We start from the raw sequence: 57,215 nt of genomic DNA on the forward strand, positions 1-57,215 counted from the left end.
AACTTCATCCTGCCCACATTGCCCGCTGCACGCAAGCTCCCGGTCAGAGGGCTGGACGGCTCTCCCCCGAGCACCTGGAGGCAAGACCGCCGACCCCCGCGCAACCCGTCAAACAACTTCAGACGCGCGACACTAGTCCACATCGACCGCCCGGGGTCCGCTCGCGACGTCCCGGTCCTGGCAGCCTGGGAGGACGCCCTGGTCGATGTGGTCGCGGCTCGCGACCCCGATCAGTTCGTGATTGGGGCTCAGCGTCAGAACGCTGAGAACAAGGACTTCATCAACTCCTTCCTGGCACGCACCCAACCGGAGGGAAGGCTCCGCCCCGCCGTATCCCGACTGCGCAACACGTGGCTCGTGCATCACATGGTGGCGGGCACACCACTTGGCCCACTGGCTGTTGCTGCCGGCCTGGAGACCTTCCGCACGTTGGAGAAACTTCTCTGCTTCGTCCCGGACCCCGCCCAGGATGAGGTACGCCGCTTGATGCGCAGGTCGCTGTGGAGCGGTGGCTGATCAATGCCCCTGCCCCGCGTGCCGAAGAACGGCCCTGAGGACGACACGTCCCTGGCGGCCTACTTCGGCATGGACCTGTGGCCCGCCGAGGGAGCGGCCATAGGGGGCAGCGCACAGATCTTCAGGACCGCCGACTACATCGTGCGGCAGTCTCACCTGCCTGGGCTCTTGGACGAATGGGAAAACGAGGAGCGCCAAGGACGAACACGCCCTGGCCCCAAGCCTGGATCACTCCAAGCCAGGCCGTCATCCTCCTCGTGGTCCTCGCCCTAAGCCGTCGCCCAGTGTCATCGCTGGAGATGGCGCACCTGCTCGCTACGACACCGGGAGACGTGCTGGCCAGCATCGGGATCGAGGACCGGGACGAGAGAGTGACGCTCATCGGTCGTTACCACAGGGGATACCGCGCCTACCGGCGCTTGCGCTTCCTGATCGACCCTGAGCCGGAGAGTCTGCGCGAGCGGCTACCCCGGACAGTTCTCCTGGAGAGGGCGCGCAAGCGCGACCACGCCATAGCGGCCAAGAGGCGCGCTAGGGCGTATGAGTTCGCCGCGGAGGTCCTGAGGGGGACGTGGATGCTTCTGCCCCGCGAGGTCCGCCGTCAGTGGCACGGTGACGTCGCACTCGATGCCACCTTTCTAAGGGCCCCGGCCTTCGCGCCGCGCAACACCTCCCTCTACGCCTCTTCTGACCCCGGTTGCGGCTGGTACGTGCGCGACGGCGACCACGACGGAGATCAGGCGGCTCGCGCTGGACGGGCAGACGTGAGGTGGGGACGCGAGGCCCATACGCTGCTGGCCGTCAGCCGGACGAACTCTGTCCCTCGGTTGACTCTCGCCTTCACGCTGGACCGTCCAGGGAAGCGGATCGCCAAGAACGCTCTCACAGTCGTTGACATCGTGGCCAAGGCCTACGAAGACATCGGCCACGAAGGGCCTGTCCCCGTAGGCCACTTCATCGCAGACCGGGCATACCTACCCAACTCGAAGGCAGAAGGACTTCCGCTTCCGCTGCGGGCTCGCGGCTACAAGTTGGTCATGGACTACGACCGCACCGACATCGACCTGGGCGTGACTGCCAGCCATGCCGGAGCCGAACTCGTGGACGGTCAGTGGTCCTGCCCAGCCACGCCCCAGGGACTGAAGGATGCCTCCATCGAGCGTTACGTCACCAAGGCGATCCCCGATGCTACTTACCGAGAGCGTCTAGAACGCCGCCAAGCGTTTCGCCTGCATGACAAGGCGAAGGCTGACACGGACGGCTACATCCGCAAGCAGTGCCCAGCCGTTGGCCCTCACGCCACGGTCTCCTGCCCGCTGCGACAGATGCACCCCAAGACCGATGGCAAGTCACTCGTACGGATCACCAAACAGCAGACCCCACGTGAGCCCGTGCAGGTCTGCGAGCAGAAGAGCATCACCATCCCACCCACGGCAGGGGCCAAGCACCGTCAGGAGTACGCCTACAAGTCCGAGGAGTGGCGCGCTTGGTACAGCCCCCCGCGACAGAGCGTCGAGTCCAACAACAAGAGCCTGAAGAACGGTGCGCACAACCCCTTGGACGACAGCGAACGGCGTCTGGCACGAGGTTGGGCCGCTCTGCTGCTCGTGGCCACCGCCCTGACCGCCGCCGCGAACGTCCGGAAAGCCATCTCATGGCTGAAGGAGAAGGTGGCGGTGACCTACCTGGGCGAGCGCAACCTCGGCCCACGCCGCCGCGATCGTCTGCGCAACTATTCCGTCGTGGAGGACCCGGCGCTGGCCAATGCACCGCCCAATGAAGCACGTAGCGCCTGAGGAGCCACTCCGAGCGAGTTGCTCCTCTTCGGTGTGCCCGAAGGTCCCCACCTCAGGCGCTACGTGCTCGCAGGCACACTCAGAAGCAACCAGAACGTCTCTGAAAGCCCCAGGCAGCACTCACGAGGGCCTTCCCTAGCGACAGGTCAGCCGGACTCCCAAAGATCTGGGAGCCCGGCTGACTTCGACGAGCGAACTCGCAAACGATTTCGGGCCGATCACACAAACGACCCACAGTGTCCGGAGGGGGACTTGAACCCCCACGCCCGTTAAGGGCACTAGCACCTCAAGCTAGCGCGTCTGCCATTCCGCCACCCGGACAAGGGTGTCGCTGCGGCACCCGTGGGAGATGCGCAACGACCGTCAAGACTAGCACGGTCACGGGGGTGGATCGCGCCACTCCGGTGGGTCGGCCTGGTGCAGCGCGGGGTCGTCCTCGCGGAAGCTGCGCACCGGGCCGGGCGCGGTGCGCGGACCCTCGAAGCGGACCGTCACGACACCCCGGCCGCTCCCCCACACCCAGCCGGTTCCGTGCTCGTCGTGCCGCACGTCCTGGCCGGTGCGCCACCCCGGCAGCATCCGGCCGGCAACGGCCCGCGGCGGCTCCTCCTCGTCCGCACCGTCGCCTCCCTGCGCCACGACGTCGCGCGCGTCGGAGGCGTCCTCCAGCGCACCCACCGCGTCCGGGAGGGCGACCTCCCCCAGCTCGGGGTATGCCGTCTCCAGCGAGAGCTCCTCCTGCGCGTGGGCGGTGAGCCCGGCGACGCCGAGCCCGAGCAGCCGCAGCCCCGACGTCACATCGACCGAGCGCAGCAGCCGCCGGCCCTCACGCTCGATCACGCCGGCGTCGCCGGTGGCGAAGGGCAGCGTGCCGGAGCGCGTCTGCGTCGTGAAGTCGTGCTGCCGGGCCTTGACCGTGATGGTGCGGGCGAAGACGCCGGTCCGCTCCAGCCGGCCCGCCAACCCCCGCGACATCCGGGCCAGCTCCGACTCGAGGGCGGACCGGTCGGACACGTCGTGCTCGAAGGTCCCCTCGACCGAGATCGACTTCGCCTCCCGCTCCACCACGACCCTGCGGTCGTCCTCGCCCCGGGCGAGCCGGTGCAGGCCGCCACCGTGCGCGGTGCCGAAGATCGAGACCAGGTCCGGCTCGGACATGCGCGCCAGGTCGGCCACCGTGTCGACCCCGAACCCGTGCAGCCGCGAGGCCGTCGCCGGCCCGATCCCGGGGATGGCCCGGACCGACAGCGCGTGCAGCACCTCCAGCTCCTCCCCCGGGCGCACCACCGTTACCCCCGCGGGCTTGTCCATCTCGCTGGCGAGCTTGGCCATCATCTTGGTGGTCGCCAGCCCGACCGAGGCGGTCAGCCCACCGGTCGCCTCCACGATGCCCTCCAGCAGCTCCCGGCACCACGCCTCGACGTCGTCGTCCCAGCCGAGCGGCCCGCCGGGCGGGGTCAGGTCGACGTAGGCCTCGTCCACGGACACCTGCTCGACCAGCGGCGAGCGCTCGCGCAACATCGCCATCACCACCTCGGAGGTGGTGCGGTAGGCGGCGAACCGCCCAGCCAGGAAGGCCGTCCCGGCGGGACAGCGCCGCCGCGCCTCGATGGTGGGCATCGCCGAGCGGGCGCCGTACCGCCGGGCCTCGTAGGACGCGGTCGCGACGACGCCGCGGCCGCCCAGCCCGCCGACGATGACCGGTCGCCCCCGCAGCGATGGCTTGTCGCGCTGCTCCACCGCCGCGAAGAAGGCATCGAGGTCGAGGTGCATGATGCACCGACGCGCGTCCTGCGGCATACCGTCCACTGTGTCACGGCGCACCGACGGGCCAGGACGACGTGCGTGGCCGGGGGCACGCGGGTTAGGTTCGGCCCATGGACCTCGACCGCACCGCTCCCCCTCACCCCGTCGACATTCTCCCGGCCGCGCCGGCCTCGCTGGAGGTGACCAGCGAGGACTTCGCCGACGGCGAGGCGCTGCCGGACGACGCCGGCTACGGACACGGCAACACCTCGCCACAGCTGTCCTGGTCCGGCGCGCCCGAGGGCACGAAGTCCTACCTGCTGGTCTGCCACGACCCGGATGCGCCCGTCGTGGGCGGCTTCTCGCACTGGGCGATCCTGGGTTTGCCCGCCGACGTCACCAGCCTCGCCGCCGGGGCGGGTGAGTACGGCAACCAGCACGGTGAGGGCGCCTACACGCTGGCCAACGACTTCGGCACCAAGGACTGGGGCGGCTGCGCCCCGCCCGAGGGTGACGTGCCCCACCGCTACGTCTTCACCGTGTGGGCCCTGGACACCGACGACACCGGGCTCGACGCCTCCAGCTCGATCGCCAAGGCGCAGTTCATGACGCTCGGCAACGTGCTGGCCCGAGGCTCGATCACCGGCACCTACCAGCTGTGACCCTCGCCTGGGCGCCCCCCCTGGACCGCCCGGACCTGCTGGCAGAGCCGGTGCGGCTGGCGCTGGAGGGCCTCCGCCAGGAGGGGACCGAGGCAACGGGCGTCGACGTCGGCGTCATCGAGGTCGCCGAGATCGACCCGGACCAGGCCGACACCGCCGTGCTGGTCGAGGCGACCGGGTGGGCGATGGAGGACATGGCCAACTGCATCGTGATCGCCGGATCGCGCGCGGGGCAGGAGCGCGTGTGCGCCGCCCTGGTGCTCGGGCATACCCGTGCCGACGTCAACACGACCGTCCGCAAGACGCTCGACGTGCGCAAGTGCTCGTTCATGGGCATGGACGACGCGGTCGAGCGCACCGGGATGGAGTACGGCGGCATCACCCCGGTCGGGCTGCCGCACGACTGGCCGGTGCTGGTCGACGCCCGCGTCCTGGACCGGGACCAGATCGTCATCGGGTCGGGTGTGCGACGCAGCAAGCTGCGCCTGCCCGGTGCGATGGCGGCCCATCTGCCCGGCGCCCGGGTCGTCGACGGGCTCGCCGTCTGAGAGCGACACCTGCGTCCCGTGGAAGTCGTGAACGGTCACGACTCCCACGGGACGCTCCGTCGTGGTGAGGGGCTGAGCACCATGTCGCAGCCCACCACCGCCACCACGACGCAGGACCGCAGCGCCTACCGCGCGGTCACCCTGTTCCCGCTGCTGGTCCTGCTCGCCGGGGTCATCGGGTATGCCGTCGCCGGCCCGGTCTCCGGCGGCGCGGGCCTCGTCACGCCGCTGCTCACCCCGCTGCTCACGCCCTGGCTCGTCGGCGAGCGGGCTGCCGGTCGACGGCTGGGGCACGGCCCGCACCATCGTGGTCATCGTGCTGGTCCCGGTCGTCCTCGGGCTGCTGGTGCGCCTGCTCCTGCCGCGCCTCGTGCAACGCGTCCTCCCGGTGATGCCGTGGTTCTCCGTCCTGGTCATCTGCCTGGTCGTGGCGATCGTCGTGTCGCTCTCGGCCGACCGGCTCGTGGAGGCCGGCCTGCTGGTCACCGCAGCGGTGATCCTGCACAACCTGTCCGGCGCCACCCTGGCCGGGTGGTTCCGCCGCCGTGACGCGCGGGCCGAGGCCGGGGCTACGGCCGTTCAGCCGCGCTCGTAGCGGTCCACCGTCGTCACGTAGGGAACGTGCACCCGCTCTTCGCCACCGGATCCCGGGAAGTGCCGGGCCAGGGCCTGACCGACCTCGTCGTCGATGCCGCGCCGCTCGTCCGTCGTGCCCTCCAGGTAGTAGGAGCGGGTCCGCACGACGAGGCGCAGGTCGTCCAGCGGCACCGTGTCGGTCCACCGCACCAGGCCGCGCCCACGCGGGCCGAACGGCCCGCCGGGCGTGCTCGCGGCGACTCCGCCGGCCGGTTCGGGCTGCCAGGCCCGCTCGCTGCTGTGCATGGCGCGCTCGACGTCGGCCACCCATGCCACCGTGTCGTCGAACATGTTCCACACCATCGCCAGCACCCCGCCGGGCCGCAGCACCCGCGCCGCCTCGAGCCCCGCCCGCTCGGGGTCGGTCCAGTGCCACGCCTGGGCATAGGTCACTCGGTCGGCCGAGCCTTCCGGCAGCCCGGTCTCCTCACCGGTGCCCTCGATCGTCTCGACCTCGGGCAGCACCCGTCGCAGGGTCGCGCGCATGGCGGACGACGGCTCGACCGCGCGCACCCGGTGCCCGCGGGCCACCAGCAGCCGGGTCAGCTTGCCGGTCCCCGCCGCCACGTCGACGACGTCCCTTCCCGTTCCTGGGGCAAGGAGGTCGACCGCGGCGTCCGGGTAGGACGGGCGCAGCCGCTCGTACTCCTCGCCGCCCTCGGCGAAGCTGCCCAGCAGCCGGCTCATGACCTCCCCCGGTTCCGCACCGCCCAGAAGGCCACGGCGGAGGCGGCCGCCACGTTGAGGCTGTCGACCCCACCACCCATGGGGATGCGCACGGTCAGGTCCGCGCTCTCCACCGTCCGCGGCGACAGGCCGTCGCCCTCCGTGCCGAGCACGAGGGCGAGGCGGTCGGGCGGGTCCGCCTCGAGCTCGTCCAGGCTCACCGCGTCGTCGGCGAGCGCCAAGGCGGCGACGGTGAAGCCGAGCTCGCGCAGCGTGTCCACTCCCCCGGGCCAGGGATCGATCCGGGTCCACGGCACCTGGAAGACGGTGCCCATCGACACCCGCACCGCGCGCCGGTAGAGCGGGTCGGCGCAGCGCGGGGTCACCAGCACCGCGTCCACCCCGAGCGCCGCCGCGGAGCGGAAGGCCGCGCCGACGTTGGTGTGGTCCACGACGTCCTCCAGGACCGCGACCCGCTGTGCGTCGTGCACCACGTCGGAGATCTCCGGGAGCTCGGGCCGGTGCATGGCGGCGATCGCGCCCCGGTGCAGGTGGAAGCCGGTCATCTCCTCGATCACCGAGGCGGTCCCCACGTGGACCGGTATGCCCGCCGCGAGCGCCGGCTGCACCAGCTCCGTCAGCTCGGCGGCCCAGCGAGGGGTGAGCAGCAGCGAGCGCATACGGTGGCCGGCGGCGAGGGCGCGACGGATGACCTTCTCGGACTCGGCGAGGTAGAGACCCTCCGCGGGTTCGAGCACACGCCGCAGCGCGACATCGGTGAGCTGGAAGTAGTCCCGCACCCGCGGGTCGCGCGGGTCCACGATCCAGGTGACGCCCTCGGGGACGGGCGGCTCGTCCGTCACGCTGCTCACGTGACCAGCAGGTTGACGATCGCGACCGAGCCGATGACGACGATGACCGCCCGCAGCAGCGCGGGCGGCATCCGGCGACCGACCCGGGCGCCGACGACCCCGCCCAGCAGCGAGCCGATGCTGATGAGCAGCACCACCACCCAGTCGACGAGCTCGGGTGCGACGACGAGGAAGACCAGCGCGGCGACGAGGTTGGCGATCGTGGCGAGGACGTTCTTGATCCCGTTGATCTGCTGCAGCCCCAGCGGCAGCAGGATGCTCATGATGCCCAGGAGTAGGACACCCTGCGCCGCGCCGAAGTAGCCGCCGTAGACCCCGGCGAGCAGAATCCCCAGCAGCAGGGCGACCCAGCGCCCGGGCGTGATCCGGTCGGCGTGCTGCCGGGCGGCCCACCGCTGCAGCCGTGGGCCGAAGACCACGAGGAGCAGGGCCAGCAGGATGAGCGCCGGCACGATCGCCTCGAAGGCGGCCGGGGGGAGCCAGAGGAGCAGCAGCGCGCCGACGACCGAGCCCAGCAGGCTCGCCGGTCCGAGCCGCTTCAGCATGGGCCCGAGGCTCCGCAGCTCGTGCCGGTAGCCCCACGTCCCGGTCAGCCCGCCGGGGACGAGCCCGAGCGAGTTCGACACGTTGGCGCTCACGGGCGGATAGCCGAAGAGCAGCAGGATGGGGAAGGTCACGAGCGTGCCGGACCCGACGATGGTGTTGATGGTCCCGGCCGCGAGGCCGGCGAGGATGATCGCCGCGACCTCGAGGACGCTCACCGCTGCCCGTCGCCGTCTGCGGCGTCCGACGCAGGTTCCCCGACCGGTGCGGCGGCGCGCGCCGCCCAGCGGTCACCGTGCCGGTCCACCACCAGCGGCAGCCCGAAGGTCTCCGAGAGGTTCTCCGCGGTGAGGGTGAGCTCGATGGGGCCGGCCGCCACGACCCGCCCCTCGCGCAGCATGAGGATGTCGGTGAAGCCGGGCGGGATCTCCTCGACGTGGTGCGTGACGAGCACCAGCGCCGGCGCGTCGAGGTCCTGCGCGAGCAGGCTGAGCCGCCCGACGAGATCCTCCCGGCCGCGCAGGTCCAGGCCGGCGGCGGGCTCGTCGAGGAGCATGAGCTCGGGGTCGGTCATGAGCGCCCGGGCGATCTGCACCCGCTTCCGCTCCCCCTCGGAGAGGGTGCCGAAGCGCCGCGTCGCGAGGTGCGCGACCCCGAGCGCGTCGAGCAGCTCACCCGCGCGCTGGTCGTCGGTCTCGTCATACTGCTCGCGCCACCGACCGACCACCCCGTAGGCGGCGGTGACCACGACGTCGCTGACCCGCTCCTCGGCCGGGATCCGGTCGGCCACCGCCGCGCTCGACACCCCGATCCGGGGCCGCAGCTCGAAGACGTCGACCGCACCGAGCACCTCACCGAGGACGCCCGCGACACCGGTCGTCGGATGCATCCGGCCGGAGGCCAGCTGCAGCAGGGTCGTCTTGCCGGCCCCGTTGGGTCCGATGACGACCCACCGCTCCCCCTCCTCGACCGACCAGTCGACCTCGCTCAGCAGGTCCGTGGTCCCACGGCGGACACCCACGCCGGCAAATTCGAGGACGTCGCTCATGGCCGCCCACTCTAGTCGGCGCACCGGCACCTACCATCGCCCCCATGCCCGACCACGAACTCCCGGCCAGCGTGCGCGTCGCCCTGTGGGCGACCGCCGCCTACGCCGGCCGGATCGACGTCTCCGGCGTGGCTCCACGAGCGCTGCCGGACCTGGACCACGTCGAGGGTCTGGCTGAGCCGCTGTCGATGTGGCAGAGCCTCGGCGAGCGCGCCGTCCTCGTCGCCCTGCCCCGGCCCGGGGACCTCTCGGGTATGCCGTCCGCCACCGGCGACCTGCACGCCGCGGCCAGCGCCGCCCGGGAGTGCGTCTTCATCCCCGGCCTCGGGGGCGCGCTCGTGCCCGACTTCGAGCGGTTCGGCCCGGAGGGCGACCAGGGCTGGGCGGTCCGCTTCGAGCTGCACGGGGCCGACCCCTACCCGACGCACCGGGTCGAGGCGCTGGACCTCGGCCAGCTCGAACTGTCGCTGCGCACCGAGCTCGCCGCGCACACGCAGACCCTCGCCGCCACCGGTGGTGCGCCCTTCGGTGCGGCCGCCGACCGCGCCCTGGACCGTCTCCGGGCCCTCGCCGACGCCGACCGTTGGGGCCTGCCCCCCGGCCTGCCGGGTCGTGCGGAACGGCTCATCGGGCTGGCGGCGACCGTCCTGCGGCTCACCGAGGCCGGCCTGGACCCCGACCTGGAGTCGGTCGACCTCGCGACCACCAGCGCACGTGGGCAGACCCTCCGCCGGCTGCACGCGCAGGCCGCGACCTCGCTCGCCGACGCGACCAACACCGCGGTGCTGCACCTCGCCGGCTGGCGCTGAGCCGGCGGGGCCCGGCCTCAGTCGGCGACGGCGAGCAGCGTCTCGCAGGCGTCCGCGCAGTCTCGGCAGGCCTGGGCGCACGCCGCGCAGTGGTCCATGTCGTGGCTGCCGCACTCGTCGGCGCACTCGCGGCAGACCGCGATGCAGGCCCGCACGACCTCCTCCCAGCTGTCACCGTTGGGGCCCGGCCGGGACATGACGTCGGCGGCGGCCCGGCAGATCGAGGCGCACTGGTTGCACAGGTCGATGCAGCGCGCCATGCCGCCCGGGTCGTCGCCGTGCAAGCAGGCGTCGGCGCAGGTGGCGCAGGTGGAGGCGCACGCCGACGCCGCATCGATCGCGGCACGGAGCTGCGGCTGGTCGAAGGTGTCCCGCGAGGGGTGGCTGCTCAGGATGTCGCTCATGCCCCGACGGTATGCCCGGGCGTGGCCCTCCGCGCGCCGAAGCGGGATCCTCAGCCGAGCTCGGGCAGGTCGGGAGAGCGACCCTCCAGGACCGCCCGGTAGACCTCGACCGTCCGCTGCGCCACGGTCGTCCAGGAGAACTGCTCCACCGCCCTGGCCCGACCGGCCTCGCCGCGGCGTTGCGCCTCCTGCGGGTCCGAGCACGCCTGCACCAGGGCGCGCCCCAGGTCGGCGACGAAGGCCTCCTCGTCGACCGGGGTGCCGGTGCCGTCCTGGACCTGCTCGATCGGCACCAGCCAGCCGGTCTCACCGTCCAGCACGACCTCCGGTATGCCGCCGGTCGCGGTCGCCACGACCGAGGCGCCGCAGGCCATCGCCTCGAGGTTGACGATGCCGAGCGGCTCGTAGACCGAGGGACAGACGAAGACGGTCGCGTGCGACAGCACGGCGATGACCTGGTCCCGGGGCAGCATGTCGTCGATCCACACCACCGGGGCCGCGCCCTCGCCGCGCTCGTCGCGCAGCTGGTCCACGAGCCCGATCACCTCGGCCTTGATCTCCTCGGTGTCGGGCGCGCCCGCGAGCAGGACCACCTGGACGTCGTCGTCGAGCGCCCGCAGGGCCTTGAGCAGGAAGGGCAGACCCTTCTGCCGGGTGATCCGGCCCAGGAAGACCACGCTCCGGGCCTCCGGGTCGATCCCCTGCGAGCGCACGAAGTCCGCGGCCTGCTCGCTGGTGTCCCGCTGCCACAGCTCGGCGTCGATGCCGTTGTGCACGACGTGCACAACGGCCGGGTCCACGTCCGGGTAGGCCGCCAGGATGTCCCGACGCATCCCTGCGGAGACGGCGATGATCCCGGCGGCTCCCTCGTAGGAGACCTTCTCCGCCATCGAGGAGACGGCATACCCCCCGCCGAGCTGCTCGGCCTTCCAGGGGCGCAGCGGCTCCAGGCTGTGCGCGCTGACGACGTGCGGGACCTCCGCGAGCGCAGCACCGAGGTGACCACCCATGTTGGCGTACCACGTGTGGCTGTGGACCAGGTCGGCTCCCCCGTCCGCGACGTCGCGGGCCATGAGGAGGTCGACCCCGAGGGTGCGCAGCGCCCCGTTGGCGTCGGCGAGGTCCTCGGGCACGGCATACCCCGTGGTGCCGGGCTCGTCGGCCGGCTCGTCGAATGCCCTGACCTGCACCTCCACCCCGTTCAGGGCCCGCAGCGCGCGAGTCAGCTCCGCGACGTGCACGCCGGCGCCGCCGTAGACGTTGGGTGGGTACTCGCGGGTCAGGATGTCGATGCGCACGCTCCCAACGTATCCGCTGCTCCCTCCCCTCGCCACAGGTTGACGTTGCGTCTAGGTTGGTGCCATGGCAGCGCAACGAGGCACACGGCTGAAGGTTCTCGCGATCGTCCTGGCCGGGGGGGAGGGCAAGCGGCTCATGCCGCTCACCGCCGACCGGGCCAAGCCGGCGGTCCCGTTCGGGGGAATCTACCGGCTCATCGACTTCGCCCTGTCCAACATCGTCAACTCCGGGTACCTCAAGGTGGTCGTGCTGACGCAGTACAAGTCGCACAGCCTGGACGCGCACGTCACCAAGACGTGGCGGATGTCGACCCTGTTGGGCAACTACGTGGCGCCGGTGCCCGCGCAGCAGCGGCTCGGCAAGAGCTGGTTCGCCGGGTCGGCGGACGCGATCTACCAGAGCCTCAACCTCGTGCACGACGAGCGTCCCGACATCGTCGTCGTCGTCGGGGCGGACCACGTCTACCGCATGGACTTCGCCCAGATGGTGGAGCAGCACGTGGAGACCGGTGCGGCGTGCACGGTGGCGGCGATCCGGCAGCCCATCGGGCTGGCCGACCAGTTCGGGGTCATCGACGTCAAGCCGGAGGACCCGAGGCAGATCCGCGAGTTCCTCGAGAAGCCGACCGACCCGCAGGGGCTGCCGGACGCCCCCGACGAGGTGCTGGCCTCCATGGGCAACTACGTCTTCACCGCCGAGGCGTTGGAGGCGGCCGTGCGGGTGGACGCGCTGAACGAGGACTCCAAGCACGACATGGGCGGCGACATCGTCCCAGCCTTCGTCGAGAAGGGCGACGCCTGGGTCTACGACTTCAAGGACAACGAGATCGCCGGGGCCACCGACCGGGACCGCGGCTACTGGCGCGACGTCGGCACCATCGACTCCTACTACGACGCGCACATGGACCTCGTGTCCGTGCACCCCGTCTTCAACCTCTACAACGACGCCTGGCCGATCTACACCAACTACGGCCCGCAGCCGCCGGCGAAGTTCGTGCACGGGTCCGGCGACCGGGTCGGGCACGCGGTGAACTCCGCGGTCTCCCCCGGGTGCGTGATCTCCGGGGCCACGGTCACCGACTCGGTGCTCTCGCCCGGCGTCATGGCCCACAGCTTCAGCCACGTCACCGGCTCGGTGCTCATGGACAAGGTCGGGATCGGCCGCTCCTGCCAGATCCACCGCGCGATCATCGACAAGGGTGTCCAGGTGCCCGCCGGGGTGCACATCGGTGTCGACCACGACCACGACCGGGAGCGCGGCTTCACGGTCACCGACTCCGGGCTCGTGGTCGTCGGCAAGGGGACCGTCGTCCCCGGGTAGCCCGCGTCAGAAACCGGTGGCGTGGAAGCCGCCGTCGACGTGCACGATCTCGCCGGTGGTCGCCGGGAACCAGTCGGACAGCAGCGCCACGCACGCCTGCGCCGCGGGCACCGGGTCCTTGACGTCCCACCCGAGCGGCGAGTGCTCGCTCCACCTCGCGAACTGGTCGAACTCCGGGATCGACTTGGCCGCCGTGGTCGAGATCGGTCCGGCCGACACGAGGTTGGAGCGGATGCCCTTCGGCCCGAGGTCGCGGGCGAGGTAGCGGCTCGTCGCTTCGAAGGCCGCCTTGGAGACTCCCATCCAGTCGTAGACGGGCCAGGCGTACTGCGCGTCGAAGGTCAGCCCGACGACGCTGCCGCCCGCACTCATCCGCGGCAGCGCGGCCACCGCCAGAGCCTTGAGCGAGTAGGCGCTGACCTGCATCGCCGTCGCCACGTCCTCCCACCGCGCGCCGAGGAAGTCGAAGGCGCCCTGCGGGGCGAAGCCGATCGAGTGCAGCACCCCGTCGAGGCGGTCCACGTGCTCGCCGACCCGCTCGCGAGGGTATCCAGGTGCTCGGTGTCCTGCACGTCCAGCTCGATGACCGGCGCCGGCTGCGGGAGCCGCCGGGCGATGGTCTGGGTGATCCGCATGGTCCGCCCGAAGGAGGTCAGCACCACCTCGGCACCCTGCTCCTGGGCCAGCCGGGCCACGTGGAAGGCGATGGAGGTGTCCATGAGGACACCGGTGATCAGGAGCTTCTTTCCCTCGAGGAGCATGAGGGGAACTCTAGTCCGTCCTGACGCGGCGGCAGTCGCGACGCGCTGCGGCCCGGCCCACGATTACGCCCGGCCACGGGCTCTCGCCTCAGTGCCCCATGCCCAGCCCGCCGTCGACCGGGATGACGGCGCCGGAGATGTAGGCCGCGTCCGGTCCGGCGAGGAAGCGCACCACGCCGGCGACCTCCTGCGGCGTGGCGAAGCGCCCGGAGGGTATGCCCGCCAGGTAGGTCTTGCGCCGGTCCTCGGGGAGCTGCTCGGTCATCTCGGTCTCGATGAAGCCCGGGGCGACGACGTTGGCGGTGATGCCGCGACCGCCCAGCTCGCGGGTGATGGAACGGGCCAGCCCGACGAGGGCGGACTTGGACGCGGCGTAGTTGGTCTGCCCGGGCGAGCCGTAGAGGCCGACGACCGAGGAGATGAGGATGATGCGGCCCGCCCGCGCGCGGATCATGCCCTTGGAGGCGCGTCGGGCGCACCGGAAGGCCCCGGCGAGGTTGGTGTCGATCACCGCGTCGAACTCCTCGTCGCTCATCCGCATGAGCAGGGTGTCCTTGGTGATGCCGGCGTTGGCCACGAGCACGTCCACCGGCCGCCCGAGCAGCTCCTCGGCCTCGCTGAAGGCCTCGTCGACGCTCGCGGAGTCGGTGACGTCGCAGCGCACGCCCCGCAGCCCCTCGGGCGGCTCACCGCTGCGGTGGGTGATGACGACGTCGTCGCCGGCGCCGGCGAAGGCCCGGGCGATGGCCAGGCCGATGCCGCGGTTGCCGCCGGTCACGAGCACGGCTGACGGGGTGGTGTCGGGGGTGTCGCTGTGATTCGTCACGGAGCCACCGTAGCCGTATCCTGGAGGGGTGCCCAGCACCTCGACCACGACCGGCAAGGCGCGGCGTCCCGCCCAGGCGGTGACCGCCGCGAGGCGGTCGGTGGAGGAGGACCGGCGGCGCCGGATGTGGCAGTACCTCCTGGCGATGGGGGTGCGCACGGCGTCCTTCCCGGTGGCGGTGTGGGCCTTCATGACCGAGCGGTATGCCATCGCCTGGGTGGCCGTGGCCCTCGCCGCCCTCATCCCCGCCTTCGCCGTCATGCTCGCCAATGCGGTCGACCAGCGACGCGCACCCGGCGAGGCGCCGCGCTCCCCCACCCGGGGCCTGGACGCCCCACCGACGCGGCCCGCACCACAGCCCGGGAGCGCCGACACCGTGCTGACCGGCGAGGTGCTCAGCAGCAGGCATACCCGCAGCGACGCCGACGCGCCGTGACGGGGGCGGCCACCGGCCAGCTCGTCTGCAGCGCCAAGGCGTGCCGTCGTGTCGCCGCGCACGCGGTCGTGTGGCGCAACCCGCGGCTGCACGCGCCGGACCGGCGCAAGGTGTGGCTCGCCTGCGAGGACCACCGGGAGCACCTGCGCGACTTCGTCCAGGTGCGCGGCTTCCTCCTCGAGGTCGTGGGGGTCGACGAGCTGACCGAGGCGGACGGCTGAGGTGTGGCAGGTCCTACGCCGGCCGCGCTGGCTCGGCTATCTCGTCCTCGCCGTCGTCTTCGGGATCGTCACCGCCGGCCTCGGCGCCTGGCAGTGGCAGCGGCACGAGAGCAAGGTCGAGCGACGTGCCGTGGTCGAGGCCAACTACGGCGGCGACCCGGCACCGGTGGACGCGGTGCTCCCCGTGGGCTCCGACCTCGGGGCCGGGCAGCGCTGGACCCGGGTCAGCGCCACCGGGACCTACCTGTCCGACGAGCAGCACCTGGTCCGCAACCGGCCGCACCAGGGCGTCTACGGCTACGAGGTGCTGGTGCCGCTGCGGCTGGACGACGGCACGGTGCTGGCGGTGGACCGCGGCTGGGTGCCCAACGCTGCCACCGCCGCCCAGCTCCCGGACGTCCCGGAGGCGCCTGCCGGTGAGGTGAGCGTGACCGGCTGGCTGCTGCCGTCCGAGCCCGACCTGGGCCTGGACCCGGTGGCCGGGCAGCTCGGCTCGGTCACGCTCGACGGGCTGGCCGAGGCCACCGGCCTGGAGCCGCGCGGCGCCTACCTCGTGCTGGAGTCCGAGGAGCCGCCCGCCACGACGCGGCCGGAGCAGCTCGAGGCCCCCGACACCGGCCTCGGCGCCCACCTGGCCTACGCCCTGCAGTGGTGGCTCACGGTCCCCGTCGGGCTGATCCTCGTCCTCGTCATGGCGCGTCGGCAGGCGCAGGACGAGGGACTCGTGTCCCGGAGCGCGGCGACGACCACCCCCGCACATGGCCGCCGGGAGAAGAAGGTCCGGATCTGGGACGAGGAGGACGCCTGAGCCGACCGCAGCGACTCAGGTGCGGAACTGCGTGCGGTGGAGCGCGGCATACAGCCCACCCTCGGCGAGCAGCTGCTCGTGGGTGCCCCGCTGCACCACCTGGCCGTCCTCCAGCACGAGGATGAGGTCGGCGTCCCGCACCGTGGACAGCCGGTGCGCGACGACGACCGAGGTGCGCCCGTGCAGCGCCTCGTCCAGCGCCCGCTGCACCGCGGCCTCCGACTCGCTGTCGAGGTGGGCGGTGGCCTCGTCGAGCACGACGACCGCCGGCGACTTCAGCAGCAGCCGGGCGATGGCGAGGCGCTGCTTCTCACCACCAGAGAGCCGGTGCCCGCGGTCCCCGACCACGGTGTCCAGCCCGTCCGGCAGCCGGCGCACGAGGTCGGCGATGCGGGCACCCTCCAGCGCGTGCCAGATCTGCGCCTCGGAGGCCTCCGGGCGGGCGTAGCGCAGGTTGGCGCGCACCGTGTCGTTGAACATGTGCGCCTCCTGGGTGACGACCCCCACCGTGTCCCGCAGCGAGTCGAAGGTGACCTCGCGCAGGTCCACGCCGCCGATGCGCACGCTGCCCGCGGTGGGGTCGTAGAGACGGGTGACCAGGGTGGTCAGGGTCGTCTTGCCCGCGCCGGAGGGTCCGACGAGGGCGACCATCGAGCCGGCGGGGATCGTCGCGTCGATCCCGCGGAGCACGGTGTGCCCGTCGCCGTCGTGGGTCTCCGCCTCCGGCCGCTGCTCCAGCGAGGCGATCGAGACCTCCTCCGCCTCGGGGTAGGAGAAGCCGACACCGGACAGCTCGATGTCGACCGGGCCGGCGGGGATGGCGACGGGTTGCTCGGCCTCCCGCACCAGGGGGCGCAGGTCGAGGACCTCGAAGATCCGCTCGAAGCTGACCAGCGCGGTCATGATGTCCACCCGCACGTTCGACAGCGACGTGAGCGGGCCGTACATCCGGGTGAGGAGCACGGACATCGCGACCAGGGTGCCGGTGGTCAGCTGGCCGGCAATGGTCATGAGCCCGCCGAGCCCGTAGACCAGCGCCGTCGCCAGCGCCGCCACGAGGCCGAGCGCCGCCATGAAGAAGACCCGGTTGACGGCGATCGACACGCCGGAGTCGCGCACCCCGGCGGCGCGCTCGGCATACTCCTCGTCCTCGGTGGCCGGGCGGCCGAAGAGGCGCACCAGCAGCGCCCCCCCGACGTTGAAGCGCTCGGTCATCCGTGCCTGCATGTCCGCGTTGAGCGCCATCTGCCTGCGGGTGAGCGCGGAGAGGCGCGCGCCCATGAAGCGCGCCGGGACGAGGAAGATCGGCACGAGCAGCAGCGCGAGCAGCGTGATCTGCCAGCTCATCGAGAACAGCGCGACGAGGATGAGCGCGAGCTGCACCAGGCTGGAGACGAAGCCGGAGAGGATCGAGGTGAAGGCCGTCTGCGCCCCGATGACGTCGCTGTTGAGCCGGGAGACGAGGGCGCCGGTCTGCGCGCGGGTGAAGAAGGCGATCGGCTGGCGCAGCACGTGCGCGAAGACCTCGCGGCGCAGGTTGTAGATCAGCCCCTCGCCGATCCGCGAGCCGAACCACCGGATGACCACCGTCACGACCGCCTCGACGACGGCGAGCCCGGCGACGAGCAGCGCGAGCCGGACCACGACGTCGCGGTCCCCCACCTCGACACCCTGGTCGATGATCCGGCCCAGCAGCAGCGGGACGACCGTGACCAGGCCGCCGGCGAGCACGGTCAGCAGCAGGTAGACCACGATCCTGCCCAGGAACGGGCGGCCGTAGCCGGCGACGCGGCGTGCGGTGTCGCGGCCGATCCGGTGGTCCTTGACGGACTGGTCCTTGGCGAAGCTGCGGAAGGTGCCTCCGCGCAGGCCGACGGTCATCGGTGGTGGTCTCCTGACCCGCCCTCAGGCCAGGGCGATGAGTTCCTCGTAGTCGCGCCCCCAGAGGTCCTCCACCCCGTCCGGGAGCAGCAGGACCCGCTCCGGTTCGAGCGCCTGCACCGCGCCCTCGTCGTGACTGACGAGGACCACGGCACCTTGGTAGGAACGCAGCGCGGCGAGGACCTCTTCCCGCGAGGCAGGGTCGAGGTTGTTGGTGGGCTCGTCCAGGAGCAGCACGTTGGCGGCCGAGACGACGAGGATGGCCAGCGCGAGCCGGGTCTTCTCGCCGCCGGAGAGCACGCCGGCCGGCTTGTCGACGTCGTCGCCGGAGAAGAGGAAGGAGCCCAGGACCTTGCGGGTCTCGGTCTCGTCCAGGTCGGGCGCCGCCGACTTCATGTTCTCCAGCACCGTGCGCCGCACGTCGAGCGTCTCGTGCTCCTGGGCGTAGTAGCCGATCTTGAGCCCGTGCCCCGGCTCGACCGCCCCCGTGTCCGGGGCGTCGATGCCCGCCAGGAGCCGGAGCAGCGTGGTCTTGCCGGCGCCGTTGAGGCCCAGCACGACGACCTTGGAGCCGCGGTCGACGGCGAGGTCGACGTCGGTGAAGATCTCCAGGCTTCCGTAGGAGCGGGACAGGCCCTGCGCGGTGAGCGGGGTGCGGCCGCAGGAGGCCGGCGTCGGGAAGCGCAGCTTGGCGACCCGGTCGGCCTGCCGCTCCCCCTCGAGCCCGGCCATCATCCGCTCGGCGCGGCGCGCCATGTTCTGCGCCGCGACGGCCTTGGTGGCCTTGGCCCGCATCTTGTCCGCCTGCGCAAGCAGCGCGGCGGCCTTCTTCTCGGTGTTGGCGCGCTCCCGGTGCCGTCGTCGCTCGTCGGCCTCGCGCTGGGCGAGGTAGGCCTTCCAGCCCATGTTGTAGACGTCCATCACCTGTCGGTTGGCGTCGAGGTAGAAGACCTTGTTGACGACGGTCTCGATGAGCTCGACGTCGTGCGAGATCACCATGAGCCCGCCGGTGTGCGCCTTGAGGTGCTCGCGCAGCCAGACGACGGAGTCGGCGTCGAGGTGGTTCGTCGGCTCGTCGAGCAGCAGGGTGTCGGCGCCGGAGAAGAGGATGCGGGCCAGCTCGATACGCCGCCGCTGTCCGCCGGAGAGCGTGGCCAGCGGCTGCCCAAGGACCCGGTCCGGCAGCCCCAGGCTGCTCGCGATCGACGCCGCCTCGGACTCGGCGGCATACCCCCCGCGGGAGGTGAACTCGGCCTCGAGACGGGTATACCGCGCCATCGCCCGGTCGCGTGCCTCCTCCTCGGCGCTGGCCATCGTCTCCTCGGCGGCGCGCAGCCCGCGGATGACCTCGTCCAGGCCGCGGGCCGACAGGATCCGGTCGCGCCCCAGCACCTCCAGGTCGCCGGTGCGTGGATCCTGCGGGAGGTAGCCGATCTCGCCGGTGCTCGTGATGGTGCCCGCGGCAGGCTGCCCCTCCCCCGAGAGCATCCGGGTCAGCGTCGTCTTGCCGGCGCCGTTGCGCCCGACCAGGCCGACGCGGTCCCCGGCCCCGACACGGAAGGTCACGTCCTCCATGAGGAGGCGGGAGCCGACACGGATCTCGACACCGGCGGCGCTGATCACGGGCACTCCTCCACGGGCGGACGGCAGCACGACGACGGGCGCTGCAGGGAACGGGTCTGCGGCTCGCCCGGGTGCGTCGGCTGCACCTCCGGGGCCGCATGGCTAGTCTACGCGCTAGGCGCCGGTCACCCGACCGGCACGCACCCACCGAGAGGCAGCACCGATGACCTTCAGGGAGAACGCCAACATCGGCAGCGGCCGCGCGAGCCGCGGTGGTGGCGGCGGTGGCGGTGTCGCGGTCGGAGGTGGCCTCGGTGCCCTCGTCCTGGCGCTCGTCGTCATGCTCCTCGGCGGGGACCCGGGGCAGGTCCTGGGCGGCGGCCAGGAGCAGCAGGCCTCCCAGGTGGAGAACGTCGACCTCGCGGAGTGCCAGACGGGGGCGGACGCCAACGCCGACGTCGACTGCCGGATGCGGGCGACGATGGTCTCGCTCGAGGACTACTGGACCGCCGTCCTCCCGGACGCCGACCCGACGAACGCCATCCTCTTCTCCGGATCGGTGCAGACCCAGTGCGGCGGGGCCACCAGCGCGGTCGGCCCGTTCTACTGCCCGCTGGACCGACGCATCTACCTCGACACCAGCTTCTTCAACCAGCTCGAGGGCCAGCTCGGCGCGGACGGTGGCAACTTCAGCCAGATGTACGTCCTCGCGCACGAGTACGGCCACCACATCCAGAACTACACCGGCGCCCTGCAGTACTCCCAGCAGGACCCACGTGGCCCGGAGTCCGGCGCGGTGCGCGTCGAGCTGCAGGCGGACTGCTTCGCGGGGGCGTGGGCCGGCAACGCCTCGCGGACCCAGGACGACGAAGGCCAGCTGCTGCTGGAGGAGCTGAGCCGCGAGGACGTCGAGTCGGCGCTCTCGGCCGCCTCGGCCGTCGGCGACGACTCGATCCAGGAGCAGATGCAGGGACAGGTCACCCCGCACACCTGGAGCCACGGCAGCTCGGAGCAACGGATGGGCTGGTTCCTGCGCGGCTACGAGTCCGGTGACGCCAACCAGTGCGACACCCTCAACGCCGGCAGCGTCGAGGACTACCAGGGGTGAGCGAGGTCACAGCCTCCGCCCAGGAATAGTCCGGGCATAACCTCCTGTTGGGATGTGAGGTCCCGGCGCGACGGTATACCGCATGCCGGCCCCATGGTCCTGTCGTGGACCTGCCGCACGGTGGCGGCCCTCGCTCCCATCCCTGCAACGGAAGGTCCTTCTCGTGCTGTCCCGCCTCCGCCGGGTCTCCTTCGGCACCCAGGTGCTCATCGGCCTGGTGCTCGGAGTCGTCCTCGGCCTCGTCGCCCGCTCCACCGGCGCCAGCGCCGACAACCCCACGTGGCTGTCCGAGACGCTGTCGATCATCGGCTCCTCCTTCGTCACCCTGCTGCGGACCATCGTGCCGCCGCTGGTCTTCCTCGCGATCGTGTCCTCGATCGCCAACCTGCGCGAGGTCACCAACGCCGCGCGGTTGGCCTGGCAGACGCTCCTCTGGTTCGCCATCACCGCGCTGGTCTCGGTGTCCATCGGCATGACCATCGGCTGGCTGGTCGACCCGGCGCAGGGGGCGGGCGTCACCGAGGCCGATGCCGCCGCCCCCTCCAGCACCGGCGGGTGGCTCGACTTCCTCACCGGGCTCATCCCCGCGAACTCGCTGGGCATCTACGCCCGCGAGGGCGACGACGGCGTCAGCCTGAGCTTCAACGTGCTGCAGATCCTCGTCCTCGCGATCGCCGTCGGCATCGCCGTGGTCAAGGTCGGCAAGGAGGCGGACCCCTTCCTCGCCTTCACCCGCTCCGCGCTGACCGTGGTGCAGAAGGTGCTGTGGTGGGTCATCCTGCTCGCGCCGATCGCCACCGTGGGGCTGCTGGGCAACGCGATCGTCTCCTACGGCTGGGAGACCACCGGCTCGCTGGGCCGGTTCACCCTCGCCATCTACGCGGGTCTGCTCATCGTGGTGGGCGTGCTCTACCCCGTGCTGCTGCGCCTGCACGGCCTCTCGGTGAAGCAGTTCTTCACCGGCGCCTGGCCGGCGATGCAGCTCGCCTTCGTGTCGCGCTCCTCCATCGGCACGCTGCCCGTGACCCAGGCGGTGACCGAGCGCAACCTCGGTGTGCCCCGCGCCTACTCCTCCTTCGCGGTGCCGCTGGGCGCGACCACCAAGATGGACGGCTGCGCCGCGGTCTACCCCGCGATCGCCGCCATCTTCGTCGCGCAGTTCTTCGGCGTGCAGCTGGGCGTCACCGACTACCTGCTCATCGCGATGGTGTCCGTCCTCGGCTCCGCCGCCACCGCCGGCGTCACCGGTGCGACCGTGATGCTCACCCTGACGCTGTCCACCCTCGGCCTGCCGCTGGAGGGCGTGGGTCTGCTGCTGGCCGTCGACCCGATCCTCGACATGGGCCGCACCGCGACCAACGTCACCGGCCAGGCGCTGGTGCCGACGATCGTCGCCAAGCGCGAGGGCATCCTCGACGAGGACGCCTACAACGGTGACCGTCGCGGTCTGCCCTGGGCCGACGACGCTGCCGACCGCGAGGACGCAGCCGCCACCGCCTGACCCCTCCCCCACCGAGCGTCGCCTGTGGTTGCTCTGCCCCACCACGAGCGACGCTCGGTGGCGCCCAGGCCAACCACGAACGACGCTCGGTCGGCAGGTCAGGCGTTGTGGACCTCCACGAGCACCGCCCGGCCCCGCCGGACGGCGTCGTCGAGCACCGAGCGGCGGGGGTCGGGCAGGTCGTAGAGCTCGCGGCGCGGGAGCACGGCCAGCTGGCTGCGGGTGCGCGCCGGCAGGCTCGGACCGTCGAGCAGGCCAGACATCACCCCGGCGGTGAGCGACCGGTCGCCACCCAGCACCAGCCCGCCGAGATCGAGGGCGCTGAGCGTGCGGTCGGTCGACGCAGGCGGCGCGGCCGCTCGGCGCGCACCGAGCGGGCGGTCGGAGGGGGACGGCGGGTGCAGCATCCGGGCGGAATGCCCGACCACGGCCTCGACGAGCGCGTCGGCCTGGTGGCCCCGTCGGCGGGCGTAGCGCTGCTGGCTCCAGCCCCCGGCGGCGGTGCGGGACTGCACGTGCCTGGTCCCCACCTTGTGGGCGACCAGGTCGCCGCTCGGGGAGACGAGCGCCACGGCATACCCACCCCGGCGCACGAGCAGCACGAGGAGCGGCGGCGGGGCCGCGAAGCCGGCCAGCCCCGCTGCGAGGTCTGCCTCCTGCCACCCGGTGAGGCGCGCCCACGACCCGTCGGCAGCAGCCAGGTGCAGGCACGTCGACGGGGAGGCCCCCGCCCGGTCACGCTGCGCGACCGACCTGGTGACCTCCCCGTGCGAGGTGGTGAACCGCGCGACCCACCCGTCGAGGCGCTCGGGGGCGACCTCGACCGGGTGGGCCGGGCTCATCGGCGGTGCGGGCTCAGACGTTGAAGCCGAGGGCGCGCAGCTGCTCGCGACCGTCCTCGGTGATCTTGTCCGGGCCCCACGGCGGCATCCAGACCCAGTTGATCCGGTGGCTGGCCACCAGACCCTCCAGGCTCTGGGCGACCTGGTCCTCGATGACGTCGGTCAGCGGGCAGGCGGCGGAGGTCAGCGTCATGTCGATGACCGCGTGGCTCGCGGCGTCCACGGTGACGCCGTAGACCAGGCCGAGGTCGACGACGTTGATGCCGAGCTCGGGGTCCACGACGTCGCGCAGGGCCTCTTCGACATCGGCGACGTTGGGCGGGGTGGTGGTCGTCATGATCCCTCCAGGGTAGGTGGTCCGGTCAGGTCGCGGCGCCGTCGCCGTGCCCGCTGGCCGCGGAGATGTCGGCACCGGCGCGCGCGAGGGCGTCGAGGTAGGCGGTCCAGGGCAGCAAGGCGCACTTGACGCGCGCGGGGTACTTCGCGACACCGGCGAAGGCCACGGCGTCACCGATCTGCTCGGGGTCGCCCCGGTCCTGGCCCTTGCTCGTGAGCATGGCGTGCAGGTGGCGGTAGGTGGTCAGGGTCTCCTCGAACGGCCGGCCGAGCGACTCCTCGGCGAGGACGGAGGCCGAGGCGACCGAGATGGAGCAGCCGAGCGCGTCGTAGGACACGTCGCGCAGCAGCAGCCGACCGTCGTCGGCACCGCCGGTGAGGGTCTTGAGGTGCACCCGCAGGCTGATCTCGTCGCCGCAGGTCGGGTTGACGTGGTTGACCTCGACGTCGTACGGCTCCCGCAGCCCGGCGTGCTGCGGGCGTTTGGCGTGGTCGAGGATGAGCTCGCCGTACAGGTCCATCAGCGGTCCGTCTCCGTCATCGTCGTCACCCGGTCATCCCGAAGATGCCCGGCACCCGGTCGAGCGCCTCGGCGAAGGCGTCGATCTCCTCCAGCGTGGTGTAGATCCCGAAGCTCGCGCGGGTCGAGGCGGGCACCCGGAGCCGGCGGTGCAGCGGCCAGGCGCAGTGGTGCCCGGTGCGGACCGCGACGCCGGAGTCGTCCAGCACCTGGCCCACGTCGTGCGGGTGCACGCCGTCCACGACGAAGGCGACCGCGCCGACCCGGCGCGAGGCGTGGTCGGGGCCGAGCACGCGGACCCAGGGCCGGTCGGCGAGCAGGTCGAGGGTATGCCCCATGAGCTGCTGGTCGTGGGCGTGGACCCGGTCCATCCCCACCTCGGAGAGGTAGTCCAGTCCGGCGGCGAGGCCGACCGCCTGGGCCGCCATCGGCACCCCGGCCTCGAACTTCGCCGGCGGGGGGGCATACGTGGAGCCCTCCATCCGGACCACCTCGATCATCGAGCCGCCGGTGAGGAAGGGTGGCATGGCCTCGAGCAGACCCTGTCGGGCCCACAGCACGCCGACACCGCTGGGGCCGAGCGTCTTGTGCCCCGTGAGGACCAGGGCGTCCACCCCGGAGCCCGGCGCCGTCAGCGCGGTGATGTCCAGGTGCGGCGCCGACTGGCACGCGTCGACGACGACGAGCGCGCCGACGGCCCGGGCCGCGGCGACGACCGGTGAGTCGGGGCCGAGGTCGTTGAGCGTCCCGAGGACGTTCGAGACGTGCGTCAGCGCGACGACCTTGGTGCGCCCGGTGATGACCTCGGACGCACGGGGTGACCGGTCGCCCGCTCCCTGCCCGGGCAGAGTGTCCGTCCGGACGTCGAGCTCGCCGTCGTCGGTCACCCCGATCCACCGCAGCGTGGCGCCGGTGCGGCGGCACAGCTCCTGCCAGGGCACGAGGTTGGCGTGGTGCTCCATCTCGGTGACCACGACCTCGTCGCCGGGCCCGAGCCGGAGCCGGTCGCCCCACTCCCCCGGTACACCGTCCAGCGCCCCGGGCGCCGCGGCGTTGGAGAAGGCGTAGGCCAGCAGGTTCAGCCCCTCGGTGCCGTTCTTGGTGAAGACGACCTCACCGGGGTCCGCGCCGAGGAACCTCGCCACCGTCGCCCGCGCGGCCTCGAAGGCGTCGGTCGCCTCCTCCGCGAGCTGGTGCGCACCACGGTGCACGGCGGCGTTGTGCTGCTCGTAGAAGTCGCGCTCGGCGTCGAGCACGACGCTCGGCTTCTGCGAGGTGGCGCCGCTGTCCAGGTAGACGAGCGGACGGCCGCCGCGCACCGTGCGCGCGAGCAGCGGGAAGTCCGCCCTGATCCGGGCGATCTCCACCTCGCTCAGGGGTGCTGCGGTCGGCCGTCCTGACGTCATCAGGGTCCTGCTACCTCAGGCGCCGGCGGCGGTGAGGAAGCGGTCGTAGCCCTCCTCCTCGAGCCGGTCGGCGAGGTCACGGCTCCCGGACTCGGCGACCCGGCCGTTCACGAAGACGTGCACGTAGTCCGGCTGGATGTAGCGCAGGATCCGGGTGTAGTGCGTGATGAGCATGACGCCGAGGCCGGTCTTGTCCTTGACCCGGTTGACGCCCTCGGAGACGACCTTGAGCGCGTCGACGTCGAGGCCGGAGTCGGTCTCGTCGAGGATGGCGATCTTGGGCTCGATGAGCTCCATCTGCAGGATCTCGTGACGCTTCTTCTCACCGCCGGAGAAGCCCTCGTTGACGTTGCGCTCGGCGAAGGAGGGGTCCATCCGCAGCGACTCCATAGCGCCCTTGACGTCCTTGACCCAGTGCCGCAGCTTCGGTGCCTCGCCGTCGATGGAGGTCTTGGCGGTGCGCAGGAAGTTGGACACGGTCACGCCGGGCACCTCGACGGGGTACTGCATCGCGAGGAACAGGCCCGCCTGGGCGCGCTCGTCGACGCCCATGTCGAGGACGTCCTCGCCGTCGAGGAGCACCTCGCCACCGGTGACGGCGTACTTCGGGTGGCCGGCGATGGCGTAGGCCAGCGTGGACTTGCCGGAGCCGTTGGGGCCCATGATGGCGTGCGTCTCGCCGGAGTTGATGGTCAGGTCGACACCGCGCAGGATCTCCTTGGCGGAGTCCTCGGTCTCGACGCTGACCTGCAGGTTCTTGATCTCCAGGGTGGTCATCGTTCTCCTTGTCGAAAGGATGGGGAAAGGGGGTGTGCCGGTCAGCTGCCGGCGAGGGTGACGAGGACGCCGCCCTCGTCGTCGACCTCGAGCTGGTGCACGGCGATCGGCACGGTCGCGGGCAGCTGGGTGGGCTGGCCGGTGGTCATGTCGAACTGCGAGCCGTGCAGCCAGCACTCGATGAGGCGGCCCTCGACCTCGCCCTCGGCGAGGCTGACGTTGGCGTGGCTGCAGGTGTCGTCGAAAGCATGGAGGGCTCCCTCGCTGTCGCGCGCGATGGCGACCCGACGACCCTCGATGTCCGCGACGACCGCGCCGACCGTGGCCGGCAGCTCGTCGACGGAGCACACGCGCACGGCCGTGCTCATGCGGCGCCCGTGCCCGACTCCGGCGCGGGCTGAGAACCCATGGTGAGCGAGAGCTCCTCCTCGATCGCCTCCATGAGGGTCTCCACGACCTCGGGGACCCCGATCTTGGCGATGATGTCGGCGAAGAAGCCGCGCACGACGAGGCGACGGGCCTGGTCCTCACTGATGCCGCGGGACATCAGGTAGAACAGCTGCTCGTCGTCGAACCGCCCGGTCGAGCTGGCGTGGCCGGCCCCCTCGATGTCACCGGTCTCGATCTCCAGGTTGGGGACCGAGTCGGCGCGGGCGCCGTCGGTGAGCACGAGGTTGCGGTTGAGCTCGTAGGTGTCGATGCCCTCGGCCTCGGCGCGGATGAGCACGTCGCCCACCCACACGGTGCGGGCCGTCTCGCCCTGCAGCGCACCCTTGTAGGTCACCAGCGAGGTGCACCGCGGCGCGTTGTGGTCGACGAACGAACGGTGCTCCAGGTGCTGGCCGGCGTCGGAGAAGTAGACGCCGAGCAGCGTCGCGTCACCGCCGGGTCCGGCATACCGGACGTTGGAGTTCATCCGCACGATGCCGCCGCCGATGGAGACCGCGATGTGCTTGTAGGTCGCGTCGCGACCCACCAGCGCCTCGTGCTGGGCGAGGTGCAGCGCCTCGTCGTCCCAGCGCTGCAACGAGACCACGGTGAGGTTAGCGCCGTCGCCGACGAGGACCTCGAGGTTGCCGGTGTGGTCCGCCGCGCCGGTGTGGTCGAGGATGACCAGCGCCGTGCTGTGCCGGCCGGCCTCGAGCACGACGTGCCCGTTGCTCCGGCGCCCGGCGCCCTGACCGGTGACGTCGATGCGGGCCGGCTCGGTCAGCTCGGCCTCGGCGGCGACCATGACGTGCAGCGCCTCGGCGGTGTTGGCCGAGGCCACGGCCGCGCCGCGGTCCTCGGGGACCAGCACGGTGCCGCGCGGTGCCTGGCCCGGGGACAGCGTGGCGGTGCTCACACCCTCCGGCGTCCGGACCGTGAGCTCGGCGGCGGGGTCGCCGTCCCGGTCGTCGGTGGCGGTGTCGCTGAAGACACCCCCCAGCCGGTCGACCGGGGTGAAGCGCCACTCCTCCTCGCGCCCGGTGGGCACGCCGAAGGCGTCCACGTCGAAGGACCGGGTGCGCGCGGCACGGGACTGGTCCGGTATGCGGTGGTCCCCGCCGATCTGGGCCTGGGGGTCCTGATGAGTCTTGTCGTCGACAAGAAGAGACATCAGCCGACGGCTCCTTCCATCTGCAGCTCGATGAGGCGGTTGAGCTCGAGGGCGTACTCCATGGGCAGCTCGCGGGCGATCGGCTCGACGAAGCCGCGCACGATCATGGCCATGGCCTCGGTCTCGGACATGCCTCGGGACATGAGGTAGAACATCTGGTCCTCGGACACCTTGGAGACGGTGGCCTCGTGCCCCATCTGCACGTCGTCCTCGCGGACGTCGACGTAGGGGTAGGTGTCGGACCGGGAGATCTGGTCGACGAGCAGCGCGTCGCAGACCACGGAGGACTTGCTGTGGTGCGAGCCCTCGTTGATCTGGACCAGGCCGCGGTAGGACGAGCGTCCGCCGCCCCGGGCCACCGACTTGCTGACGATGGTCGAGGAGGTGTGCGGCGCGGCGTGCACCATCTTGGAGCCGGCGTCCTGGTGCTGGCCCTCGCCGGCGAAGGCGACGGACAGCGTCTCGCCCTTGGCGTGCTCGCCGAGGAGGAAGACGGCCGGGTACTTCATCGTCACCTTGGAGCCGATGTTGCCGTCGATCCACTCCATGGTCGCGCCCTCGGCGCAGGTCGCGCGCTTGGTGACCAGGTTGTAGACGTTGTTGGACCAGTTCTGGATCGTGGTGTAGCGCACCTTGGCGTTCTTCTTCACGACGATCTCGACGACGGCGCTGTGCAGGCTGTCGGTCTTGTAGATCGGCGCGGTGCAGCCCTCGACGTAGTGCACCGAGGAGCCCTCGTCGGCGATGATCAGGGTGCGCTCGAACTGGCCCATGTTCTCGGTGTTGATCCGGAAGTAGGCCTGCAGCGGGATGTCGACGTGCACGCCCTTGGGGACGTAGATGAACGACCCGCCCGACCAGACGGCGGTGTTGAGCGCGGAGAACTTGTTGTCGCCGGCCGGTATGACCGAGCCGAAGTACTCGCGGAACAGGTCGCCGTGCTCGCGCAGCGCGGTGTCGGTGTCGAGGAAGAGGACGCCCTTCTCCTCCAGGTCCTCGCGGATCTGGTGGTAGACGACCTCGGACTCGTACTGCGCGGCGACGCCGGCGACGAGCCGCTGCTTCTCCGCCTCCGGGATGCCGAGCCGGTCGTAGGTGTTCTTGATGTCCTCGGGCAGGTCCTCCCAGCTGGTGGCCTGCTTCTCGGTGGACTTCACGAAGTACTTGATGTTGTCGAAGTCGATCTCCGAGAGGTCCGCACCCCAGTGCGGCATCGGCTTCTTGTCGAACAGGCGCAGCGCCTTGAGCCGCTGCTCCAGCATCCAGGCGGGCTCGCTCTTCTTGTCGGAGATGTCGCGGACGACCTCCTCGGAGAGCCCGCGCTTCGCCGAGGCACCGGCGTCGTCGCGGTCTGCCCAGCCGTACTCGTACTTGCCCAGGTCCTTCAGGCCTGGGTTGAGCTCCTCGATGTTGGTGCTCATGTCACGTCCTCTCGTCGGCGAATCTGGGGCGGGATCTGGGTATGCGTGGTGGTCGGTGGGCCATCGATGTCGATCAGTCCCCGGCGCGTGGGACGGCTCCGGTGTCGGACCGCGGCTCCCGGCGCAGGACGAAGGGGGGTGCGCTCGCGCGCTCGGCCGCGGTCGGCGGGGCCGAGCCCAGGGCGCCGGTGGGGACGAAGGTGGTGCAGACGTGCTCGCCCCCGGCGAGGGTGGCGAGCCGCTGGACGTGCACGTCCAGGATCCGGGCGATGGCCTTGGTCTCCGCCTCGCAGAACTGCGGGAACTCGACGGCCACCTCGCGGACCGGGCAGTGTCCCTGGCACAGCTGGAGCCCGGCCAGGCCGGTGCCCTCGCCCACCGGGCGGGTGGACGCGGCATACCCCTCGGCGGACAGCGCCTTGGCCAGCGCCGCGGTCCGGGTCTGCAGGTCGTCCGTGCCGGTGTCGGCGATCTCGCGCTCGACTGCGGCCTGCAGCCGCTGCTCGAGCTCGGCGATCTGGGCCTCGGCGAAGTCCTCCACGGCGGGGGCGCCGGCCCGGTCCGTCAGGTAGTGGAGCGCGGCGTTGGCGACCCCGTCGTAGCGGGTGCGGAACTGCTCCTGGCCCAGCGCGGTCAGCACGTAGGCGCGGGCGGGGCGTCCGCGCCCCCGTCGACCCGGCAACGGCCCGTCGTGCTCGGCGATGAGGCCGGAGTCCTCGAGCGCGTCCAGGTGGCGGCGCACCGCCGCGGGCGTCAGGCCCAGGTCCTTGGCCAGCACGCTGGCCGTGACCGGCGCCTGCTCCCCCACGGCGCGTCGCACCCGGTCCCGGGTGCGGGACTCGTCGTGCACCTCCGCCATCGCGGGGTCCTGCGCCATATTCACCATGTCAGTGTGACGTATTGCGGGAGCAGGTGCCAAGCAAGGCGACCCTCACCGCAGCGCCCTTCGCGCGGGCTCCCGCCTACCCCGGCAGTGCGTGATCGGACGCTCAGTCGGACCAGCGCAGCACCCGCCGCGCGAGCAGCCCGCCGAGCACCGCCCAGCCGGCGAGCACCAGCATGGCACGCAGGTCCCACTCCCCCAGGACGAGGGCCGACCGCAGGGCGTCGCCGAGCGCCGCCGACGGGAGCCACGCGACCACCGCCTGCCCGGGCAAGGCCGCCGCCGGCAGCACCACCCCGCCGAGCCCGGCGAGCAGGACCCAGACCAGGTTGGCCAGGGCCAGCACGGCCTCGGCCCGCAGCGTCCCGCCGAGGCAGGCGGCGAGCGTCACGAAGGCCGCCACGCCCAGGACCACCGCCAGGAGGGCCGGCGCGAGCCCGTCCGCCCGCGGGTCCCAGCCGAGCATCAGGCCGACCGCCGCCACGACGCCCAGCTGCAGGACGAGGACGCCGAGGACCGACAGCACCTTGGCGAGCAGGAGCCCGCCGCGGCCGAGGGGGGTCGTCCCCAGCAGCCGCAGCACCCCCCAGCGCCGCTCGAACCCGAGCAGGATGGCCTGACCGGTGAAGGCCGTCGACAGCACGGTCAGCGCGAGGACCCCTGGCGTGAGCACGTCGAGACGATCGCGGCCGGCCCACGGCCCCACCGCCAGCTCGGGGGAGGTCAGCACGGACAGCCCGAGCAGCGCGAGGACGGGCAGGACCACCGAGACCAGCAGCTGCTCACCGTGCCGCAGCAGCCCCATGGCCTCGAAGCGCGCCTGCGCGAGCACGCGCGCCGCCGGGGCTGCCGGTGCGCTCGGTCGCGGGGCCGCCTCGGTGCTCATCGCAGCGCCCCGTCGGTCAGCACGAAGTAGGCGTCCTCCAGGCTGCCCGCCCCGCTGCGGCGGCAGATGTCCGGCACGCCGCCCCGCTCGACGACCTGGCCGGCGACGACGACCACGACGTGGTCGGCCAGCCGCTCGGCCTCGTCGAAGGAGTGGGTCGTCACCACGACCGCCGCGCCGTCCCGCGCGATCCCGGCGACGAGGCGGTGCACCTCGCGCCGCGCGTGCGGGTCCAGGCCGGCGGTCGGCTCGTCCAGGAAGGCCACCTCGGGCCGACCCACCAGGGCCGCGGCCAGGGCGACCCGCTGCCGCTGGCCGCCGGAGAGCCGGCGCACCGGCCTCCGGGCGGCGTCCCCCAGCTCGAGCCGGTCGACGAGCTCAGCCACGTCGACCGGGTCGGCCCAGAGCCGCGCCAGGTGGCGCAGCAGCGTCGTCGGGGTGACGGCCTGGGGCAGACCGCCGTCCTGCAGCATGACCCCGACGCGGGCCCGGTGGTCGGCATCCGCGCCCCACGGGTCCTGTTCCAGCACCCGCACCGTCCCCGCGTCCGCGCGCTGGAGCCCGACGGCGATCTCGACGGCGGTGGTCTTGCCCGCCCCGTTCGGGCCCAGGACGCAGGTGACCTCGCCCGCGCGAGCCTCGAGCGTGAGGCCGTCGAGCGCCTGGGTGGCGCCGAACCGTCGCGTCACCTGCTGCAGCGACACCGCCGGCCTGCCTGGGTGGTCGCGACGTGCGTCCGGTCCTGCCGCCCCGCTCACGGCCCCGCTCACCGGGAGGCCACGAGGTCGCCGCTGCTGCGGCTCGGCTGCGGGACCGCGCTGACGGCATACATCTTCTCCACGGTCATCGCGGTGACCGCGCACAGCGCGGCCGCCCCGACGAGGTGGACGACGACGGCCACGACGGGCAGCCCGGTGAAGAACTGGTAGTAGCCCACCGCCCCCTGTGCGACCACGAGGACCACCAGCAGGAGCAGCATCCGTCGCACCGGGCGGGGCCAGCCGGCACGCACCGCCAGCGCCAGGGTCAGGAACGAGGTCGCGACGAGGGCGTAGACCGGCACCGCGTGGGCGCGGGTCACGAGGTAGGCGTCGAAGGTGTGGCGCGCGACGTCGCCGGAGTCGCCGGAGTGCGGTCCCGTCCCGGTCACCAGGGTGCCCAGGTAGACCGTCAGGGCCACCGAGACGGCGAGGACCGCCCCGAGCAGCCGCATCGTCCGCCGTCCTGTGGTGACCTGTCCGGGGCGTTCGGCCCGGGCGACGCCCGGCAGGCTCGCCCGTCGGGCCCGGTCGACCAGGATCCCGCCGAGCGTGATGAGACCGGCGGAGACGAGGAAGTGCACCCCGACCACCCAGGGGTTGAGCCCGGTGATGACGGTGATCCCACCCAGCACCGCCTGCACGGGTATGCCCAGCGCCATCACCAGGGCGAGCACGAACAGGCCCGGGTGCGTCCGCCGCGAGCGCCAGACGGAGAGGAAGGTGAGCACGGCCACCGCCACGAGCACGAAGGTCAGCAGGCGGTTGCCGAACTCGATGACGCCGTGCATACCCATCTCCGGCGTGTTCGTCCAGGACGCGTCCGTGCAGCGGGGCCAGGTGGGACACCCCAGCCCGCTCGCGGTGAGCCGCACCAGGCCACCGGTGAGCACGAGCAGCGCGTTGGCGAGCAGCGAGGCCCACGCCATGGCACGGACCCAGGCCCCCGGGGCGTCGGGGAGCAACCGCCCGAGCACCCGGCGGACGCCACCCTCCCCCGCGGTGCTCATGTCAGCGGCAGGTGCAGCAACGGGTCCACCGCCACACCGAGGAAGAGGAGGGTGAGGTAGCTGATCGAGAAGTGGAACAGCCGCATCGCCCCGAGCGGGGGGCCGGTGACCCCGGCCCGGGCCCGGCCCAGCAGCCGGTGCGACTCCACGACGAAGACCGCGCCGGCGACCCCTGCGACGACGGTGTAGACCCATCCCATCGGGGCGACCGGGACGAGCACGAGCGAGGTGAGGACGGTGACCCAGGCGTACACCACGACCTGGCGGCCCACGGCGATGTCCTCGGCGACCACCGGGAGCATCGGCACGCCGGCCGCGGCGTAGTCCTCCTTGAAGCGCATCGACAGCGGCCAGTAGTGCGGCGGCGTCCAGAAGAAGACGACGAGGAACAGCACCAGCGCGGCCCAGGACAGCCCGTCCGTGACAGCCGACCAGCCGATGAGCACGGGCATGCACCCGGCGACCCCGCCCCACACGATGTTCTGGCTGGTGCGCCGCTTGAGGACGATGGTGTAGAAGACGACGTAGAGCGTGATCGCGCCCAGCGCCAGCCAGGCGGACAGCCAGTTGACGACCAGTCCCAGCCACAGCACCGAGGCCACCCCCAGGACGGCGCCGAAGAGGAGCGCGGAGCGCGGCGAGATCGCGCCGGTGACCAGCGGCCGGGTGGAGGTGCGGTGCATCTGCGCGTCGATGTCGCGGTCGAGGTAGCAGTTGAGGACGTTGGCCGAGGCCGCCGCCAGAGTGCCGCCGACCAGGGTTGCGACGATGAGCCACACCGGCGGGACCCCGCGCTCGGCGAGGAACATCACCGGGAAGGTGGTGACCAGCAGGAGCTCGATGATGCGCGGCTTGGTCAGCGAGACGTAGTCGCCCACCACCCGCCGCCACGGCCGGGCGACCCGACCCGCGGTCCCGGGCCGAGGCCGTCCGGGACGGGCGGGGCGTGGGTGGAGCGTGGTCACGGCATCCTTCGACGGTCGTGGTGCGGGTCGCGCGAGGAGCGCTCGGGGGCTCGCGTCGCACCGTCCATCGTAGCCGCCCGGTGTGGTGGCCCGCGCCGCGGACCGGGACGGGGGCGGCCCGGCTCGCGCCCGGCCCCCCAGGGACTATGGTCGTGGTGTACCGGGGCGTCCTCGCGGCGCCGCGTCGTCACGTGCCCCCGCACCGTCAGGAGATGAACCAGTGACCACCTCCACCGAGACCTTCACCGCCGGCCGCGACAGCGCGCTGGCGAGGCCCGTCTGCTCCCAGGTCGGCTGGACCGACGCCGACGTGCGGGCCGTGGACACCGCCCGCGTCCTGGCGGCCGACGCCGTCGAGAAGTGCGGGAGCGGGCACCCCGGTACCGCCATGAGCCTGGCCCCGCTCGCCTATCTGCTCTACCAGAACGTCATGGTGCACGACCCCGCCGACCCCCACTGGCTCGGCCGCGACCGGTTCGTGCTGTCGGCGGGCCACGCCGCCCTGACCCAGTACATCCAGCTGTACCTGTCCGGCTACGGCATGCAGCTGGAGGACCTGCAGCAGCTGCGCACGTGGGGCTCGGCCACCCCGGGGCACCCCGAGGTGCACCACACCACCGGCGTCGAGATGACCACCGGCCCCCTGGCTCCGGGATGGCCTCCGCCGTCGGGCTGGCCATGGCGCAGCGCCGCCAGCGGGGGATGCTCGACCCGGACGCCGCGCCCGGTGAGTCGCCCTTCGACCACCAGATCTGGGTCATCGCCTCGGACGGCGACATCATGGAGGGGGTGACCTCCGAGGCCAGCTCGCTCGCCGGCCACCAGGAGCTGTCCAACCTCACGGTCATCTACGACCAGAACTTCATCTCCATCGAGGACGACACCGACATCTCCTTCAGCGAGGACGTCGCCCAGCGCTACGAGGCCTACGGCTGGGCTACCGAGGTCGTCGACTGGCGCTCCCAGGCCCCCTACACGGAGAACGTCGACGAGCTGTACGCCGCGCTGCAGGCCGCGCGGGCACGCACCGACCGGCCGACGCTGGTGCTGCTGCGCACCATCATCGCCTGGCCGGCGCCGGAGGCCCGCGACACCGGGGCGGCCCACGGCTCCGCCCTGGGGGCCGACGAGGTCTCGGCGACCAAGCAGCTGCTCGGTTTCGACGCCCGGCGCACCTTCGCCGTCGAGGACGAGGTGCTGCAGCACGCCCGCCAGGTGGGCGAGCGGGGTGCCCAGGCCCGGTCCGCGTGGGAGGAGCGCTATCAGGCGTGGCGCTCGGCCCACCCGGACAACGCGGCCCTGCTCGACCGCCTCCAGCGGCACGAGCTGCCCGAGGGCCTGGACGACGCCATCCCCACCTTCCCGGCGGACGAGAAGGGCATGGCCACCCGCAAGGCGTCCGGGGAGGTGCTGAGCGCCCTCGCCGACGTGATGCCCGAGCTGTGGGGAGGCTCGGCCGATCTGGCCGGGTCCAACAACACCACCATGTCGGGCGTGCCGTCGTTCGTGCCTAGCGGCAAGGCCACCGAGATGTTCCCGGGCGACGAGTACGGCCGCACGCTGCACTTCGGCATCCGGGAGAACGCCATGGGGATGATGCTCAACGGCATCTGCCTCGAGGGGCTCACCCGCCCCTACGGCGGCACCTTCCTCACCTTCTCCGACTACATGCGCCCGTCCCTGCGGCTGGCCGCCATCCAGCAGGCCAACCCGGTCTACGTGTGGACCCACGACAGCATCGGGCTCGGCGAGGACGGACCGACCCACCAGCCCGTCGAGCACCTGGCCGCCCTGCGGGCCATCCCCGGTCTGGACGTCGTCCGCCCGGCGGACGCCAACGAGACGGCCGTCGCCTGGCGCACCGTCCTCGACATCCAGGACCACCCCGCCGCGCTGGTGCTGAGCCGGCAGAACCTGCCGGTCTTCGACCGGGACGCCATGGAGTCGGCCGAGGGGACCGCCCGCGGCGCCTACGTGCTGCAGGAGGCCGGCAGCGGTGAGCCCGAGGTCATCCTCGTGGCCACCGGGTCCGAGGTGCAGCTCGCCGTCCAGGCACGCGAGCGGCTCGAGGCCGACGGTGTCGCCACCCGGGTCGTGTCCATGCCCTGCCGTGAGTGGTTCGCCCAGCAGGACCGGGCCTACCGCGAGCAGGTGCTCCCGCCGCGCGTGCGGGCCCGGGTCAGCGTCGAGGCCGCCGTCGGCCAGGGCTGGCGCGAGGTCGTCGGTGACGCCGGCCGGCTCATCAGCCTGGAGCACTACGGCGCCTCCGCGGACTACCAGCGGCTCTACGACGAGTTCGGGATCACCGCCGACGCGGTCGTCGCGGCTGCCCGCGACTCCATCACCGACACCACCCGCGAGCCGGTCCCCGGCGGGGCCGAGGTCCCGGACGAGGGCGGCTCGGAGACCGTCGGCGCCTGAGCGGAACCACGCGACGGCTTCCCCCCACCACCACCTGAGGAGCGAGATGACTGACACCACCCGCACCACCCTCCACGACCTGGCCGACGCCGGGGTCTCGGTCTGGCTGGACGACCTGAACCGGCCGATGATCTCCTCCGGGGAGCTGCAGTCCTACGTGGACCGCGGCGTCCTGGGGGTCACCACCAACCCCACGATCTTCGCGTCCGCGCTGGCCGAGGGCGACGCGTACTCCGAGCAGGTGCGCGAGCTCGCCGCCGACGGCGCCGACGTCGATGATGCCGTCTTCGCCCTGACCACCGACGACGTGCGCGACGCCTGCGACGTGCTGCGCCCTGTCTACGACCGCACCGACGGCGTCGACGGCCGGGTGTCCATCGAGGTGGACCCCGGTGCCGCCAAGGACACCGAGCGGACCGTGCAGATCGCCCAGCAGCTCTGGGAGACCATCGACCGGTCGAACCTGTTCATCAAGATCCCCGCCACCGTCGAGGGTCTGCCGGCGATCACGCAGACGCTGGCCAGCGGCATCAGCGTCAACGTCACCCTCATCTTCTCCCTCGACCGCTACCGGGGGGTGATGAACGCCTACCTCACCGGGCTCGAGCAGGCCCGGGAGCAGGGCAGGGACCTGTCCACCATCCACTCGGTGGCCAGCTTCTTCGTGTCTCGGGTCGACGGGGAGATCGACTCCCGGCTGGAGGAGATCGGCACCGACGAGGCCCTCGCCCTGCGCGGGCGGGCAGGCCTGGCCAACGCACGGCTCGCCTACCAGGCCTTCGAGGAGGTCTTCGCGACCCCGAGGTGGCAGAACCTCGCCGACGACGGCGCCCGCCTGCAGCGGCCGCTGTGGGCCTCCACCGGGGTGAAGAACCCCGACTACGAGGACACGATGTACGTCACCGGGCTCGTCGCCCCGCACACCGTCAACACCATGCCGGGCAAGACCCTGGAGGCCACCGTCGACCACGCCGAGCTGACGGGCGACACCATCACCGGGGAGTATGCCGGTGCGCAGCAGGTCCTCGACGACCTCGAGCGGGTCGGCGTCTCCTACAGCGACGTGGTCGCGCAGCTCGAGACCGAGGGCGTCGACAAGTTCGAGGCCTCCTGGGACGAGCTGCTCGGCACCGTGCAGGACGAGCTGGACAAGGCGGAGGGCTCCCGGTGAGCGCCCTCGCGGTCCAGGCCCTCGGTGCCGCGGCCGACGCCGTCGAGCACCACCTGCCGGCCCTGGTCACCGACCAGGTCGCCTCGCGACTCTTCGCGCGGGATGCGACCCTCTGGGGCCCGGACGCCGAGTCGGAGGCCGCCATCCGCCTCTCCTGGGTCGGGCTGCCCCGCTCCTCGCGTCCGCTCGTGGGCGAGATCGAGGCGCTGGCCGAGGAGCTGCGTGAGCGTGGCGTCGACCGTGTCGTGCTCTGCGGCATGGGTGGCTCCTCGCTGGCACCGGAGGTCATCACCGGCACCGCCGGGGTGCCCCTGGTGGTGCTGGACAGCTCCGACCCGGACATGGTCCGCGGGGCGCTGGAGGAGGACCTCGCCGGCACCGCCGTCGTCGTCTCCTCCAAGTCCGGCTCCACCCTGGAGACGGACAGCCAGCGCCGGGCCTTCGTGCACGCCTTCACCGAGGCGGGCATCGACCCGACCGAGCGCATCGTCATCGTCACCGACCCCGGCAGCCCGCTGGACGAGCAGGCCCGGGCCGACGGCTACCGCGTCGTCAACGCCGACCCCGAGGTGGGCGGGCGCTACTCTGCGCTGACCGCCTTCGGGCTCCTCCCCTCCGGCCTGGCCGGGGTGGACGTCGGGGCACTGCTCGACGAGGCCGAGGAGGTCGCCGACCTCCTCGCCGAGGACGACGAGGCCAACCCGGGGCTGCGCCTCGGGGCCGCCCTCGCGGGCACCGAGCCGCTGCGCGACAAGCTGCTGTTCACCGACGCCGGGTCCGGCATCGTGGGGCTGGCCGACTGGGCCGAGCAGCTCATCGCCGAGTCCACCGGCAAGCAGGGCACCGGCGTGCTCCCGGTCGTGGCCCCGGAGGGTCCCTCCCCCACCCACGGCATCCAGGACACCTCGGACTGCACGGTCGTGGTCCTCGCCCCGGAGGACGACGAGGGCGAGGGATCGTCGGCCCACGCGGACGCCGACTCGGTCGTGGAGGTCTCCGGCTCGCTGGGCGCCCAGCTGCTGCTGTGGGAGGTCGCGACGGCCGTCGCGGGCCGCCTGCTCGGGATCAACCCGTTCGACCAGCCGGACGTCGAGAGCGCCAAGAAGGCTGCCCGCGAGATCATGGAGGGCGGTGCCGACGCCGCGGGCGCCCCCGTCCTGACCGACGGCGCGGTCGAGGTCCGCACCGGTGGCGGGGGCTGGCTCCCCGAGGGCACCGACAGCCTCGACGGCGCGGTCGCCGCGCTGCTGGACCAGCTCGACCCGACCCGCGGCTACCTCGCGGTGATGGTCTACCTCGACCGGCTCGAGCAGGCCGACCTCGCCGAGGTCCAGGCCGAGCTCGTCGAGCGCACCGGGCGCCCGGTCACCTTCGGCTGGGGCCCGCGCTTCCTACACTCGACCGGTCAGTACCACAAGGGTGGGCCGGCCCAGGGCGTCTACCTGCAGGTGACGGGCGCGCCGCAGACGGACCTCGACGTGCCCGGCAAGGACTTCACCTTCGGGGAGTTCATCGCCGCGCAGGCGGCCGGGGACGCCGCGGTGCTCGCCGACCACGAGCGACCGGTGCTGCGCCTGCACCTCACCGACCAGGCAGCCGGGCTGACGCAGCTGCGTGAGGCCCTGTGAGCGGCCCCGCGCCCGCACCTGTCACCGCCGACACCAACCCGCTGCGCGACCCGGACGACAAGCGCCTTCCGCGCATCGCCGGGCCGTGCAGCATGGTCATGTTCGGCGTCACCGGGGACCTGGCCCGCAAGAAGCTCATGCCGGCCATCTACGACCTCGCGAGCCGGGGGCTGCTGCCGCCCGGGTTCTCGCTGGTCGGGTTCGCGCGGCGCGAGTGGGCCGACCAGGACTTCGCGAAGGTCGTCTACGACTCGGTGCGCCAGCACGCGCGCACCGAGTTCCGCGAGGAGGTCTGGCGCTCATTGGCCGAGGGCTTCCGTTTCGTCCCCGGCGCCTTCGACGACCCGGACGCCTTCGAGCTCCTGGCTCGGACGGTCCGCGAGCTGGACGAGGAGCGCGGCACCGGGGGCAACCACGCCTTCTACCTGTCGATCCCCCCGTCGTGGTTCGCCGACGTCTGCACCCGGCTGCAGGAGTCTGGGCTGTCCGACCCCCGACCGGGCACCTGGCGTCGCGTCGTCATCGAGAAGCCGTTCGGGCACGACCTGAGCAGCGCCCAGGAGCTCAACGAGATCGTCGAGGGCGTCTTCCCGGCCGACTCGATCTTCCGGATCGACCACTACCTGGGCAAGGAGACGGTGCAGAACATCCTCGCGCTGCGCTTCGCCAACCAGCTCTTCGAGCCGGTGTGGAACGCCAACTACGTCGACCACGTGCAGATCACCATGGCCGAGGACATCGGCATCGGTGGTCGCGCGGGCTACTACGACGAGGTCGGGGCCGCCCGGGACGTCATCCAGAACCACCTGCTCCAGCTCCTGGCGCTCACGGCCATGGAGGAGCCGGTCGCCTTCACCGCGGACGCGGTCCGGGCGGAGAAGGAGAAGGTGCTGGCCGCGGTCAGCCTGCCCGAGGACCTCGACGCCGCCAGCGCCCGCGGACGGTATGCCGCAGGGTGGCAGGGCACCGAGAAGGTGGACGGCTACCTCGACGAGGAGGGCGTCGACCCGGCGAACGAGACCGAGACGTATGCCGCCCTCAAGGTCGACGTGCGCACGCGGCGCTGGGCCGGGGTCCCGTTCTACCTGCGCACCGGCAAGCGCCTGGGCAAGCGGGTCACCGAGATCGCCGTGGTCTTCCGCCGCGCGCCGCACCTGCCCTTCACCTCCACCGCCACCGAGGAGCTGGGCGCCAACGCGATCGTCATCCGCGTGCAGCCGGACGAGGGGATGACGATGCGCTTCGGTTCCAAGGTGCCGGGCAGCCAGATGGAGGTCCGCGACGTGTCGATGGACTTCGGCTACGGCTCCACGTTCACCGAGTCCAGCCCGGAGGCCTACGAGCGGCTCATCCTCGACGTGCTCCTGGGTGAGCCGCCGCTCTTCCCCCGGCACGAGGAGGTCGAGCAGTCCTGGCGCATCCTCGACCCCGTCATCGACCACTGGGCCGCGAGGGACGAGGCACCAGAAGACTATCCCGCCGGGACCTGGGGCCCGGCAGGTTCGGACGAGATGATGCGCCGCGACGGCCGCGAGTGGAGGCTCCCATGATCCTGGACCTGCCCAGCTCCAGCGCGGCGGACGTCGCCAAGAACCTCGTCCGGCTGCGCAACCAGGTCGGGGCCATGGCGATGGGCCGGGTGCTGACCCTGCTGGTCGTCGTCGACGAGGAGCTCGCGGAGGAGGCCGTTGACGTCGCGAGCGAGGCCACCCGGCAGCACCCGGCCCGCATCCTCGTGGTCGTGAGCGCCAACGCGCGCGGCCGCGGGCGGCTGGACGCCCAGATCCGGGTCGGCGGGGACGCCGGTGCCTCCGAGATCGTGGTGCTCCGTCTCTACGGCGACCTGACCCGCCACGGCAGCTCGGTGGTCACACCGCTGCTGCTCCCCGACTCCCCCGTCGTGGCGTGGTGGCCCGGGGAGGCCCCGGCCGACGTGGCCGGCGACCCGCTGGGGCAGATGGCGCACCGCCGCATCACCGACGCGGCGGCTGCCGGGTCGGCCACCGGCACCCAGCTGCGGCGCCGGACCAAGCACTACCGACCCGGTGACACCGACCTCACCTGGACGAGGATCACCCGGTGGCGGGCCCTGCTCGCGGCCTCCCTGGAGAGCGAGCCGTTCGAGCCGGTGCAGCGCGCCGTGGTGGCGGGCGAGCCCGACTGCCCGAGCTGTGACCTGCTGGCCGGGTGGCTCGCGTCGTCGCTGCGCTGCCCGGTCGAACGGGTTCGCACCCCCGTTGGGTCGGGCGTGCAGAGCGTGCGGCTGGAGCGCACCGCCGGGCCGGTGGACCTCGTGCGGCTGGACGACTCGGGAGACACGGCCACCTTGTCGATGGTCGGGAGCCAGCCACGCCTCGTGGCCCTGCACACGCCCAGCGTGCCGGGAGCGCTCACGGCCGAGCTGCGGCGGCTGGACGCCGACGAGGTGTATGCCCGTTCCCTGTGCGACGGTCTGCCGCGGGTCCGGCGGGGCGGGACCCGCTCGGCGGCTGCCCGGGCGGGCGACTCCCCCGCTGGTCCTGCGCGGGTCGACCGCAGCGGGTCGGCGCGGCTGGGCAGCCGGTCGCTGCAGAAGGCTGAGGAGCCGGCGGACGGCGCGGACTCAACCGCCGTGGAGGAGGCCGTCCAGGAGGGGCTGGCCGAGACCGAGGAGACCGGCTCGGGCTGAGGCCGAGGTGTGGGTCGGTGGCGGCTCAGCGGCCGCCGCCCACCCCGCGCTCCCGCATGCGGGTGAGGGCCTCGTCGAGCAGGGCCGCGCCGTCGGAGTCGCTGCGGCGCTCCTTCACATAGGCCATGTGGGTCTTGTAGGGCTCGGTCCGTGGCGCCTCGGGCGGGGTGGCTCGGTCCTGGCCGGCAGGGAGCCCGCACCGGGGGCAGTCCCACAGGTCCGGCACCTCCACCTCCCCGTCCTGCGCGAAGCTCGGCCGGGTCTCGTGGCCGTTGGCGCACCAGAAGCTGACAGTGACCCGTGGCGCCGCGTCCCCGCGCTCGCTCTCCCCCATGGGGCCGGACCCCACGCGCGAGCCGCGGATGGCGTTCGTGTTGACCATGGCTGCCTCGTCCTTCAGAGCCGACCGGGTGTGGACGAGCACCACCCTACCCCCGACGCGCGACCCTCCTCTCCCACAGGGGGGAGCTCAGCTGAACCGGACGAGCACGCCGAGGCCGACGATGACCGACACCCACACCAGGGCCATCGCCACGGTGATGCGGTTCAGGTTGCGCTCGGCGACCGAGCTCCCGCCCAGGCTGCTGCTCATGCCTCCGCCGAACATGTCGGACATGCCACCACCGCGGCCCTTGTGCATGAGGATGAGCAGCACCAGGAAGCAGCTGGTGATCACCAGCAGGGCGTCCAGGAACCAGCGGACGAACTCCACGTGGGCACACCTTGTCGTCGAACGGTCGGGGGTCTGGTGCTCCGCGAGACGGCTCGCGGAGCACCAGACAGCCTAACTGACGCAGCGGTGCCCCGCCGACACTCGGATGCCGCTCAGCCGCCCGCGCCGGCGTGCTGCTGGTAGCGGCAGATGGACGCGAAGTCGTCCACCGACAGCGACGCACCGCCCACGAGGGCGCCGTCGATGTCGGGGCGCGCCATGATCTCGGCGACGTTGCCCGGCTTGACCGATCCGCCGTAGAGCACCCGCACACCGTCGGCCACCGACCGGCCGACCAGCTCGGCCACGGTCTCCCGGACCGCCGCGCAGACCTCCTGCGCGTCGTCCGGGGTGGCCACCTCACCGGTGCCGATGGCCCACACCGGCTCATAGGCCACGACCGTGCGGGAGACCTGCTCGGCGTCGAGGTCGGCGAGGGCGGCCCGCAGCTGACCCACCACGTGCTCGACATGGGTGCCGGCCTGCCGCACCTCCAGCGCCTCGCCGACGCACAGGATCGGCGTCAGACCGTGGCGCAGGGCGGCCCGCACCTTGGACCCGACGAGCTCGTCGGACTCGGCGTGGCCCTCGCGCCGCTCGCTGTGCCCCACGACGACGTAGGTGCAGCCCAGCTTGGCCAGGAAGGCGCCGGAGATGTCCCCGGTGTACGCGCCCTCGTCGTGCGGGCTCAGGTCCTGGCCGCCGTAGCCCAGCGCGAGCTGGTCCCCCTGTACCAGGGTCTGCACCGAGCGCAGGTCGCTGAACGGCGGGAGCACCACGACCTCGACGGCGGCGTGGTCGTGCCGGCCGTCGCGCAGGGTCCAGTCCAGCTTCTGCACGTGGTGGGTGGCCTGGAGGTGGTCCAGGTTCATCTTCCAGTTGCCCGCCATCAGCGGGGTGCGTGCGCTCATCTCAGTCCTCCAGCACCGACAGTCCGGGAAGGTCCTTGCCCTCGAGGTACTCCAGGCTCGCCCCACCGCCGGTGGAGATGTGTCCGAAGTCGTCCTCGGTGTGCCCGAAGTCCCGGACGGCGGCGGCGGAGTCCCCTCCGCCGACCACCGTCAGGGCACCGGCGGAGGTCCGGTCGACCAGGGCCTGCGCCACCGCCTTCGTGCCCGAGGCGAAGGGCGCCATCTCGAAAGCGCCCATCGGGCCGTTCCAGAAGATGGTCTGCGCGTCGGCCAGCCGGCCCACGAAGAGCTCCTCGGAGTCCGGGCCGATGTCCAGCCCCATCCGGTCGGCCGGCATCCCGTCCGCCGGCACCACCTCGTGGGCGGCGTCGGCCGAGAAGCTGTCGGCGACGACCACGTCGGTCGGCAGGACGATCTCGACGCCCCGCTCGGCCGCGGTCTCCAGGTAGCCCTTGACCGTCTCGACCTGGTCCTCCTCCAGCAGGCTGGTCCCGACCTCGTGCCCCTGGGCCTTGAGGAAGGTGAAGACCATGCCGCCACCGATGAGCAGCCGGTCGGCGACCGCGATGAGCGACTCGATGACGCCGAGCTTGTCGCTGACCTTGGCGCCGCCGAGGATCACCGCATACGGGCGGCGCGGGTCCTCACGGAGGGTGCGCATGACCTCGACCTCGGAGACGACGAGCCCGCCGGCGGCGTGTGGCAGCAGCCGCGGCACGTCGTAGACCGAGGCCTGGGCCCGGTGGACCACGCCGAAGCCGTCCGACACGAAGCCGTCGGCCAGGCCGGCCAGCGCCTGGGCGAAGTCGGCCCGTTCCTCGTCCGTCTTGGCGGTCTCACCGGGGTTGAACCGGAGGTTCTCCAGGACCAGGACGTCGCCGTCCCCCAGGGCCTCCACTGCGGCGGTGGCGCGGTCCCCGACCGTCTCCTCGACGAAGGACACGGTGATGTCGTCGTCGAGGAGCTCGTCGAGGCGGGTCGCCACCGGGGCCAGGGAGTACTTCGCCTCGGGCGCGCCCTTGGGGCGGCCGAGGTGGGCGCAGACCACGACCCGGGCGCCCTCGCGGGCCAGCCGCTCGATCGTGGGCACCGAGGCGCGCACCCGCCCGTCGTCGGTGATCTCCTGACCGTCGAGCGGCACGTTGAGGTCGCTGCGCACCAGCACGGTGCGACCCGCCAGCCCGCCGAGGTCGTCGCTGAGCTGATCGATCGTGCGCATCAGAGCGAGCTGCCCACCAGCGCAACGAGATCCACGAGGCGGTTGGAGTAGCCCCACTCGTTGTCGTACCACCCGACGACCTTGACCTGGTCCCCGATGACCTTGGTCAGGCCGGAGTCGAAGATGCAGGACGCGGGATCGGTCTCGATGTCCTTGGAGACGATCGGGTCCTCGGTGTAGGTGAGGATGCCCTTGAGCTCGCCGTCGGCCGCCTTCTTCAGCGCGGCGTTGACCTCCTCGACCGTGACCTCGCGGGAGGCCTGGAAGGTGAGGTCGGTGGCCGAGCCGGTCGGGACCGGGACGCGCAGGGCATACCCGTCGAACTTGCCCTTGAGCTCGGGCAGGACGAGAGCGACGGCCTGGGCAGCACCGGTCTTGGTCGGGACGATGTTGAGCGCGGCGGCCCGGGCGCGGCGCAGGTCCTTGTGCGGCCCGTCCTGCAGGTTCTGGTCCGCGGTGTAAGCGTGGATAGTGGTCATCAGGCCCTTGACGATGCCGAACTCGTCGTTGAGCACCTTGGCCATCGGCGCGAGGCAGTTCGTGGTGCAGGAGGCGTTGGAGATGATGTCGTGGCTCGCGGGGTCGTAGTCCTTCTCATTGACGCCCATTACGACGGTGAGGTCCTCGTTCTTGGCGGGCGCGGAGATGATGACCTTCTTGGCGCCGGCGTCCAGGTGCGCCTTGGCCGTGGTGGCGTCGGTGAAGATGCCGGTGGACTCGACCACGACGTCGGCGCCCAGGTCGCCCCAGGGCAGGGCGCCCGGGTCCTTCTCCGCGAAGGCCTTGAACGCCTTGCCGTCGATGCTGATCTCGTCCTCGGAGCTGGTCACCTCGCCGTCCAGGCGGCCCAGGATGGAGTCGTACTTGAGCAGGTGGGCCAGGGTCGCGTTGTCGGTCAGGTCGTTGACGCCGACGATCTCGACGTCCGCCCCGGAGGCCAGCACGGCCCGCATGAAGTTGCGGCCGATGCGTCCGAAGCCGTTGATTCCTACGCGAACGGTCATGGAAACCCTTCCTCGATGCTGGTGGTTTGCGGCCCGCCGGGTGCGCGCCGCACGTGTCAGACGCCGTCGTCCTACCCCCAACCTAGCGGGCAGAGCAGGCCCGCACCACATCGGTATGACGTAGCGTCAGTCCTCGAGCATGTCCGGGGTGATGTTGGCCTCGGTCCCCTCGATCCCGAGCTCCTCGGCGCGCTTGTCGGCCATCGCCAGCAGCCGGCGGATCCGCCCTGCGACGGCGTCCTTGGTCATCGGCGGGTCCGCCAGCTGTCCGAGCTCCTCGAGGCTGGCCTGCTTGTGCTCCAGCCGCAGGGTGCCGGCGACCCGGAGGTGCTCGGGGACGTCGTCGCCGAGGATCTCCATCGCCCGCTCCACCCGCGCGCCGGCGGCCACGGCGGCCCGCGCCGAGCGGCGCAGGTTGGCGTCGTCGAAGTTGGCCAGCCGGTTGGCCGTGGCCCGCACCTCGCGCCGCATCCGCCGCTCCTCCCAGGCCAGGACGGCGTCGTGGGCCCCCAGCCGGGTCAGCATCGCCCCGATGGCGTCGCCGTCCCGGATCACCACGCGGTCCACGCCGCGCACCTCACGGGCCTTGGCCTGGATGCCGAGCCGACGGGCGGCGCCGACCAGCGCCAGGGCCGCCTCCGGCCCCGGGCAGGTCACCTCGAGCGCCGAGGACCGTCCGGGCTCGGTGATCGACCCGTGCGCGATGAAGGCTCCGCGCCACGCGGCCTCCGAGTCGCAGACCGCGGCGCCCACCACGCGTGGCGGCAGCCCGCGGACGGGCCGGCCGCGGTGGTCGATGAGACCGGTCTGGCGGGCGAGGGACTCGCCGTCGGAGGTCGCGCGGACGACGTAGCGCGTCTGCTTGCGCAGGCCCCCGGGGCTCATGACCATCAGCTCGCTGCTGGAGCCGTAGACCTCGGCCATGAAGGTGCGCAGCCGACGGGCGCTCTGCGCGGTGTCCAGCTCCGCCTCGATGACGATGCGACCACCGACGATGTGCAGTCCACCGGCGAAGCGGAGCATGGTCGAGACCTCCGCCTTGCGGCAGCAGGTCCTGCTGACGGGGAGTCTGCTGAGCTCGTCCTTGACCTTCGCGGTCATCGCCACGGCAGTCATCCTCCTGGGTCGGGCAGTGGTGCTCCCCGGGGTCCAATCCCCCGAGGACCCCGGAAGGCTACCTTCTCGTAGCGGTGCGGCGCTCACAGCCCCTGCTCCGCCATGACGTCCCGGTAGGCCGCCGCGAGGCGCAGGGTGTCGTGCACGCCCGGGCGGTTCGGCTTGCCGACCGTCGTGAGGACCAGGCTCGCGCCCAGGCCCTCCACCGCGGCCTCCAGCGCTGCTCGCTCGGCCTCGGTGCGGGCGACCTGCGGGTCGGCGATGACGTGGTCGAAGCTCAGGTCCGGCGCGTGCGCCGAGACCGCCGCGACGTGCTCCGCGAGGGTGTAGCCGCTGGCCTCGTCGTCGCTGAGGCTGACGTTGAGCGTGAGGATCCGGCGCGCGGGGGTCTCGCACAGCGCCTGCCGCAGCTCGGGGACGAGCAGGTGCGGCATGACGGAGGTGAACCAGGAGCCCGGCCCGAGGACGACGAGGTCGGCCAGCTTGATCGACTCCAGCGCCTCGGGGCAGGCGCGTGGCGCCTCCGGGATGAGCCGGATGGACCGGACCGTGCCGGGGTGCCGCGCCACCGTGGACTGGCCGCGAACGGTGCTGATGCCGCCCTCGCCGGTCGGTCCCGCGTCCTGCATCTCCGCCTCGATCTCCAGCGGCTCCAGCGCCATCGGCAGGACCCGCCCGCGGGTGTTGAGCAGCCGCCCCACGAGGTCGAGACCCCGCACCTGCTCCTGGGGCCGGAGGTCCCACAGCGCCATGATGAGCAGGTTGCCCAGGGCGTGACCGGACAGCTCCCCCTCGCCGCGGAAGCGGTGCTGCAGCACGGCCGACCACTGGTGACCCCACGCGGTGTCCTCGCAGAGAGCGGCCAGGGCCATGCGCAGGTCACCCGGCGGCAGGATGTCGAACTCCTGACGCAGCCTGCCGCTGGAGCCCCCGTCGTCGGCGACCGTGACGACCGCGGTGATCGCCTCGGTCAGGTGACGCAGCGCCTGCAACGAGGCGGCCAGCCCGTGCCCGCCGCCCAGCGCCACCACCCGGCGGCCGCTCACTCACGCCCCAGGTCACGGTGGAAGGTCGAGATCTGCACGTCCTGCTCCTGCAGGTCGGCCAGCCGACGGGTCAGCTCCTCCGCGGTCGCCACCGAACGGTGCTTGCCGCCGGTGCAGCCCACGGCCACCGTGACGTAGCGGCGTCCCTCGGCGAGATAGCCCTGCACGGCGGTGCGTAGCAGGTGCTCCGCGTGCCGGATGTACTCCTGCGCCAGGTCCTGCCCGAGGACGAAGTCGCGCACCGGGGCGTCCCTGCCCGTGTGCGGGCGCAGCTCGGGGTTCCAGTACGGGTTGGGCAAGAACCGCAGGTCGAGGACGACGTCGGCGTCCAGGGGGATGCCGTACTTGAAGCCGAAGGCCATGATCGCCAGCCGCAGCCGCACGTCGGCGTCCCCGCCGAGCAGCGCGTCGATCTTGGCCGCCAGCTCGTGCACGTTGTAGTTGGAGGTGTCGAGGACGAGGTCCGCGTCCGACCGGATGTCGCCGAGCATGCGCCGCTCCCGGCGGATGCCGTCGAGGAGCAGCCCCTCCCCCTGCAGCGGGTGCGGGCGACGGACGGCCTCGAAGCGCCGCACCAGGGTCTCGTCGGAGGAGTCCACGAAGACCACCCGGGGGCGCCAGCCGCGCTCGCCGAGCGTCTGCATCGCCCCGGCGAGCTCGTTGGTGAAGTCCCGGCTGCGCACGTCCGCGACGACGGCGACGCGCTGCCGCTGCGGGTCGTCGGCGGTGAGGTCCATCAATCGCACGATCATCGCCGGCGGCAGGTTGTCCACGACGTACCAGCCGCGGTCCTCCAGCACGTCACCGGCCGTCGTCCGACCCGCACCCGACATCCCGGTGAGGATGACGACGTCCGAGCGCCCGACCGCTCCGGGCGGGACCGGTGGCTGCTCCCCCAGGTCGATGCGCCGTGCGGTCACGTCCGTCCTCCCGTCCGTCGTCATCTCCCGCTCCGTCCCGTCAGGCCGTCCGGGGCTCATTCCAGGACCTCTCCGGTGCTCAGGTTAACGGCCGGGGCGACGCTCTCGCCCGCGAGCCGCTCGTGGACCACCGCCGCCAGGGACGGACCGACCCCGGGGACCTCCTGCAGCTGCTCGACGCTGGCCGCGCGGACCGCCTTCACCGAGCCGAGGTGACGCAGCAGCGCCTGTTGCCGGGCGGGGCCGAGCCCGGGTATGCCGTCGAGCGCGCTGCTGGTCATGCTGCGGGAGCGGCGTTGCCGGTGGAAGGTGTTGGCGAAGCGGTGCGCCTCGTCCCGCACCCGTTGCAGCAGGTAGAGGGCCTCGCTCGTCCGGGGCAGGACCACCGGGAACTCCTGATCAGCGCTCCAGACCTCCTCGAGCCGCTTGGCGAGCCCCACGACGTTGACGTCCGTGACACCGACCGCGCTCAGCGCCTCCTGCGCGGCCCGGACCTGGGGCAGACCACCGTCGACGACCACGAGGTTGGGAGGGTAGGCGAACTTGGCGGGGCGGCCGTCGTCGTCGGCGCCGGGGGGCGGCGCCTGCGACAGGTGCCGGAAGCGTCGGGTCAGCACCTCGTGCATCGCCGCCGTGTCGTCCCCGGTGCCCTCGCGCACGATGAAACGGCGGTACTCGCCCTTGCGCGGCAGGCCGTCCTCGAAGACGACCATCGACCCGACGACGTCGCTGCCCTGGACGTGGCTGATGTCGAAGGACTCGATCCGCAGCGGGGCGTCGTCCAGCTCGAGGACCTCCTGCAGCTCCTGCAGTGCCTGCGAGCGCAGCGTCAGGTCGCCGGACCGGGCCACCTTGTGCCGGGCCAGCGCCTGCTGGGCGTTGCGCCCCACGGTCTCCATGAGGGTGCGCTTGTCGCCGCGGCGCGGCACCCGGACGGAGACGCGTGCGCCCCGCAGCCCGCCGAGCCAGGCGGCGACGTCCTCGACGCCCGACGGCAGCACGGGCACGAGGACCTCGCGGGGCACCTCGTCGCCGCGCTCGCCGCCGTAGACCTGCTGCAGCAGGTGCTCGACGATGTCCGGGAGGTCCTCGGCCCCCTTCTCGCTGACCCAGCCACGCTGCCCGCGGATCCGGCCACCCCGCACATGGAAGACCTGCACCGCGACCTCCAGCTCGTCGTCGGCGAGGGCGTACACGTCTGCATCGGTGGCGTCCGGCAGCACGACCGCGGACCGCTCGAGCGCCCGGCGCAGGGCCCCGACGTCGTCCCGCAGCCGGGCGGCGGTCTCGAAGTCCAGCTCGGCCGAGGCCCGGCGCATCCGCTCCTCCAGGTCCTTGACGAAGCGAGCGCTGTCACCGGCCATGAAGGCGCTGAAGTCCTCGGCGATCTGCCGGTGCTCCTCGGCGTCGACCCGGCCGACGCACGGCGCCGAGCACTTGTCGATATAGCCGAGCAGGCACGGGCGGCCGACCTGACCGGCCCGCCGGAAGACGCCGGCCGAGCAGGTGCGGACCGGGAAGACGCGGAGCAGGGTGTCCAGCGTCTCGCGGATGGCCCAGGCGTGCGTGTAGGGGCCGAAGTAGCGGGTCCCGGGTCGCTTGGTGCCGCGCATGACCTGGGCCCGGGGGAACTCCTCGCCCAGGGTGACGGCGAGGTAGGGGTAGGACTTGTCGTCGCGGTACTTGACGTTGAAGCGCGGGTCGAACTCCTTGATCCAGGAGTACTCGAGCTGGAGCGCCTCGACCTCGTTGCGCACGACGGTCCAGTCCACGCGGGCACCGGTCGTCACCATCTGCCGGGTCCGGGGGTGCAGCGCGGACAGGTCCTGGAAGTAGGACGTGAGCCGGGACCGCAGCGAGCGCGCCTTGCCCACGTAGATCACGCGGTCGTGCTGGTCCCGGAAGCGGTACACCCCGGGGTCGGTGGGGATCTCGCCGGGTCGGGGACGGTAGGACTGCGGGTCAGCCACGGGTCACGACAGCTCTCGGGAGTCGTCGTCTCACGCGGTGGACCTCCGGTCGAGCCCGAGCACGGGCGCGAGGAACCGGCCCGTATGGCTCGCCTCCACCTGGGCGACCTGCTCGGGGGTGCCCGCCGCCACCACCGTGCCCCCGCCCCGGCCGCCCTCGGGGCCCAGGTCGAGCACCCAGTCGGCGGACTTGATGACATCGAGGTTGTGCTCGATGACCAGCACCGTGTTGCCCTTGTCCACCAGCCCCTGGAGCACCCCCAGCAGACGCCGGATGTCCTCGAAGTGCAGCCCGGTGGTCGGCTCGTCCAGGACGTAGATGGTGCGGCCGGTGGAACGCTTCTGCAGCTCGGCCGCCAGCTTGACGCGCTGCGCCTCACCCCCCGACAACGTCGTGGCGGGCTGCCCCAGACGCACGTAGCCCAGGCCGACCTGGACGAGGGTGGTCAGGTGCCGGGCGATGACCGGCACCGCGGAGAAGAACTCCGCCGCCTCCTCGATGGGCATGTCGAGCACGTCGGCGATGGTGCGCCCCTTGAAGTGGACCTCCAGCGTCTCCCGGTTGTAGCGCCGGCCGTGGCAGACCTCGCAGGGGACGTAGACGTCGGGCAGGAAGTTCATCTCGATCTTCAGCGTGCCGTCGCCCGAGCAGGCCTCGCAGCGGCCGCCCTTGACGTTGAAGGAGAAGCGTCCCGGCTGGTAGCCGCGCACCTTCGCCTCCGTGGTGGTGGCGAAGAGCCTGCGGATGTGGTCGAACAGGCCGGTGTAGGTCGCCGGGTTGCTGCGCGGGGTCCGACCGATGGGGCTCTGGTCGACGTGCACGACCTTGTCCAGCTGGTCCAGGCCCTCCACCTTGCGGTGCCGGCCGGGCACGTGCCGCGCGCCGTTGAGCTGGTTCGCCATGACGCGGTAGAGGATGTCGTTGACCAGCGTGGACTTGCCGGACCCGCTGACCCCGGTCACCGCGACGAGGTTGCCGAGAGGGAAGGCCACGTCGACCTGCTGCAGGTTGTGCTCGCGGGCGCCGCGGACCGTGACCGCGCGGCCGTCCTGCGGCCGACGCTCAGACGGCGTCTCGATGGCCTTGCGCCCGGAGAGGTACTGCCCGGTCAGCGAGGTCCGGTGGCTGAGCAGGTCCGCCACGCTGCCGCTGTGCACCACGTGCCCGCCGTGCTCGCCGGCGCCGGGACCGATGTCGACGACCCAGTCGGCGGTGGCGATGGTGTCCTCGTCGTGCTCGACGACGATGAGCGTGTTGCCCAGGTCCCGCAGCCGGGTGAGGGTCTCGATGAGACGCCGGTTGTCCCGCTGGTGCAGGCCGATGCTGGGCTCGTCGAGGACGTAGAGCACGCCGACCAGCCCGGAGCCGATCTGGGTCGCGAGGCGGATCCGCTGCGCCTCACCCCCGGAGAGGGTGCCCGCCGGGCGGTCCAGGGAGAGGTAGTCGAGCCCGACGTCGAGCAGGAAGCCGAGCCGGGCGTCGATCTCCCGGCTCACCTGACCGGCGATCGCGGCCTCGCGCTCGGTGTAGTCCACCGAGGCGAGAAACTCGGCGCACTGGTCGATCGGCAGCGCGCACACCTCCGCGATGCTGCGGCCGCCGACGAGGACGGCCAGGATCTCCGGCTTGAGCCGGGCCCCCTTGCAGGCCGGGCAGGGGACCTCGCGCATGAAGCCCTCGTAGCGCTCACGGCTGCTCTCGGACTCGGTCTCGGCGTGCTTGCGCTTGACGTAGGGCAGGACCCCCTCGAAGCCGGTGGAGTAGCTGCGCTCCCGGCCGAAGCGGTTCTTGTAGCGGACGTGCACCTTGTGCTTGTAGCCCTCCAGGATGCGTCGCGCGCGCGTCCGGGCAGCTGCTTCCACGGCACGTCCAGCCGGAAACCGAGGTCGTCGGACAGCCCGCCGAGCACCCGCAGGAAGTAGTCGCTCAGCCCGGAGGCGGTCGACCAGGGCACCAGGGCGCCGCCCAGGATGCTGAGGTCCTCACGGACCACGAGCTCGGGGTCCACCTCGAGCTCGACCCCGATGCCGGTGCACTCCGAGCACGCGCCGAACGGGCTGTTGAAGGAGAACGAGCGCGGCTCGACCTCGTCGATCGACAGCGGGTGGTCGTTGGGGCACGCCATCCGTTCGGAGAAGCGCCGCTCCCGCGGCAGCGGCTCACCGGACTCGTCCACCGGTGCCTCGCGACCGCCCGCCGCGGCCTCCCCCGCGGTGGCCGGCGCGTCGACGAACTCGGCCACCATGATCCCGCCCGCCAGCGAGAGGGCGGTCTCCACCGAGTCGGTGAGACGCCGGGCGTAGGCGCGGTCGACGGTCGGTGCGTCCGAGCCGTCCTCGCCCTCCCCCACCTTGCTCACGAGCCGGTCCACGACGACCTCGATGCTGTGCTTCTTCTGCTTCTCCAGGGTGGGAGGGTCGCTGAGCGAGACGAGCTCGCCATCCACCCGTGCGCGGGCGAAGCCCTTGGCCTGGAGCTCGGCGAAGAGGTCGACGAACTCACCCTTGCGGCCGCGGACGACCGGGGCCAGCAGTTGGTAGCGCACACCCGGCGGCAGCTGGAGCAGCCGGTCGACCACCTGCTGCGGCGTCTGTCGCTCGACCGGCTCGCCGCACACCGGGCAGTGCGGTCGCCCCACCCGGGCATACAGCAGCCGCAGGTAGTCGTAGACCTCCGTGATGGTGCCCACGGTGGACCGCGGGTTGCGGTTGGTCGACTTCTGGTCGATCGACACCGCCGGTGACAGCCCTTCGATGAAGTCCACGTCCGGTTTGTCCATCTGGCCGAGAAACATCCGGGCGTAGGCCGAGAGCGACTCCACGTAGCGCCGCTGACCCTCGGCGAAGATGGTGTCGAAGGCCAACGAGGACTTGCCCGATCCGGACAGGCCGGTGAAGACCACGAGCGCGTCCCGGGGGATGTCGACCGAGACGTCGCGGAGGTTGTGCTCGCGTGCACCCTGGACCACGAGACGGTCGTGCCGGGCGCGTGACACTGCGGACGTAGGAGGCGAAGATGGCACGACCCCACTGTAGGCCGCGCCACTGACACACCCGGTCGCGCACGGCTTTTCCGCCGGGGCAACTGCATAGGTATGCTGGACCCTGCATGATTTTGTCGCAGGGCCAGCGATGTCCCGTCCACACGCACCTCAGGTCGCTGCCTCCCCTCGGCACGGCCCCGTCCCGAAACCGGTGATCCCATGACAGAGACGATCGTCCCGACCGCCGCTGCCCTGCGTCCCGTGCCCGGCGCCGCCCCCGAAGGGCTCTACGACGGGGCCCACGAGCACGACAGCTGCGGCGTCGCCTTCGTGGCCCGGCTGGACGGCTCCGCCCGGCACGACATCGTGGCCCAGGCCCTCACCGCGCTGCACAACCTCGACCACCGCGGCGCGGTCGGGAGCGAGGAGAACACCGGTGACGGCGCGGGCATCCTCACGCAGGTGCCGGACGCCTTCCTCCGGGAGGTGCTGCCGTTCGACCTCCCGGAGCGCGGCCGCTATGCCGTCGGCATCGTCTTCCTCCCCGGGGACGGCCAGGCCGACGAGGTCGCGGCGCAGGTCGAGGAGATCGTCCGGGCCTCCGGGCTGAGCGTGCTCGGCTGGCGGGAGGTGCCGGTGGACGCCGGCATGATCGGCCCGACGGCACTGTCCGTCATGCCGGTGATGCGCCAGCTCGTCGTCGCGGCAGGTCAGGAGAGCCCGGACGAGTCCGGGCTCGAGCTGGAGCGTCGGGTCTGGCTGGCCCGCAAGCGGATCGAACGGCGCACGGTCGCCTACCCGGTGTCGCTGTCCACCCGCACCATCACCTACAAGGGCATGCTGACGACCGACCAGCTGCCGGCCTACTTTCCCGACCTCACCGACGAGCGCTACACCAGCGCGCTCGCCGTGGTGCACTCCCGCTTCTCCACCAACACCTTCCCGTCCTGGCCGCTGGCTCACCCCTACCGCGTCATCGCGCACAACGGCGAGATCAACACGGTGAAGGGCAACCGCAACTGGATGCGGGCCCGCCAGTCCCAGCTCACCAGCGAGCTGTTCCCCGGCGACCTCGCCGACGCGCTGCCCATCTGCACCCCGGAGGCCAGCGACTCCGCGACCTTCGACGAGGTGGTGGAGCTGCTCACCCTCGGCGGCCGGTCCCTCCCCCACGCCGTGCTCATGATGATCCCGGAGTCGTGGGAGAACGACGAGACGATGGACCCCGACGTCCGCGCCTTCTACGAGTACCACTCGATGCTCATGGAGCCGTGGGACGGGCCGGCCAACCTCGTGTTCACCGACGGCACGCAGGTGGGTGCGGTCCTGGACCGCAACGGCCTGCGGCCCTCCCGGTACTGGGTCACCGACGACGGCCTGGTGGTGCTGGGGTCGGAGTCGGGCCTGCTCCCCATCCCGCCGGAGAAGGTCGTGCGCAAGGGCCGGGTCGCCCCCGGCCGGATGTTCCTCGTCGACCTCGAGGCCGGCCAGATCCTGGACGACACGCAGGTCAAGAAGGACCTCGCCGCGGCGCAGCCCTACCGCGCGTGGCTGGACCAGCAGCTGGTCCACATGGACTCGCTGCCGACCCAGGTCCACGTGAGGCACACGCACGCGTCCGTGACGCGCCGGCAGCAGATCTTCGGCTACACCGAGGAGGAGCTGCGGATCATCCTCGCCCCCATGGCCCAGGCCGGGGCCGAGCCGCTGGGCGCCATGGGCACGGACACCCCGATCGCGGCGCTGTCCGACCGTCCGCGGCTGCTCTTCGACTACTTCGTCGAGGCCTTCGCGCAGGTGACCAACCCGCCGCTCGACGCGATCCGGGAGGAGATCGTGACCTCGCTGGGCAGCTCCAGCGGGCCCGAGCCCAACCTGCTCTCGGAGACCCCGGAGCACGCCAAGCAGGTCGTCCTGCCCTTCCCCGTGATCGACAACGACCAGCTCGCGAAGCTGCGCCGCATCAACGTCGAGGGTGAGCACCCCGAGTTCGCCGCCGTGGTCGTCCGCGGCCTCTACCGGGTCGACGGCGGCGCCCAGGCCCTGGAGCAGCGGCTCGAGGAGATCTGCGCCGAGGTGGACGAGGCCATCGCCGCCGGAGCCTTCTTCGTGGTGCTCTCCGACCGCCACGCCGACCGCGAGCGTGCCCCCATCCCCTCCCTGCTGCTCACCAGCGCGGTCCACCACCACCTCGTGCGCAACAACACCCGCACCCGGGTCGGGCTCCTGGTCGAGGCCGGGGACGTCCGCGAGGTCCACCACGTGGCGCTGCTCGTGGCCTACGGGGCTGCCGCCGTCAATCCGTACCTCGCCATGGAGACGGTCGAGAACCTCTGCTCCGCGGGTCAGGTGCTGGACGGGCTCGACCCCGACGTCGCCATCAGCCACCTCATCAAGGCGCTCGGCAAGGGCGTGCTCAAGGTGATGTCGAAGATGGGCATCTCCACCATCGCCTCCTACCGCGGGGCGCAGACGTTCGAGGCCGTGGGCCTGTCCCGCGACGTCGTCGAGCGGTGGTTCACCGGGACCACGAGCCAGATCGACGGGGTCGGGCTGGACGTCATCGCCGAGGAGGTCCGCCGGCGGCACGCGGTCGCCTACCCGCTCTCCGGCATCCCGCCCTACCACCGCGCCCTGGACATCGGTGGTGAGTACCAGTGGCGTCGCGAGGGTCCGCCCCACCTCTTCAGCCCGGAGGCGGTCTTCCGGCTCCAGCACGCCACCCGGCAGGGCCGCTACGACGTCTTCAAGCAGTACACCGACCTCGTCGACGAGCAGGCGGCCGAGCTCATGACCCTGCGCGGTCTCTTCGGGCTGCAGCCCGACCGGGACCCGGTCGACATCGACGAGGTCGAGCCGGTGAGCGACATCGTCCGCAGGTTCGCGACCGGGGCGATGAGCTACGGCTCGATCTCGCAGGAGGCGCACGAGACGCTCGCGATCGCGATGAACCGGCTGGGCGGCAAGTCCAACACCGGTGAGGGCGGGGAGGACGTCGAGCGGCTGCTCGACCCGGAGCGGCGTTCGGCGATCAAGCAGGTCGCCTCCGGCCGGTTCGGCGTCACCTCCCCCTACCTCGTGCACGCCGACGACATCCAGATCAAGATGGCGCAGGGCGCCAAGCCCGGTGAGGGCGGACAGCTCCCCCCGGGCAAGGTCTACCCCTGGGTGGCGAGCACCCGGCACTCCACGCCGGGCGTCGGCCTCATCTCACCGCCACCGCACCACGACATCTACTCGATCGAGGACATCAAGCAGCTCATCCACGACCTCAAGAACGCCAACCCGAAGGCGCGGATCCACGTCAAGCTGGTGAGCCAGATCGGCGTAGGCACCGTCGCGGCGGGGGTCTCCAAGGCCAAGTCGGACGTGGTGCTCATCTCCGGCCACGACGGGGGCACCGGTGCGAGCCCGCTCACCTCGCTCAAGCACGCCGGGACGCCCTGGGAGCTGGGCCTGGCCGAGACGCAGCAGACGCTCCTGCTCAACGGGCTGCGCGACCGCATCGTGGTGCAGTGCGACGGGCAGCTCAAGACGGGTCGGGACGTCCTGGTGGCGGCCCTGCTCGGCGCGGAGGAGTTCGGCTTCGCGACCGCCCCGCTGGTCGTGTCCGGCTGCATCATGATGCGGGTATGCCACCTCGACACCTGCCCGGTCGGCATCGCCACCCAGAACCCGGAGCTGCGCGAGCGCTACACCGGGAAGGCGGAGTTCGTGGTGACCTTCTTCGAGTTCATCGCCCAGCAGGTGCGGGAGCTGCTCGCACAGCTCGGCTACCGGAGCCTGGACGAGGTCATCGGCCGGGCCGACCTGCTCGACACCTCCCGCGCGGTGGCGCACTGGAAGGCCGACGGTCTCGACCTCGCGCCGGTCCTGCACCTCACGCCGATCCCCGACGGGGCGGCTCGGCACTGCACCACGCAGCAAGAGCACGGTCTCGCCGCCGCCCTCGACAACCAGCTCATCGAGCTGGCCCAGCCCGCCCTCACCCACGGCTCTTCGGTCACCGGTAGCTTCCCCATCACCAACGTGAACCGCACGGTGGGGACCTTGCTGGGTCATCACGTGACC

Annotated in this window: 49 protein-coding genes, 1 tRNA gene and 3 pseudogenes (1 of these 53 running past the window's edge); 18 read left to right on the forward strand and 35 right to left on the reverse strand. The window is 72.0% G+C overall.

The window, feature by feature from the left end; genetic code table 11:
- Together BJF86_RS18600 and BJF86_RS02740 are read left to right on the forward strand one after the other, a co-directional pair.
- Positions 1–516 (forward strand): hypothetical protein (locus tag BJF86_RS18600; RefSeq protein WP_237768053.1); only part of this gene is annotated, 516 nt, incomplete at its 5' end.
- A gap of 332 nt (positions 517–848) precedes the next feature.
- Positions 849–2,312: a hypothetical protein gene (locus BJF86_RS02740; protein WP_075816869.1), complete on the forward strand. Its 1,464-nt coding sequence runs from the start codon at positions 849–851 to the stop codon at positions 2,310–2,312.
- A gap of 237 nt (positions 2,313–2,549) precedes the next feature.
- Here the strand turns inward: BJF86_RS02740 and BJF86_RS02745 are convergent.
- Positions 2,550–2,633: transfer RNA gene (locus BJF86_RS02745), tRNA-Leu, on the reverse strand.
- Between the two features lie 57 nt (positions 2,634–2,690).
- Positions 2,691–4,112 carry a DNA polymerase IV gene (locus BJF86_RS02750; RefSeq protein ID WP_075816870.1) on the reverse strand — a complete coding sequence of 474 codons (1,422 nt, stop codon included), beginning with the start codon at positions 4,110–4,112 and terminating at the stop codon, positions 2,691–2,693.
- A 77-nt stretch (positions 4,113–4,189) separates the two neighbouring features.
- Between BJF86_RS02750 and BJF86_RS02755 the strand changes: the two genes are divergently transcribed.
- The 3 genes from BJF86_RS02755 to BJF86_RS02765 all read left to right on the forward strand — a co-directional run bounded on the left by BJF86_RS02755 (position 4,190) and on the right by BJF86_RS02765 (position 5,863).
- On the forward strand, positions 4,190–4,720 hold the full coding sequence (locus BJF86_RS02755; RefSeq protein WP_075816871.1) for a YbhB/YbcL family Raf kinase inhibitor-like protein: 531 nt from the start codon (positions 4,190–4,192) through the stop codon (positions 4,718–4,720).
- Entirely contained in the window at positions 4,717–5,268 is a 552-nt protein-coding gene (locus tag BJF86_RS02760; protein WP_075816872.1) for a YbaK/EbsC family protein, read from the forward strand. Before BJF86_RS02755 ends, BJF86_RS02760 begins: the two co-directional genes overlap by 4 nt.
- 181 nt (positions 5,269–5,449) lie before the next feature.
- On the forward strand, positions 5,450–5,863 hold the full coding sequence (locus BJF86_RS02765; protein ID WP_075816873.1) for a hypothetical protein: 414 nt from the start codon (positions 5,450–5,452) through the stop codon (positions 5,861–5,863).
- On the opposite strand, the gene BJF86_RS18250 is transcribed toward BJF86_RS02765, so the two are convergent.
- The 4 genes from BJF86_RS18250 to BJF86_RS02785 are packed head-to-tail and all read right to left on the reverse strand — an operon-like array spanning position 5,848 to position 9,033.
- On the reverse strand, positions 5,848–6,591 hold the full coding sequence (locus BJF86_RS18250) for a class I SAM-dependent methyltransferase (RefSeq protein WP_075816874.1): 744 nt from the start codon (positions 6,589–6,591) through the stop codon (positions 5,848–5,850). The two genes, BJF86_RS02765 and BJF86_RS18250, sit on opposite strands and share 16 nt — an antisense overlap.
- Complete coding sequence (locus tag BJF86_RS02775) at positions 6,588–7,442, reverse strand: TrmH family RNA methyltransferase (protein WP_414819925.1); 855 nt, start codon at positions 7,440–7,442, stop codon at positions 6,588–6,590. The genes BJF86_RS18250 and BJF86_RS02775 overlap by 4 nt, the downstream gene beginning before the upstream one ends.
- On the reverse strand, positions 7,439–8,203 hold the full coding sequence (locus BJF86_RS02780; protein ID WP_075816875.1) for a sulfite exporter TauE/SafE family protein: 765 nt from the start codon (positions 8,201–8,203) through the stop codon (positions 7,439–7,441). The genes BJF86_RS02775 and BJF86_RS02780 overlap by 4 nt, the downstream gene beginning before the upstream one ends.
- Positions 8,200–9,033, reverse strand: coding sequence for an ABC transporter ATP-binding protein (locus BJF86_RS02785; protein ID WP_075816876.1), 834 nt, complete (start codon positions 9,031–9,033; stop codon positions 8,200–8,202). Before BJF86_RS02785 ends, BJF86_RS02780 begins: the two co-directional genes overlap by 4 nt.
- 44 nt (positions 9,034–9,077) lie before the next feature.
- On the opposite strand from BJF86_RS02785, the gene BJF86_RS02790 reads away from it, so the two are divergent.
- Complete coding sequence (locus BJF86_RS02790; RefSeq protein WP_075816877.1) at positions 9,078–9,842, forward strand: hypothetical protein; 765 nt, start codon at positions 9,078–9,080, stop codon at positions 9,840–9,842.
- Between the two features lie 17 nt (positions 9,843–9,859).
- Here the strand turns inward: BJF86_RS02790 and BJF86_RS02795 are convergent, their stop codons facing one another.
- Entirely contained in the window at positions 9,860–10,246 is a 387-nt protein-coding gene (locus BJF86_RS02795) for a four-helix bundle copper-binding protein (RefSeq protein WP_022924018.1), read from the reverse strand.
- A gap of 50 nt (positions 10,247–10,296) precedes the next feature.
- Positions 10,297–11,544 (reverse strand): glycogen synthase, encoded by a 1,248-nt coding sequence (gene glgA / locus BJF86_RS02800; RefSeq protein WP_075816878.1) that lies wholly within the window; start codon positions 11,542–11,544, stop codon positions 10,297–10,299.
- Between the two features lie 64 nt (positions 11,545–11,608).
- Between glgA and glgC the strand changes: the two genes are divergently transcribed.
- Positions 11,609–12,865 (forward strand): glucose-1-phosphate adenylyltransferase, encoded by a 1,257-nt coding sequence (gene glgC / locus BJF86_RS02805; RefSeq protein WP_075816879.1) that lies wholly within the window; start codon positions 11,609–11,611, stop codon positions 12,863–12,865.
- A 6-nt stretch (positions 12,866–12,871) separates the two neighbouring features.
- Here glgC and fabI read toward each other — a convergent pair.
- Positions 12,872–13,626: pseudogene (fabI, locus tag BJF86_RS02810) on the reverse strand (enoyl-ACP reductase FabI).
- An 88-nt stretch (positions 13,627–13,714) separates the two neighbouring features.
- The gene (fabG, locus tag BJF86_RS02815) at positions 13,715–14,452 is read right to left on the reverse strand and encodes a beta-ketoacyl-ACP reductase (RefSeq protein WP_187345586.1); all 738 of its coding nucleotides are present in this window, start codon (positions 14,450–14,452) and stop codon (positions 13,715–13,717) included.
- A gap of 28 nt (positions 14,453–14,480) precedes the next feature.
- Between fabG and BJF86_RS02820 the strand changes: the two genes are divergently transcribed.
- From BJF86_RS02820 to BJF86_RS02830, 3 genes are read left to right on the forward strand one after another with little or no spacing between them, the layout of a single operon-like run.
- The gene (locus BJF86_RS02820; protein ID WP_075816880.1) at positions 14,481–14,888 is read left to right on the forward strand and encodes a DUF3099 domain-containing protein; all 408 of its coding nucleotides are present in this window, start codon (positions 14,481–14,483) and stop codon (positions 14,886–14,888) included.
- Entirely contained in the window at positions 14,885–15,109 is a 225-nt protein-coding gene (locus BJF86_RS02825) for a hypothetical protein (protein ID WP_075816881.1), read from the forward strand. Before BJF86_RS02820 ends, BJF86_RS02825 begins: the two co-directional genes overlap by 4 nt.
- 1 nt (position 15,110) lies before the next feature.
- Positions 15,111–15,917, forward strand: coding sequence for an SURF1 family protein (locus tag BJF86_RS02830; protein WP_075816882.1), 807 nt, complete (start codon positions 15,111–15,113; stop codon positions 15,915–15,917).
- A 15-nt stretch (positions 15,918–15,932) separates the two neighbouring features.
- Here BJF86_RS02830 and BJF86_RS02835 read toward each other — a convergent pair whose 3' ends face one another.
- Entirely contained in the window at positions 15,933–17,798 is a 1,866-nt protein-coding gene (locus tag BJF86_RS02835) for an ABC transporter ATP-binding protein (protein WP_075816883.1), read from the reverse strand.
- A gap of 24 nt (positions 17,799–17,822) precedes the next feature.
- Positions 17,823–19,421: an ABC-F family ATP-binding cassette domain-containing protein gene (locus tag BJF86_RS02840; RefSeq protein WP_075814076.1), complete on the reverse strand. Its 1,599-nt coding sequence runs from the start codon at positions 19,419–19,421 to the stop codon at positions 17,823–17,825.
- Between the two features lie 163 nt (positions 19,422–19,584).
- On the opposite strand from BJF86_RS02840, the gene BJF86_RS02845 reads away from it, so the two are divergent.
- Both BJF86_RS02845 and BJF86_RS02850 read left to right on the forward strand, forming a co-directional pair.
- Positions 19,585–20,469: a neutral zinc metallopeptidase gene (locus BJF86_RS02845; RefSeq protein WP_075816884.1), complete on the forward strand. Its 885-nt coding sequence runs from the start codon at positions 19,585–19,587 to the stop codon at positions 20,467–20,469.
- Positions 20,470–20,632: 163 nt separating this feature from the next.
- A complete protein-coding gene (locus BJF86_RS02850; RefSeq protein WP_075816885.1) occupies positions 20,633–21,970 on the forward strand; it encodes a dicarboxylate/amino acid:cation symporter in 1,338 nt (445 codons plus the stop codon).
- 98 nt (positions 21,971–22,068) lie between these two features.
- Here the strand turns inward: BJF86_RS02850 and BJF86_RS02855 are convergent, their stop codons facing one another.
- The 13 genes from BJF86_RS02855 to BJF86_RS02915 all read right to left on the reverse strand — a co-directional run bounded on the left by BJF86_RS02855 (position 22,069) and on the right by BJF86_RS02915 (position 33,374).
- Positions 22,069–22,812, reverse strand: coding sequence for an acVLRF1 family peptidyl-tRNA hydrolase (locus BJF86_RS02855; protein WP_075816886.1), 744 nt, complete (start codon positions 22,810–22,812; stop codon positions 22,069–22,071).
- Between the two features lie 13 nt (positions 22,813–22,825).
- Positions 22,826–23,149: a metal-sulfur cluster assembly factor gene (locus BJF86_RS02860; protein WP_022924030.1), complete on the reverse strand. Its 324-nt coding sequence runs from the start codon at positions 23,147–23,149 to the stop codon at positions 22,826–22,828.
- A gap of 25 nt (positions 23,150–23,174) precedes the next feature.
- Positions 23,175–23,669: a Fe-S cluster assembly sulfur transfer protein SufU gene (sufU, locus tag BJF86_RS02865; protein WP_075816887.1), complete on the reverse strand. Its 495-nt coding sequence runs from the start codon at positions 23,667–23,669 to the stop codon at positions 23,175–23,177.
- Positions 23,670–23,694: 25 nt separating this feature from the next.
- Positions 23,695–25,074, reverse strand: a complete 1,380-nt coding sequence (locus BJF86_RS02870; RefSeq protein WP_075816888.1) for a SufS family cysteine desulfurase — start codon at positions 25,072–25,074, stop codon at positions 23,695–23,697.
- A 15-nt stretch (positions 25,075–25,089) separates the two neighbouring features.
- On the reverse strand, positions 25,090–25,851 hold the full coding sequence (sufC, locus tag BJF86_RS02875) for a Fe-S cluster assembly ATPase SufC (protein ID WP_075816889.1): 762 nt from the start codon (positions 25,849–25,851) through the stop codon (positions 25,090–25,092).
- A 41-nt stretch (positions 25,852–25,892) separates the two neighbouring features.
- A complete protein-coding gene (locus BJF86_RS02880; protein WP_075816890.1) occupies positions 25,893–26,219 on the reverse strand; it encodes a non-heme iron oxygenase ferredoxin subunit in 327 nt (108 codons plus the stop codon).
- Positions 26,216–27,451, reverse strand: a complete 1,236-nt coding sequence (gene sufD / locus BJF86_RS02885) for a Fe-S cluster assembly protein SufD (RefSeq protein WP_075814062.1) — start codon at positions 27,449–27,451, stop codon at positions 26,216–26,218. Before sufD ends, BJF86_RS02880 begins: the two co-directional genes overlap by 4 nt.
- The gene (gene sufB, locus BJF86_RS02890; protein WP_075814060.1) at positions 27,451–28,872 is read right to left on the reverse strand and encodes a Fe-S cluster assembly protein SufB; all 1,422 of its coding nucleotides are present in this window, start codon (positions 28,870–28,872) and stop codon (positions 27,451–27,453) included. The genes sufD and sufB overlap by 1 nt, the downstream gene beginning before the upstream one ends.
- Positions 28,873–28,945: 73 nt before the next feature.
- Complete coding sequence (locus BJF86_RS02895; protein ID WP_075816891.1) at positions 28,946–29,749, reverse strand: helix-turn-helix transcriptional regulator; 804 nt, start codon at positions 29,747–29,749, stop codon at positions 28,946–28,948.
- Positions 29,750–29,861: 112 nt separating this feature from the next.
- Positions 29,862–30,641 (reverse strand): ABC transporter permease, encoded by a 780-nt coding sequence (locus BJF86_RS02900; RefSeq protein ID WP_075816892.1) that lies wholly within the window; start codon positions 30,639–30,641, stop codon positions 29,862–29,864.
- Positions 30,638–31,345, reverse strand: coding sequence for an ABC transporter ATP-binding protein (locus tag BJF86_RS02905; protein ID WP_237768054.1), 708 nt, complete (start codon positions 31,343–31,345; stop codon positions 30,638–30,640). The genes BJF86_RS02900 and BJF86_RS02905 overlap by 4 nt, the downstream gene beginning before the upstream one ends.
- Positions 31,346–31,407: 62 nt before the next feature.
- Positions 31,408–32,409: a COX15/CtaA family protein gene (locus BJF86_RS02910; protein WP_075816893.1), complete on the reverse strand. Its 1,002-nt coding sequence runs from the start codon at positions 32,407–32,409 to the stop codon at positions 31,408–31,410.
- A complete protein-coding gene (locus tag BJF86_RS02915; RefSeq protein WP_075816894.1) occupies positions 32,406–33,374 on the reverse strand; it encodes a heme o synthase in 969 nt (322 codons plus the stop codon). The genes BJF86_RS02910 and BJF86_RS02915 overlap by 4 nt, the downstream gene beginning before the upstream one ends.
- Before the next feature lie 220 nt (positions 33,375–33,594).
- Here BJF86_RS02915 and tkt point away from each other — a divergent pair.
- The 5 genes and pseudogenes from tkt (at position 33,595) to BJF86_RS02940 (ending at position 41,262) form a co-directional block, all read left to right on the forward strand.
- Positions 33,595–35,795, forward strand: a pseudogene (tkt, locus tag BJF86_RS02920) (transketolase).
- 46 nt (positions 35,796–35,841) lie between these two features.
- A complete protein-coding gene (tal, locus tag BJF86_RS02925; protein ID WP_075816895.1) occupies positions 35,842–36,966 on the forward strand; it encodes a transaldolase in 1,125 nt (374 codons plus the stop codon).
- Positions 36,963–38,594 carry a glucose-6-phosphate isomerase gene (locus tag BJF86_RS02930; protein WP_075816896.1) on the forward strand — a complete coding sequence of 544 codons (1,632 nt, stop codon included), beginning with the start codon at positions 36,963–36,965 and terminating at the stop codon, positions 38,592–38,594. Before tal ends, BJF86_RS02930 begins: the two co-directional genes overlap by 4 nt.
- Positions 38,591–40,144, forward strand: a complete 1,554-nt coding sequence (gene zwf, locus BJF86_RS02935; protein WP_075816897.1) for a glucose-6-phosphate dehydrogenase — start codon at positions 38,591–38,593, stop codon at positions 40,142–40,144. Before BJF86_RS02930 ends, zwf begins: the two co-directional genes overlap by 4 nt.
- On the forward strand, positions 40,141–41,262 hold the full coding sequence (locus BJF86_RS02940) for a glucose-6-phosphate dehydrogenase assembly protein OpcA (RefSeq protein ID WP_075816898.1): 1,122 nt from the start codon (positions 40,141–40,143) through the stop codon (positions 41,260–41,262). Before zwf ends, BJF86_RS02940 begins: the two co-directional genes overlap by 4 nt.
- Before the next feature lie 25 nt (positions 41,263–41,287).
- On the opposite strand, the gene BJF86_RS02945 is transcribed toward BJF86_RS02940, so the two are convergent.
- The 10 genes and pseudogenes from BJF86_RS02945 to uvrA form a co-directional block, all read right to left on the reverse strand.
- Positions 41,288–41,644, reverse strand: coding sequence for an RNA polymerase-binding protein RbpA (locus BJF86_RS02945; protein ID WP_075816915.1), 357 nt, complete (start codon positions 41,642–41,644; stop codon positions 41,288–41,290).
- An 87-nt stretch (positions 41,645–41,731) separates the two neighbouring features.
- A complete protein-coding gene (gene secG, locus BJF86_RS02950) occupies positions 41,732–41,974 on the reverse strand; it encodes a preprotein translocase subunit SecG (protein WP_066635270.1) in 243 nt (80 codons plus the stop codon).
- A gap of 113 nt (positions 41,975–42,087) precedes the next feature.
- Positions 42,088–42,885: a triose-phosphate isomerase gene (tpiA, locus tag BJF86_RS02955; protein WP_075816899.1), complete on the reverse strand. Its 798-nt coding sequence runs from the start codon at positions 42,883–42,885 to the stop codon at positions 42,088–42,090.
- A 1-nt stretch (position 42,886) separates the two neighbouring features.
- Positions 42,887–44,104 carry a phosphoglycerate kinase gene (locus BJF86_RS02960; RefSeq protein ID WP_075816900.1) on the reverse strand — a complete coding sequence of 406 codons (1,218 nt, stop codon included), beginning with the start codon at positions 44,102–44,104 and terminating at the stop codon, positions 42,887–42,889.
- Positions 44,104–45,108 carry a type I glyceraldehyde-3-phosphate dehydrogenase gene (gene gap / locus BJF86_RS02965; protein ID WP_075814042.1) on the reverse strand — a complete coding sequence of 335 codons (1,005 nt, stop codon included), beginning with the start codon at positions 45,106–45,108 and terminating at the stop codon, positions 44,104–44,106. The genes BJF86_RS02960 and gap overlap by 1 nt, the downstream gene beginning before the upstream one ends.
- A gap of 126 nt (positions 45,109–45,234) precedes the next feature.
- A complete protein-coding gene (whiA, locus tag BJF86_RS02970; protein ID WP_028130833.1) occupies positions 45,235–46,215 on the reverse strand; it encodes a DNA-binding protein WhiA in 981 nt (326 codons plus the stop codon).
- Between the two features lie 92 nt (positions 46,216–46,307).
- A complete protein-coding gene (locus BJF86_RS02975) occupies positions 46,308–47,270 on the reverse strand; it encodes a gluconeogenesis factor YvcK family protein (RefSeq protein ID WP_075814040.1) in 963 nt (320 codons plus the stop codon).
- Entirely contained in the window at positions 47,267–48,190 is a 924-nt protein-coding gene (gene rapZ / locus BJF86_RS02980; protein ID WP_075814344.1) for an RNase adapter RapZ, read from the reverse strand. Before rapZ ends, BJF86_RS02975 begins: the two co-directional genes overlap by 4 nt.
- A gap of 56 nt (positions 48,191–48,246) precedes the next feature.
- Positions 48,247–50,160 carry an excinuclease ABC subunit UvrC gene (uvrC, locus tag BJF86_RS02985; RefSeq protein WP_022924055.1) on the reverse strand — a complete coding sequence of 638 codons (1,914 nt, stop codon included), beginning with the start codon at positions 50,158–50,160 and terminating at the stop codon, positions 48,247–48,249.
- A 30-nt stretch (positions 50,161–50,190) separates the two neighbouring features.
- Positions 50,191–53,156 (reverse strand): annotated as a pseudogene (uvrA, locus tag BJF86_RS02990) (excinuclease ABC subunit UvrA).
- A gap of 207 nt (positions 53,157–53,363) precedes the next feature.
- On the opposite strand from uvrA, the gene gltB reads away from it, so the two are divergent.
- Positions 53,364–57,215, forward strand: partial view of a glutamate synthase large subunit gene (gltB, locus tag BJF86_RS02995; RefSeq protein WP_075816901.1) — the 5' portion only. It continues 735 nt past the right edge of the window; 3,852 of the gene's 4,587 nt are visible here — the first part of the coding sequence; it begins with the start codon at positions 53,364–53,366; its stop codon lies off the right edge, out of view.

The organism is Serinicoccus sp. CNJ-927 (genome assembly GCF_001942435.1).
GTDB classification, from domain to species: domain Bacteria; phylum Actinomycetota; class Actinomycetes; order Actinomycetales; family Dermatophilaceae; genus Ornithinicoccus; species Ornithinicoccus marinus.

Bases quoted from the DNA above. Each gene is read 5' to 3' on its own strand.
- BJF86_RS02750 (WP_075816870.1), bottom strand. From the start codon at position 4,112: ATGCCGCAGGACGCGCGTCGGTGCATCATGCACCTCGACCTCGATGCC.
- BJF86_RS02755 (WP_075816871.1), top strand. From the start codon at position 4,190: ATGGACCTCGACCGCACCGCTCCCCCTCACCCCGTCGACATTCTCCCG.
- BJF86_RS02765 (WP_075816873.1), top strand. From the start codon at position 5,450: ATGCCGTCGCCGGCCCGGTCTCCGGCGGCGCGGGCCTCGTCACGCCGC.
- BJF86_RS18250 (WP_075816874.1), bottom strand. From the start codon at position 6,591: ATGAGCCGGCTGCTGGGCAGCTTCGCCGAGGGCGGCGAGGAGTACGAG.
- BJF86_RS02785 (WP_075816876.1), bottom strand. From the start codon at position 9,033: ATGAGCGACGTCCTCGAATTTGCCGGCGTGGGTGTCCGCCGTGGGACC.
- BJF86_RS02790 (WP_075816877.1), top strand. From the start codon at position 9,078: ATGCCCGACCACGAACTCCCGGCCAGCGTGCGCGTCGCCCTGTGGGCG.
- BJF86_RS02795 (WP_022924018.1), bottom strand. From the start codon at position 10,246: ATGAGCGACATCCTGAGCAGCCACCCCTCGCGGGACACCTTCGACCAG.
- glgC (WP_075816879.1), top strand. From the start codon at position 11,609: ATGGCAGCGCAACGAGGCACACGGCTGAAGGTTCTCGCGATCGTCCTG.
- BJF86_RS02835 (WP_075816883.1), bottom strand. From the start codon at position 17,798: ATGACCGTCGGCCTGCGCGGAGGCACCTTCCGCAGCTTCGCCAAGGAC.
- BJF86_RS02845 (WP_075816884.1), top strand. From the start codon at position 19,585: ATGACCTTCAGGGAGAACGCCAACATCGGCAGCGGCCGCGCGAGCCGC.
- BJF86_RS02855 (WP_075816886.1), bottom strand. From the start codon at position 22,812: ATGAGCCCGGCCCACCCGGTCGAGGTCGCCCCCGAGCGCCTCGACGGG.
- BJF86_RS02860 (WP_022924030.1), bottom strand. From the start codon at position 23,149: ATGACGACCACCACCCCGCCCAACGTCGCCGATGTCGAAGAGGCCCTG.
- sufU (WP_075816887.1), bottom strand. From the start codon at position 23,669: ATGGACCTGTACGGCGAGCTCATCCTCGACCACGCCAAACGCCCGCAG.
- BJF86_RS02870 (WP_075816888.1), bottom strand. From the start codon at position 25,074: ATGACGTCAGGACGGCCGACCGCAGCACCCCTGAGCGAGGTGGAGATC.
- sufC (WP_075816889.1), bottom strand. From the start codon at position 25,851: ATGACCACCCTGGAGATCAAGAACCTGCAGGTCAGCGTCGAGACCGAG.
- BJF86_RS02880 (WP_075816890.1), bottom strand. From the start codon at position 26,219: ATGAGCACGGCCGTGCGCGTGTGCTCCGTCGACGAGCTGCCGGCCACG.
- sufD (WP_075814062.1), bottom strand. From the start codon at position 27,451: ATGTCTCTTCTTGTCGACGACAAGACTCATCAGGACCCCCAGGCCCAG.
- sufB (WP_075814060.1), bottom strand. From the start codon at position 28,872: ATGAGCACCAACATCGAGGAGCTCAACCCAGGCCTGAAGGACCTGGGC.
- BJF86_RS02895 (WP_075816891.1), bottom strand. From the start codon at position 29,749: ATGGCGCAGGACCCCGCGATGGCGGAGGTGCACGACGAGTCCCGCACC.
- BJF86_RS02900 (WP_075816892.1), bottom strand. From the start codon at position 30,641: ATGAGCACCGAGGCGGCCCCGCGACCGAGCGCACCGGCAGCCCCGGCG.
- BJF86_RS02910 (WP_075816893.1), bottom strand. From the start codon at position 32,409: ATGAGCACCGCGGGGGAGGGTGGCGTCCGCCGGGTGCTCGGGCGGTTG.
- tal (WP_075816895.1), top strand. From the start codon at position 35,842: ATGACTGACACCACCCGCACCACCCTCCACGACCTGGCCGACGCCGGG.
- BJF86_RS02940 (WP_075816898.1), top strand. From the start codon at position 40,141: ATGATCCTGGACCTGCCCAGCTCCAGCGCGGCGGACGTCGCCAAGAAC.
- BJF86_RS02945 (WP_075816915.1), bottom strand. From the start codon at position 41,644: ATGGTCAACACGAACGCCATCCGCGGCTCGCGCGTGGGGTCCGGCCCC.
- tpiA (WP_075816899.1), bottom strand. From the start codon at position 42,885: ATGAGCGCACGCACCCCGCTGATGGCGGGCAACTGGAAGATGAACCTG.
- BJF86_RS02960 (WP_075816900.1), bottom strand. From the start codon at position 44,104: ATGCGCACGATCGATCAGCTCAGCGACGACCTCGGCGGGCTGGCGGGT.
- gap (WP_075814042.1), bottom strand. From the start codon at position 45,108: ATGACCGTTCGCGTAGGAATCAACGGCTTCGGACGCATCGGCCGCAAC.